Genomic DNA, 56,453 nt, shown 5'->3' with positions numbered 1-56,453 from the left:
GACCACGCGGAGAACGTGATGATCGTCGACCTGGTCCGCAACGATCTCGGCCGGGTCTGCGCATCGGGTTCCGTGACCGTCCCCGCACTGTGCGCGGTCCAGGCCCACCCCGGCCTGGTCCATCTCGTGTCCACCGTCCGCGGCGCGCTGGCGCCGGGTGTGGGATGGCGGGAGCTGCTGGACGCCACCTTCCCGCCGGGCTCGGTCACCGGCGCGCCGAAATCCAGCGCCCTGCGGATCCTGGCGGAGCTGGAGACGGCGCCCCGCGGCCCCTACTGCGGAGGTATCGGCTGGGTGGACGCCGACCGCGGCACCGGCGAGCTGGCCGTCGGCATACGCACCTTCTGGATCGACCGCACGCGGGCAGTCCTCCGCTTCGGCACCGGAGCCGGGATCACCTGGGGCTCCGACCCGGAGCGGGAGTGGGACGAGACCGAGCTGAAGGCGTCCCGGCTGCTCGCGGTAGCGTCGGGAACGTACGCGCGAAGGGAAAGGACCGGACGATGAGGATCTGGGTCAACGGCGGGATACGGGATGCCGGCAACGCCGTGGTCTCCGTGTTCGATCACGGACTGACCGTGGGCGACGGTGTCTTCGAGACCGTGAAGGCGACCGGAGGCGGCCTCTTCGCCCTCACCCGCCACCTCGACCGGCTCACCCGGTCGGCCCGCGGCCTGGGCCTGCCCGACCCGGACCACGACGAGCTGCGGCGCGCTTGCGGGGCCGTGCTGGAGGCCAACCCCATGCCGCTCGGCCGGCTGCGCATCACTTACACGGGCGGACCCGCCCCGCTCGGTTCCGACCGGGGCGGCAAGGGCCCCTCGCTGGTCGTCGCGCTCACCGCGACCACCCGCAGGCCGGACAGCACCGCGGTGATCACCGTGCCGTGGGCCCGGAACGAGCGCGGTGCGCTGGCGGGGCTGAAGACCACCTCGTACGCCGAGAACGTGGTCGCGCTCGCCCGGGCCCGTGAGCGGGGCGCGTCCGAGTCGATCTTCGCGAACACCCTCGGGCAGCTCTGCGAGGGGACCGGTTCGAACGTGTTCGTCGTCGTCGGCGGCCAGCTGCTCACCCCGCCCCTCGCCTCGGGCTGCCTCGCAGGAGTCACCCGCGCGCTGACCGCGGAGTGGACCGGGGCGCAGGAGGCCGATCTGCCCATGGACGTGCTGGAGCGCGCGGAGGAGGTATTCCTGACCTCCACCACCCGCGACGTGCAGGCCGTCCACCGCGTCGACGGCCGCGAGCTGGCCGGCGCCCCCGGGCCCCTGACGGCCAAGGCGATGCGGATCTTCCAGGAGCGCGCGGCCGCCGACCCCGACCCGCTGCCCGGCTGAGAGGCCTCCTCGCCCCGCGGGTGCCAGGCCCCCGTACGGGCATGGTGACGTGCGGGCCCGGGACAGGTAGAAACACCCCTGATGACCACCACCCTGCGGCCGACCGGGCCGCTCCAGCGGGGCGCGGACGGCGCCATGTCACGCGGCTACGACGTCTGCGTCAACGGCAGACCGGTCGGCTCCGTCGCACTCGCCCGCGATCCGGACGCCGGCCGTGCGACGGGCGTGCTGCGGTCCCTGAACATCGACGAGGACGCCCGGGGCCGAGGCCGGGGCACGGTCGCCGCGCTCGCGGCGGAGGAGGTGCTGCGCGGCTGGGGCTGCACCCGCGCCGTGGCCGTCGTCCCCGCGGGGGCCGCCGCAGCGCTGCGGCTGGCAGCCGCGCTCTGGTACGCCGAGACCGGCCGCACGCTGCGCAAGGAGGTACCGCCCGAACCGCCCGCGCTGCCCCGGGGCGTGTCGGGCCGCCCCCTCACGGACGCGGAGTTCGCGTCGTGGCGGGCCGACGCCGTCCGGCGGTACGCGCGTACCTGGGGCGAACGGGGTCTGCCCGAGGGCCCGGCCCTCGCCCGCTCCGAGGCCGACCACCGCGCCAAGCTCCCCGACGGCCTCGCGACCCGCGGCGCGTGGCTGCGCGCCCTGGCCGTGGCCGGCGCCGCTGTGGGGCACCTCTGGGTCGCGGAACGCGCTCCGGGCCCGGGGCACCCGGGGGAGCGGAGCGCGTACGTCTACGACGTGCACGTGGCCGAGGGGCACCGCGGACGGGGGCATGGACGGGCCCTGATGCTGGTCGCCGAGCAGGTCGCGGGCGAGGCCGGATTGCCCGTGCTCGAACTGCACGTCGCCTCGTCGAACGTCCCGGCGGCCGGTCTCTACGCCTCGCTCGGCTACCGGCCGGTACTGCACCACTTCGCCAAGCCGCTGGTGTAGGGGTGTCCCGCCCGGCCCGGGCGGGCCCTCACCCGGCGAGGAGCCGGCCGGCGATCTCCTCGACGCGTTCCCGCAGCCCCGCCTGGCTCTTGCCGCCGTCGAGCCGTTCACCGCCGATGACGTAGGTCGGGGTGCCGAAGACCCCGATCGCCTTACCCTCGGCCTGGTCGGCGTCGACGATCAGAATGTGCCGACCGTCGACGAGGGCGGTGTCGAACTCCTCTGCGTCCAGGCCGAGTTCACGGGCGACACGGACGAGGAGCGACTCGCCCCCGCGGTCCAGTTCCCCGACGCGGGCGAGTACGGCCTCCACGTACTGCCAGCCACGGCCCTGGGCGAAGGCCTCCTCGGCCGCCTGTGCGGCGGCGAAGGCGTGCTTGTGCTTGTCCAGCGGGAAGTGGCGCAGGCGGAGCTCCAGCCGGTCGCCGAAGCGTTCGCGCAGGGCCCGCAGATCGGCGAGGGCGGTACGGCAGTCGGCGCACTGCAGCTCGCACCAGACGTCCAGGACGACGGGGGCCGGTGAGGAGTCGCTCATGCGGCCAGTCTTCCAGCCGCGTCCGCGGCGTCCCCACCCGGACCTCCCCTGTCCTCTGGGAGGAGGCCGACCCGGGGATCACCCTGAGGAGTGGGGGGGCCGTGGCCCCGGCCCCGCCACCGGGTGCAGGATGGAAGGGACCGCTTTCCCCCCGGGTCATCGCCGGGGCCGTTCCGTTCGCCGGGAGGACCGCATGCTTGCCGAGACGATATGTGCCGCGGTGTCCGCGGCCGGGCTGGGTGTCGCCGCGGTCGCGGCGTACCGCAAGCGCTTCCTCGCGGCGGCCCGGATCGCCGGCTACGCGCTGGTGCCCCTGGGCCTCGTTCTGACGGGCGTCGTCGAGTGGGCGGCAGGCACGGTCTTCAGTCCCACGGCGTGGGTGGGGGTGGGGCTGCTGGGTGCTGCCTGGGGGCTGTTCCTCGCCACGCGTGCCGTGGAGCGGCGCAGGCTGGCCAGAGCCTCCGCAGCGGACGGCAGCGGCCCGCGCGCTGCCGCGCCCTCGGCCTCGGCGCCGGCGCTCGGCGGGGCGGCGCGCGGCGCGGTGCAGCCCGGGAGCTCACCGAAGCCCAAGGGGAAGCAGTCCGCCGCCGGCGCGGACGACGACTTCAGCGATATCGAGGCCATCCTGAAGAAGCACGGCATCTGAGCACGGCCTGCGCGCCGGTGTCCGAGCACCGCCCGAGGGCGGCGGCCGGGCGCGGCGGTCCCGGCGCGGTGTCCGAGCGCGGCGATGCTCCCCGTCGGTCTGCGGGGCGGGGGGTGCGGCCCCGGGGCGTGTCCGCGGCGCGCGGCCCCTGTTCGGCGACGGGGCGGCGACGGTTCGGCGCGGCGGGGCCTGCCCCCCCGGGGCGGCGATCTGCGGCCCCGGGGGCGGACGGCACCACGGGATCCGGTGAACTGCCCTGGTGCTCAGGCGTGTTGGTCGATCATCGCGGGTGGTCCTGCGTCATCATCCCCGAGATGCTGGATACCTCCCGGGGCCAGGCCCCCGCTCCCTCCGACGAGCCGCGTGGCTGTCTCTTCGCGCTCTCCCAGCCGCCCCTGATGATTTTCCTCGGGGTGATCGGCTGCCTTCTGCTCATGGCCGCGGTCCACGACCTCTTCCTGCTGTGAGCCGGCGATGACCCGATACGAGCTCAGCCGGCCGCTTCCCTGCGGCGTGCCCGGTAGGCGGCGACATGCAGGCGATTGCCGCAGGTACGGCTGTCGCAGTAGCGGCGCGAGCGATTCCGGGACAGATCGACGAAGGCACGGCCGCAGCCGGGGGCCTCGCAGCGGCGGAGGCGCTCCTGCTCGCCGGCCACGATCATGAACGCCAGTGCCATGCCGCAGTCGGCCGCGAGGTGCTCGGCGACCGATGCGCCCGGCGCGAAGTAGTGGACGTGCCAGTCGTAGCCGTCGTGGTCCGTCAGCCGCGGGGTGGTGCCCGCGGAGGCCACCAGCCGGTTGATGAGCTCGGATGCGGTTCGGGCGTCCGGCGCGGCGAACACGTTCTCGAACCGGTTGCGCACCTCGCGTACGGCGTCCAGATCCTTCTGGCCGAGGTCGCCCACGTCGCTGATGCTGTACTTCTCCACCAGCGTGGACAGCGACGACACCTCGGCGAGCCCGTCCTGCCCGGGGCCGTCCCGCCCGGGAGCGGTGTTCACCAGATCGACGACGACGTCGAGGGCGATGCGGGTGTCGTGAGGGATCAGCACGATTCGCTCCCTGGGCTGCCGCGGGCCGGCCGCCCGCCGAATTGCGCTGACTCTAGCCGGTTCCTCCGGGACGCGACGGCGCCGTCGCCGCGGTGGTTTCCGCGGCGACGGCGCCGGAGTCTGCCCTATGCGGTGGTGCGTGTGCGTGTGCGTGTAGGCGTTTGTGCGGTGCCGTCTCCCCGAGTCGGACGGCGCCCGCTGCTACTCGCCCTGGTTCAGCTTTCCGCCAGGATGTGCGAGAGCTCGGTGTCGAGGTCGAAATGGCGATGCTCCGTGCCGGGTGGGACCGCGGCGTCCGTCCGCTTGAGGAACGACTCCAGGGCCCTCGCCGGAGCTTCCAGCAGGGCCTCGCCCTCCGGAGAGCTCAGGGCGATGCAGACGACGCCCTGGCCGTGGCTGCGCGACGGCCAGACCCTGACGTCGCCGGTTCCGGTGGGCCGGTGCAGGCCCTCGGCGAGAAGGTCGCGGGCGAACACCCATTCGACCGTCTCCTCGGCTCCGGTGTGGAAGGTGGCGTGCACGGCATAGGGATCGGCCGTGTCGTACCGCAGGCCCGCGGGTACAGGCAGTGAGGACTCGCTCGACACAACGAGGCGCAGGTGCAGCTCGCAGCTGACCGTGGTGTTCATAAGCGCCAGGGCCTTTCGCTCAGTGTGCGCTCGGGGATTCGCACGTCGGCGAAATCGACATGCCACCTACGGTGCCGTTGTAAACCCCTCTGCCCGTTTTGTGATGCTTGGGGTACCCCGTACGGGGGAGTTGTCTGTACGGCTGTTCGGTCATGCCGGTGGGTCGATGCGTCGGGTATTTTTACCTCATGAGCGCGGAGAGTGACGAGCGGAGCGGGGTCGCCGCGACTGCGGCCCGGGGTTCCGTCACGGGGGATGCGGCCGCGCCCTCCGGACTGGTTCTGGGGTCGCGGGCGCCCGATTTCGTGAAGCGATGGCGGACGCTTCATCTGAGCTGGCAGGTGGGCGTCTTCGTGGTCGGCTTCGCGGTCGTCGTGACCGGCGTGATCATGCTTCCGCTGCCCGGGCCGGGCTGGCTGGTGATCTTCGCGGGCATGGCGATCTGGGCCACCGAGTTCGTCTGGGCGCAGCTCGTACTGCACTGGACGAAACGGAAAGTGACCGAGGCGGCGCAGCGCGCGCTGGATCCCAAGGTGCGCCGGCGCAACATCGCCCTGACCGCCGTCGGGCTGGTGGTCGTCGGTGTGCTCGGCGGGGTGTACCTCTGGAACTTCGGGATCGAGATGCCCTGGAAGATCGACCAGTGACGGGAGCCGGGCGGAGGCCCCCCGCACGCCGCCGCGCGGGCCGGTGCCGCAGCGTCCGGTGACATGGTCCTGAGGCACCGCTGACATGGGGTAATGTGTGCGGTGCGCCCGGGCGATTAGCTCAGTGGGAGAGCGCTTCGTTCACACCGAAGAGGTCACTGGTTCGAACCCAGTATCGCCCACCACCCGGGTCGGCGGCCCCGGAGACCGAGAGTCTCCGGGGCCGCTGGCGTATTCACCCGTTCAGCGCATCCGGCCGGGGGCTTCCCGGACCCGGAGAAGCGTATGTCGCGCAGCCGCCGTGCATGGCTCGCTCCCCGGCCGCAGCAGCCCCGGCGACCCCGGCGGCAGCCGGGGCGGCAGGGCGCCGACGGCCTGGACGGCATACGGCGCGCGTTCATGCGGCGCGACCGGGGCGAGGGTGGCACCGCAGAGGGCCGGCGGCGCCCGGAGCCGCGGCCGGGCGGTACGGGCGCCGCGGCCGCCGGCTCCACGGCCGGGTGCGCCTCGCGGCGCCGGGCAGCGCCGCCCCCGCCGGAACGGCGAGGAGCGCGAGGCCGATCCGGTGCCCCGGCAGCGGCATCCGGCGCGGGGCCGCGGGCGTGCCGGGGGAGTTTGAAGGGAGCCCGCAGATGCCTGTAGGGTTCGGTGCGTTGCCGGGCGATTAGCTCAGTGGGAGAGCGCTTCGTTCACACCGAAGAGGTCACTGGTTCGAACCCAGTATCGCCCACCATCGACCGCTTGCCAGGACATGGGCCCAGGTCCATGCCGCCTCGTAGGACGTCGACAGTGTCCGGTGACGCAGGACCCTTCCCCGCCTGGGGAGGGGTCCTGTTGTCGTTCTGCGGTGCTGTGCATGAACGGGACCTCCCCGGACCTCCCCCTGAGGAGTGGACACCTTCGATCCGGCCCCGCAGGGGACCGGCTGGAAGGAGTCATTTTTGTGGTGATGAGGGCCGGCGGCGGTCATGCCGCCCGGGCGGGGATCCTGGGGCGCAGCGGCCATGCCGGATCCACCGGCTCCGGCGAACCGTTCCGGGCGAACCACGCCTGCAGGCCGCGCGCCTGAGCCGCGTGCCACACCGCCTGCAGCGTGTGCAGCTCCGCCGGCGACAGCCGCTCCATATGCGCGGCGAACCGGCGGCCGACCGCCCGGACGACGTCCAGCGCCGCGGTCGCGTCCGCCGCCGCGTCATGGGCCCCGTCCAGCGTCACCCCGTACTGCCCGCACAGGTCGGTAAGCGTGCGGCGGCCCTTGCGGTAGCGGTCCAGATGCTTGTCCAGCACCCGGGGGTCCAGCACGCACATCGGGGCGTTCTCCAGGTAGCGCGCCAGTGACGAGGCGCGGTGGCGGCTCAGTTCGCGGTCCAGCAGGGTCAGGTCGAACGGTGCGTTCATCACCACGAGCGGGCGGCCGGCGGCGCACTGCTCCGCCAGCGCCCGGCCCACCTCCTCCATCACCGGGGCCGGCCAGCGGCCGTTGCACCGCAGATGCTCCTCGGTGAGGCCGTGCACGGCCGTGGCCTCGGCCGGCACCGGCACCCCCGGGCTGACCAGCCATCGGGTGACGCGGGTGCGTCCTCCCGGTGAGTCCTGGACCACGAGTGCGGCCGAGACGATCCGGTCCCGCTCGACGTCCACTCCCGTCGTCTCCGTGTCGAATGCCGCCAGGGGCCCCTCGTACCAGCGCGTCATCCCCGAACTCCTCGCCCGTGCCCGGCAGACGGCGATACCGCCCCCTGCCCGAACCGGTGATACCCGGACTGTTTGCGCACTACGCGGGCGCGGTGGCACCGCAGTTGACGGGGCGCGCTGCCGGCGGTCCGCCGCCGGTACGGCCACGCACGGCACAGCCCGGAGGGCGGACGGAGCCGTGGCGCTCGCGCGGCCCGAGGCGGGTGCGCTGCCCGGCGGACCGCACCGCACCGCACCGCTGCGCGGAGCGCTCGCCGCCGTCCTCTGCGGGGAGACCCTCCAGGTGGGCTCTCCCCACGCGGTCGCGGGCTGCCGCAGGCGTCTGCCGTCCCGGTGCCCGGTATCGGCGTGAGGAGCCCTCCGTGCCCGTCCGCGCCACCGGCACGGTGGTCCGGACGCGGCGCTGCGGCACGTGCGGCGAGGGCACCGTACGGGCGGCCGCCACCGGGCCGTGCCGCGCGGCACGGCCCGGTGGCGGCCGGATGGCACCCCACCGCGGGCGCGGTCCGCAGCTCCAGCGCGTTTCGCGTGGGCGGGAGGCCGCTCGGTAGCATGACGAGTGCACACGCGAGACCGCAGCGCGTGCTTCCCTTCAGACAGGAGAGACCGGTGTCAGACGTCCGTGTGATCATCCAACGCGATTCCGAGCGGGAAGAGCGCGTGGTGACGACGGGCACCACGGCGGCCGATCTCTTCGGCGGCGAGCGCACCGTGATCGCCGCACGGGTCGGCGGGGAGCTGAAGGACCTCGAGTACGTGGTGGGCGACGGCGAGACCGTCGAGCCCGTCGCGATCTCCTCGGAGGACGGCCTGAACATCCTGCGCCACTCCACCGCGCACGTCATGGCGCAGGCGGTGCAGGAACTCTTCCCGGATGCCAGGCTCGGCATCGGCCCGCCGGTCCGGGACGGTTTCTACTACGACTTCGACGTGGCGAAGCCCTTCACCCCGGAGGATCTCAAGGCCGTCGAGAAGAAGATGCAGGAGATCCAGAAGCGCGGGCAGCGCTTCTCGCGCCGCGTCGTCACCGACGAGGCCGCGCGTGCGGAGCTGGCGGACGAGCCGTACAAGCTGGAGCTCATCGGCATCAAGGGCGCCGCCTCGCACGACGACGGGGCGGACGTCGAGGTGGGCGGCGGTGAGCTGACCATCTACGACAACCTGGACGCCAAGACCGGCCGGCTGTGCTGGAAGGACCTCTGCCGGGGCCCCCATCTGCCCACCACCCGCGCCATCCCGGCGTTCAAGCTGATGCGCAACGCGGCGGCCTACTGGCGCGGCAGCGAGAAGAACCCGATGCTGCAGCGCATCTACGGCACCGCCTGGCCGTCCAAGGAGGAGCTGAAGGCGCACCTGGACTTCCTGGCCGAGGCCGAGAAGCGCGACCACCGCAAGCTCGGCAACGAGCTGGACCTGTTCTCGTTCCCCGACGAGGTCGGCTCCGGGCTCGCCGTCTTCCACCCCAAGGGCGGGGTGATCCGCCGGGTCATGGAGGACTACTCGCGGAAGCGCCACGAGGAGCACGGCTACGAGTTCGTCTACTCGCCGCACGCGACCAAGGGCAAGCTGTTCGAGAAGTCGGGCCACCTGGACTGGTATGCCGAGGCCATGTACCCGCCCATGCAGCTCGACGAGGGCGTGGACTACTACCTCAAGCCCATGAACTGCCCGATGCACAACCTGATCTTCGACGCGCGCGGCCGCTCGTACCGCGAACTGCCGCTGCGCCTCTTCGAGTTCGGCACCGTGTACCGGTACGAGAAGTCGGGTGTCGTGCACGGTCTGACCCGGGCCCGCGGCTTCACCCAGGACGACGCGCACATCTACTGCACCCGCGAGCAGATGGCGCAGGAGCTGGACACCACCCTCACCTTCGTCCTGGACCTGCTCCGCGACTACGGTCTGACCGACTTCTACCTCGAGCTGTCCACCAAGGACCCGGAGAAGTTCGTCGGCTCCGACGAGGTGTGGGAGGAGGCCACCGAGGTCCTGCGGCAGGTGGCCGAGAAGCAGGGCCTTCCGCTCACCCCCGACCCGGGCGGTGCGGCCTTCTACGGCCCGAAGATCTCCGTCCAGGCGAAGGACGCGATCGGCCGCACCTGGCAGATGTCGACGGTCCAGCTCGACTTCAACCTGCCGGAGCGCTTCGACCTTCAGTACACCGGACCGGACGGCACCAAGCAGCGTCCCGTCATGATCCACCGGGCGCTGTTCGGGTCCATCGAGCGGTTCTTCGCCGTGCTGCTCGAGCACTACGCCGGTGCCTTCCCGGCCTGGCTCGCCCCCGTGCAGGCCCTCGGCATCCCGATCGGCGACGCACACGTCCCGTATCTGCAGGAGTTCGCCGCCAAGGCGAGGCGGCGCGGTCTCCGTGTCGAGGTGGACGCCTCCTCGGACCGGATGCAGAAGAAGATCCGCAACGCCCAGAAGCAGAAGGTGCCCTTCATGGTCATCGCGGGTGACGAGGACATGGAGCATGGCGCGGTGTCGTTCCGCTACCGAGACGGCTCGCAGGAGAACGGCATCCCGGTCGACGAGGCCCTTGCCAAGATCGTGAAGGTCGTCGAGGAGCGCGCCCAGATCTGAGCACCCGGGGCGGGCCCGCCCCGGGTGCGGGCGGTCTGCCGAGGGTGCCGGGCCTGTGCCGTGGAGGTACGGCCCCCCGTTGGGGCCCGGCCCCCGCCCCGCAGCGGATCAGGCCCCCGGAGGACGTGCGTCCCCCGGGGGCCTTCGCTCGTCCTCCCGGGCGAAGACCTGGATCAGCCAGGACGAGAAGGACCCGGTGACCGCGCCGAGCAGCGCCAGCCCGCAGACCATCAGCCCGGCCGCGACGGTCCGTCCCCAGGCCGTCACGGGCGTGACGTCCCCGTATCCGACGGTCGTCAGCGTCTCGCACACCCACCACACGGCATCGCCGAAGGTGCGGATCGTGGCCCCGGGCGCGGTCCGCTCCTGGTGGTAGACCGCGAGCGCCCCGGCCCAGCCCAGCAGCACGGCGCTGAGACCGGCGTAGACGATCACCCGTACGTACAGGCTGAGCACCGGCTGGTCCCGTCGGCGCTGAAGCGTGGTGTACAGCTTGACGAGCCGCAGCGGGCGCAGCAGCGGCAGCAGCAGCACCACGGCGTCCAGCCAGCGGGCCTGCAGGAACCGGGGGAACCGCTGACGGCTGAGCCGCAGACGTGCCGCGAAGTCCCCCGCGAAGACGAGCCACATCAGCAGCATCGTCGCGCGGGCGATCTCCCGCCAGACCACGTCCGCGTCGTGGGCCAGGACCCGCACCGTGTACGCGGCAAGGAAGACCAGTGAGGCGTAGAAGAGCGGCAGCTCGGTCCGCTGCTCCCAGCGGTCGAGCGGGGAGTCTGGCTCGTCGACGTCCATCCGGCCAGCATCGCGGGGAGCCGCCCGGGTCCGCCCCGGCGACACGCTCCGTACGGGCGAAGTCATATGCTGCACCACATGACGAGTGAGCCGGAGCAGCAGATCGGGGTCGGCATCCAGGACGCCTTCCAGCGGCTGTGGACGCCGCACCGGATGGCGTACATCCAGGGTGAGAACAAGCCCACCGGTCCCGGGGCCGGCGACGGCTGCCCCTTCTGCTCCATCCCCGCCAAGTCCGACGAGGACGGACTCGTCATCGCACGGGGCGAGAACGTGTACGCCGTGCTCAATCTCTACCCGTACAACGGCGGCCACCTGATGGTGGTGCCCTACCGGCACGTGGCCGACTACACCGATCTCGATCCGGCCGAGACCGCCGAGCTCGGGGAGTTCACCAAGCGGGCGATGACCTGTCTGCGGACGGCCTCGGGGGCGCACGGCTTCAACATCGGGATGAACCAGGGGACGGTGGCAGGCGCCGGTATCGCCGCGCATCTGCACCAGCATGTGGTGCCGCGCTGGGGCGGCGACACCAACTTCATGCCGGTCATCGGGCACACGAAGGTGCTGCCGCAACTCCTCGCGGACACCCGGAAGATGCTCGCCGAGACCTGGCCGCCCGCGTAGCACGCCGCTGCCGCCCCGGCGCCCCCGGCGCGCCTCGACGGGGCGCGGGGGGAGACCGGGGCGTCATGCGTCGTATATGTCCGCCTTGCCCGGCATCGCTTCCTGCACCCCTCCGCCGAGGAGCGTCGAGCGGGTGCCGAAACGCGTCGTGTCCACGCCGTGCTCCTCGAGCACCCGCATCGCCGCGGAGTGGGCCACCCGCAGTACCGGCGTCGCCGTCCGTATCGCGTCGTCCGCCATGAAGCGGTGCCGCCAGGGCTGCTCGGCCCAGGCGTGCCGCAGCCCGAACGGCTCGGGGAGGACCAGCTTGCCGCCCAGGAAATCCAGGAGGGGCGGATACCAGGTGAACGGCGCCCGGACCATCTGCCGCACCACCTCGGCGGTCTCCACCAGCGGCAGCCGGCGCTCCACGGTCTCCCAGAACCGCACGGTCTTGGCGACCTCGACGGTCTTGGCTGCGGGCTTGGCGGTGAAGAGGGAGTGCACCGGGCCGAGAGCGTGTCCCGTCACCTCGATGCGCAGGGTCTCGAACAACACCGTCACCGTGATCATCATGGTGATCACCAGCTGGCCGTCCCACAGCGTGAACTGGACGCCCAGATAGTGCCGGTTCCCGCTCCCGAACTGCTGGTGGTCGCAGATCCGCTGTATCTCGTGGCGCTTGACCTGGAAGGTCTCCACATCCTGGCCCTCGGGACGGGCCACCTCGGCCGCGCCCTCCCCGACCGGGACCACGATCCAGTGCTTCACCGACGGCTTGGGGAAGCCGCCCGAGTTCAGCGGGCCGCGCTCGAGCAGCGTCAGCCGGTCGTGGATGACCTTGATGACGTCCCAGCTCCGGAACTGGTGGAACTCCTTGCCGGGCTCCTTCGCCACCAGTTGCTCGGCGAGCTGCCAGGTCCCCCAGCGGGTTCCCATGCCGAGTATGCCCTTGGGACCGGCGTAGAAGACCGTGTTGGACTGCTGCTCGGCGGTCAGCTTCTCCAGGCCCTGGCGCAGTTCCTCCGCCGCCGTCTCGTTGGGGTTGCCCGGCACGGCCTCCGGGATCTTCGCCCCCACGCCCCCACCGGAGAGGAGGCCGTCCCAGCGCGCCCGCAGGTCCTTGGCCGTGGCCTCGCAGATCTGCCTGGCGATCAGCCAGCCGATCACCGGGGCGACGAGCATGGCCCGCAGGTAGTACGACCAGAAACCACCGAACGGCAGTGCGACCAGGAACGCCACCGCGAGGATGCCCACGGCGGCCAGCAGTGCCGATCCGGTGACACCGGCCCTCCTGTCCTTGGAGCCCGCGAGCGTACGGCGCAGCTGGAACACCCCGGTCCACAGCAGCGCGCCCGGCAGGAACAACAGCCCGAACACCGCCATGACCGCGGTCAGCCGGGTGTCCCGCTGCTTGCGGATCCGGCTCGCCGCGAGAGCGTGCTCCACGACGGCCTGCGGTTCGGCGCCGAACGACTGGATCAGCGGCTTGCGGGCCCCGCCGAGCATCCGCACCTGGACCGCCCGGGAGAAGGCCTCGCCGAGATTCGGCTCGAAGAGCGAGAACCTGCCCTTCTTCACCGTGGACTTGTGCCACTCGTTGTCGGCCTTGAGTATCTCCTCCAGCGGACTGTCGCGGTAGGCGGCCGAGGCGAGGGCGTGTGTCGCCGCCGTCTCGCCCGCCGCTCCCTGCACCGGGATCTGGGCCCCGGGCGTGAAATCGAATGCCTGGTCCACTACCGCCCCCATCGCCGCGGTACCGCACCGCGGCCCTACCGACTAGCGTGCCCCGCGCACCTTCCGAGCTGCGCAACACAGCGTAGCGGGGCCGTGGCCCGCGCGTCAGCCCCGCCTTCCGGCCCCGGGGCGGCGGCCGATCGCGCAAGGGGAGGCCACGGAGGGCGGGTCCGGGAACGGCGTCTCCGTTCCCGCCCGGCGGGCCCGCCGGGCGGGATCCGGCCCCGCGGCGGGGGCCTGCGGGCGGCCGGGTCCCCTCCGGGTCAGGTCCCCTCCGGGTGATTCCCCTCCGGCGGGGCTCCCGCCCCGGCCTACGCGGCGGCCGTGGCCTCCTCCCTGACCCTGGCCGCCAGCTGGGGCGGCATCGCCTCGTGCCGCGCGTACGTCCGCTCGAAGCGGCCGGTGCCGTGCGAGAGGGACCGCAGGTCCACCGCGTACCGGCCGATCTCGATCTCCGGCACCTCGGCGCGTACCACCGTCCTGCCGGTGCCCGCCTGCTCGGTGCCGACGACCCGGCCGCGCCGCCCGGAGAGATCGCTCATGACGGCGCCGACGTACCCGTCCGGCACCGTCACCTGCACCTCGGCCACCGGCTCCAGCAGGTCGATGCGGGCCTGTGCCGCCGCCTCGCGCAGCGCCAGCGCGCCGGCCGTCTGGAACGCCGCATCGGACGAGTCCACCGAGTGCGCCTTGCCGTCCAGCAGCGTCACGCGCACGTCGACCAGCGGATGGCCGGCCGCGACGCCCCTGGCGGCCTGGGCCCGTACGCCCTTCTCCACCGAGGGGACGAACTGGCGGGGGACGGCGCCGCCCACCACCTTGTCGACGAACTCGACCCCCGAGCCCGTCGGCAGCGGCTCCACCGCTATCTCGCAGATCGCGTACTGGCCGTGCCCGCCGGACTGCTTCACATGGCGGCCCCGCCCGGCAGACGGCCCGGCGAACGTCTCCCGCAGCGGCACCCTGTGCGGTACCACGTCGACCCGGACCCCGTACCTGCTGCGCAGCCGCTCCAGCGCCACGTCCGCGTGGGCCTCGCCCAGGCACCACAGCACCACCTGCCGGGTGTCCCGGTTCTGCTCCAGCCGCATCGTCGGATCCTCCGCGACCAGCCGGGCCAGCCCCTGGGAGAGCCGGTCCTCGTCGGCCTTGCTGTGCGCCCGGACGGCCAGCGGCAGCAGCGGGTCGGGCATCGCCCACGGCGCCATGAGCAGCGGGTCCGCCGGCGAGGAGATCGTGTCGCCGGTCTCGGCCCGGCCGAGCTTGGCCACGCAGGCGAGATCGCCCGCGATACAGCTGCCGACGGTGCGCTGCTGCTTGCCGAACGGAGAGGAGAGCGCGCCGACGCGCTCATCGACGTCGTGGTCCTCGTGCCCGCGGTCGGCCAGCCCGTGCCCCGATACATGCACGGTCTCGTCCGGGCGGAGCGTCCCGGAGAACACCCGGACCAGGGACAGCCGGCCGACGTACGGGTCGGAGGCGGTCCTGACCACCTCGGCGACCAGCGGGCCGTCCGGGTCGCAGCCGACGGCGGGCCGCGGCCGGCCCTCGGGGGTGGTGACCGCGGGAGCCTCGCGCTCCAGCGGGGTCGGGAAGCCTCCGGTGATCAGTTCCAGCAGCTCCACGGTGCCGAGGCCCTGCCTCGCCCCGCCGGCGGCCGGTGCCGCGGCCAGCACGGGATGGAACACGCCCCGCGCGACGGCCTTCTCCAGGTCGTCGACCAGCGTCTTGAGATCCACCTCCTCGCCGCCCAGATAGCGCTCCATGAGCGTCTCGTCCTCGCTCTCGGCGATGATCCCCTCGATCAGGCGGTTCCTGGCCCCGGCCAGCAGCGCCTCCTGCTCGGGCCCGGGTGTCTTCTCGACGCGCTCGCCGCCGGAGTAGTCGTACAGCTTCCGCGGCAGCAGCCCGGCCAGCCCCGTCACCGGTGCGTGCCCGTCGGCGGCCTCGGGGCCGTACTGCGGCAGATAGAGCGGCAGCACCGCGTCCGGGTCGTCGCCGCCGAACAGCTGCCCGCAGACCTCGATCAGCTCGTCGAACCCGGTGCGGGCCGTCTCCAGATGGGTGACCACGATCGCCCGCGGCATCCCGACCGCCGCGCACTCCTCCCACACCATGCGGGTCGAGGCGGGCACGGAGCCGGCCTCCTGCGCCGCCGAGACCACGAAGAGAGCCGCGTCCGCGGCTCGCAGACCGGCCCTGAGCTCCCCCACGAAATCGGCGTACCCGGGGGTGTCCAACAGGTTGATCTTGCACCCGCCCCACTCGACCGGGACGAGGCTCAGCTGTACGGACCGCTGCTGGCGGTGCTCGATCTCGTCGTAGTCCGAGAGGGTCCCGCCGTCCTCGACCCGCCCCGCCCGGCTGACCGCCCCCGCCGTCAGCGCCAGCGCCTCCACCAGGGTCGTCTTCCCCGATCCGCTGTGGCCGACCAGCACCACATTCCTCACGGATGTCGGCCGGTCGGCCGTCGTAGCCCTGCCGGCGGCTCCGGATTGCGCATGCGCCTTGTCGCCCATGATCGTTCCTCCCGACTCATCTGCACGGTGAGGTGAGGGCGCGGACCCGGGGGCGCGCTGTGGGAGGCCCCGGGCAGCCGCCCGGGGGATGCGCCGGCGAAGCCCGCGGTTGTCCTTCGAGCTTTCCACTCCCTTCACGGTGCGTCCATACGTCGTACCCGACCGGGCCGGGCCGCCGTGCGCGTGACTACGATGGGCCCGCCGGCGGCCGAAGGGGCCGCGCGGCGCACCGACCTTTCGGGAAGGCCATGCTGAACAAGTACGCGCGTGCGTTCTTCACGCGTGTCCTCACACCGTTCGCCGCGTTCCTGCTACGCCGCGGAGTGAGTCCCGACGCGGTGACGCTCGTCGGCACGGCCGGAGTGGTCGCGGGCGCGCTGGCCTTCTTCCCCCGCGGGGAGTTCTTCTGGGGGACGATCGTCATCACCCTCTTCGTCTTCTCCGACCTCGTCGACGGCAACATGGCACGTCAGGCCGGGACCTCCAGCCGCTGGGGCGCCTTCCTGGACTCCACGCTGGACCGGGTCGCCGACAGCGCCGTCTTCGGCGGCTTCGCCCTCTGGTACGCGGGCAAGGGCGACGACAACGTGCTGTGCGCGGTGGCCGTCTTCTGCCTCGCCAGCGGCCAGGTCGTCTCGTACACCAAGGCACGGGGGGAGTCCATCGGGCTGCCGGTCGCGGTGAACGGGCTGGTGGAGCGGGCCGAACGGCTGGTGATCTCGCTGGTCGCCGCAGGGCTCGCCGGACTGCACGCCTTCGGTGTCCCCGGTGTCGACGTGCTGCTGCCCGTCGCGCTCTGGGTGGTGGCCGCGGGCTCCGCGGTGACCCTGGCGCAGCGCGTGGTCACGGTGCGCCGCGAGGCGGCGGAGGCGGACGCCGGGCAGGCAGGGGACGGGCCCGTGCCGGGGCCCCCGCAGGGGAGCGCCCACGGCACCTCGCAGGGGAGTGAGGCATGAGCGGTATCCGGGACCGGATGACGGACACCCTGTACGGGCTGGGCTGGGGGACGGTCAAAAGGCTTCCGGACCCCGCCGCAGCCGCGCTCGGACGCACCATCGCCGACAGCGTGTGGAAGCGGCGCGGCAGGGGCGTGCTGCGGCTGGAGGCCAATCTGGCCAGGGTGGTGCCGGACGCCGGCCCGGAGCGGCTCGCCGAACTGTCCAGGGCCGGGATGCGCTCCTATCTGCGCTACTGGATGGAGTCCTTCCGGCTGCCGGCCTGGGACCGGGAGCGCGTGCGCCGGAGCGTGGAGATCGAGAACATCCGCCGTCTGCACGACGGCCTGGCCCGGGGCAGGGGCGTCGTCCTCGCGCTGCCGCACCTGGCGAACTGGGACCTGGCGGGAGTCTGGGCCACCCGGGCGCTGGACATACCGTTCACCACCGTCGCGGAGCGGCTGAAGCCGGAGGCGCTGTACGACCGGTTCGTCGCCTACCGCGAGTCCCTCGGCATGGAGGTGCTGCCGCACACCGGCGGCTCCGCCTTCGGCACGCTGGCCCGGCGGCTGCGCGGCGGCGGCCTGGTCTGCCTGGTGGCGGACCGCGACCTGTCCTCGTCGGGCACCGAGGTGAAGTTCTTCGGCGAGACGGCCAGGATGCCCGCGGGCCCCGCGCTGCTCGCCCAGCAGACCGGCGCGCTGCTGCTGCCCGTGACCCTCTGGTACGACGGGACGCCCGTCATGAAGGGCAGGGTGCACCCGCCCGTCGACGTGCCCGAGACAGGCACCCGGGCCGAGAAGACGTCCGTGATGACCCAGGCGCTGGCCGACGCCTTCGCCACCGGCATCGCCGACCACCCGGAGGACTGGCACATGCTCCAGCGGCTGTGGCTCTCGGACCTGGCGGACCGCGGCGGCCCGCGGGGGGCCCGGACATGAGGATCGGGATCGTCTGCCCCTACTCGTGGGACGTGCCCGGCGGCGTCCAGTTCCACATCCGCGACCTGGCGGAACATCTGATCGGACTGGGGCACGCGGTGTCCGTCCTCGCCCCGGCCGAGGACGACACCCCGCTGCCTCCGTACGTCGTGTCGGCGGGCCGCGCCGTGCCCGTGCCGTACAACGGCTCGGTCGCCCGGCTCAACTTCGGCTTCCTCTCCGCGGCCCGGGTGCGGCGCTGGCTGCACGACGGCCGCTTCGACGTGATCCACATCCACGAGCCGACGTCGCCGTCGCTCGGGCTGCTGTCCTGCTGGGCGGCACAGGGGCCGATCGTGGCGACCTTCCACACCTCCAACCCCCGCTCGCGGGCGATGATCGCGGCCTACCCGATCCTCCAGCCCGCGCTGGAGAAGATCAGTGCGAGGATCGCGGTCAGCGAGTACGCCCGCCGCACGCTCGTGGAGCACCTGGGCGGCGACGCGGTCGTCATCCCGAACGGCGTCGACGTCGACTTCTTCGCCCGCGCCGAGCCGAAGGCGGAGTGGGGGAGCGGGGGTACCGCAGGCGAAGCCGAGGGGGGCACGCTCGGGTTCATCGGGCGCATCGACGAGCCCCGCAAAGGCCTGCCCGTCCTGATGAAGGCCCTGCCGCGGATCCTGGAGGCACGCCCGGGCACCCGGCTGCTGGTCGCGGGGCGCGGGGACCAGGAGGAGGCCGTCGAGTCCCTGCCCGGGTCCGTGCGGGCACGCGTCGAGTTCCTGGGGACGGTCAGCGACGAGGACAAGGCCCGGCTGCTGCGCAGCGTCGACCTGTACGTCGCGCCCAACACCGGCGGCGAGAGCTTCGGCATCATCCTGGTCGAGGCGCTGTCGGCGGGCGCCCCGGTCCTGGCCTCGGACCTCGACGCCTTCGCCCAGGTACTCGACCAGGGCGCGGCGGGCGAACTCTTCGCCAACGAGGACGCGGGAGCCCTGGCCGACGCCGCGATCCGGCTGCTCGGCTCGCCGTCCCGGCGCGCCGCGCTCAGCGCACGGGGAAGCGCCCATGTGCGGCGCTTCGACTGGTCCACCGTCGGTTCGGACATCCTCGCCGTGTACGAGACGGTGACGGACGGCGCGGCCTCGGTCGCGGCCGACGAACGCCCCGGCGGGCTGATGGCCCGCTTCGGCCTGGCCCGCGACTGAGCACCGCAGCGGACGCAGGGCCCTCGGAGGGAGTGGGCCCCTGCACGGAGGCGGTCCCCGGCGCCCACCGGGGGCGCTCGGCCGGGGCCGTTGACACCGGAGGGCCGCAGAAGACACAACGGGGAAGCCCCCGGCGTACCCGGAGTGCCGTGGCGGGGCCGTCGAGTTCGGTGGACGGTCCGGTGGCCCCGGCGCACCCGGAGGGGCACCGGTAGATTGACCCGGCGTGACCGCAACCCTGATCTGGATCCTCGTCGCACTCGTCGCCGTCGGCCTCTACCTCAGCTGGACCGCCGGCCGGCTCGACCGCCTGCACGCCCGGATCGACGCCGCCCGCGCGGCGCTCGACGCCCAGCTCCTGCGCCGCGCCTCGGTCACCCAGGAACTCGCCACCTCGGGGCTGCTGGACCCCGCCGCCTCGATCGTGCTCTACGAGGCCGCGCACGCGGCCCGTCAGGCGGACGAGGAGCACCGCGAGGTCGCCGAGAGCGAGCTGAGCCAGGCGCTGCGTGCCGTGTTCGGCGAGCCGGTGCAGGTGGAGGCCGTGCGGGAGGCACCCGGGGGAGAGAGCGCCGCCGGCGAACTCGCCGCGGCCGTCCGCCGCGTCCCGATGGCGCGGCGGTTCCACAACGACGCGGTACGGGCGGCGCGGGCGCTTCGGCGGCACCGTACGGTCCGCTGGTTCCGTCTCGCCGGGCACGCCCCGTTCCCGCTGGCCTTCGAGATGGACGACGAGCCCCCGCCGGCCCTGGCGGACCGGCCGTGACGGATGCCGCCCCGCCGACTGCCCCGCCGACTGCCCCGCCGACTGCCTCGCCGACCGCCGCACCCGGAGCGGCGGTGCGCCCCGGCGCGCGTCCGGCCAACCGTTTCGCCGGGTGATCCGGTACCGCCCGCACTCCCTCGGGGGATCCTGGGGACCTCGGGGTTCCTCGGGGACCCGGGTGGCTCCTCGGGCCCGCCCGGGCGCGGTCAGAATGAGCCACCGGGTCGCCATTGGCCCTTGCATTGGCCCGACCCTCGAATGTTTGCTCTTCTGAGCACCATTTGCCGTCACCGAATGAGGTCGATCGTGTCCAGCACGTTCTCCAACTCCCCGCAGGCTCCCGAGACCGGCACGGCGCGCGTCAAGCGCGGCATGGCCGAGCAGCTCAAGGGCGGCGTGATCATGGACGTCGTCACGCCGGAGCAGGCGAAGATCGCCGAGGACGCGGGCGCCGTGGCCGTCATGGCCCTGGAGCGCGTCCCCGCCGACATCCGCAAGGACGGCGGAGTGGCCCGGATGTCCGACCCGGACATGATCGAGGGCATCATCGAGGCGGTCTCCATCCCGGTGATGGCGAAGTCCCGCATCGGCCACTTCGTCGAGGCCCAGGTACTGCAGTCGCTCGGCGTGGACTACATCGACGAGTCCGAGGTGCTGACCCCGGCCGACGAGGTGAACCATTCCGACAAGTGGGCCTTCACGACCCCCTTCGTCTGCGGTGCCACCAACCTGGGTGAGGCCCTGCGCCGGATCGCCGAGGGCGCGGCCATGATCCGCTCCAAGGGCGAGGCCGGCACCGGCAACGTCGTCGAGGCCGTCCGCCACCTGCGCCAGATCAAGAACGAGATCGCCCGCCTGCGCGGCTTCGACAACAACGAGCTGTACGCCGCCGCCAAGGAGCTGCGCGCCCCGTACGAGCTCGTCGCCGAGGTGGCCCGGCTCGGCAGGCTGCCGGTGGTGCTCTTCTCCGCCGGTGGTGTCGCCACCCCCGCCGACGCCGCGCTGATGCGCCAGCTCGGCGCTGAGGGCGTGTTCGTCGGCTCCGGGATCTTCAAGTCGGGTGATCCGGCCAAGCGCGCCGCGGCGATCGTGAAGGCCACCACCTTCTCCGACGACCCGAAGATCATCGCGGATGCCTCCCGCAACCTGGGTGAGGCCATGGTGGGCATCAACTGCGACACGCTGCCCGAGGCCGAGCGCTACGCGAACCGCGGCTGGTAGCACCCATGAGCACACCCGGCAGCCCTGTCATCGGAGTACTGGCTCTGCAGGGCGACGTACGGGAACACCTGACCGCCCTGGCCGCGGCCGATGCCGTGGCCAGGCCGGTCCGGCGCCCCGAGGAACTCGCCGAGGTCGACGGCCTGGTCATCCCGGGCGGCGAATCCACCACCATCTCCAAACTGGCCCACCTCTTCGGGCTGATGGAGCCGCTGCGTGAGCGGGTGCGTGCGGGGATGCCGGTCTACGGCACCTGCGCGGGACTGATCCTGCTCGCCGAGAAGATCCTGGACCCGCGTTCGGGACAGGAGACCGTCGGCGGCATCGACATGATCGTGCGCCGCAACGCCTTCGGCCGCCAGAACGAGTCCTTCGAGTCCGCGGTCGCGGTCACGGGCGTCGAGGGCGGTCCTGTGGAGGGCGTCTTCATCCGTGCCCCGTGGGTCGAGTCCGTCGGTGCCGGGGTGGAGGTGCTTGCCGAGCACAAGGGCCATATCGTCGCCGTCCGCCAAGGCGCCGCGCTGGCCACGTCGTTCCACCCGGAGCTGACCGGGGACCACCGCATGCACGCCCTGTTCGGCGACATGGTCCGCACCGCGCGATCGGAAGGCGTCCGCGTCGGCGCTCCCTGAGGGGTGGTGGTCGGGCGACGGGTGGGGGTGTGCGTGTGCGCTCCGTAGGGGTGGTGGTCGGGCGACGGGTGGGGGTGTCCCGGTAGGATCACCGGGGAACGGAGCAGGGATCGGTTACGCGAAGGAGACAGGCAGATGTCCGGCCACTCTAAATGGGCCACGACGAAGCACAAGAAGGCCGTGATCGACGCCAAGCGCGGCAAGCTCTTCGCGAAGCTGATCAAGAACATCGAGGTCGCCGCGCGGACCGGCGGTGCCGATCCGGAAGGCAACCCGACTCTCTTCGACGCCATCCAGAAGGCGAAGAAGCAGTCGGTGCCGAACAAGAACATCGACTCCGCGGTCAAGCGCGGCGCCGGCCTGGAGGCCGGTGGCGCCGACTACGAGACGATCATGTACGAGGGTTACGGCCCGAACGGGGTCGCGGTGCTCATCGAGTGCCTCACCGACAACCGCAACCGTGCCGCGTCCGACGTGCGGGTCGCCATGACCCGCAACGGCGGCTCGATGGCCGACCCGGGCTCGGTGTCCTATCTGTTCCACCGCAAGGGCGTCGTGGTGCTCCCGAAGGGCGGGTTGTCCGAGGACGACGTGCTCGGCGCGGTGCTGGACGCCGGTGCCGAGGAGGTCAACGACCTCGGCGAGAACTTCGAGGTCATCAGCGAGGCCACGGACCTGGTCGCGGTCCGCACCTCGTTGCAGGACGCCGGTATCGACTACGACTCCGCCGAGGCCGACTTCGTCCCGACCATGCAGGTCGAGTTGGACGAAGAGGGCGCGCGCAAGATCTTCAGGCTGATCGACGCGTTGGAGGACAGCGACGACGTGCAGAACGTCTTCGCCAACTTCGACGTCTCGGACGACGTCATGGCCAAGGTCGATGCCTGATCCCGACTGATCCCGACTGATACGGCGGGCCGACGGGCCGACGGGGACACCGCCCCGTCGGCCCGTCGTGTTGGGGGCCGCCCGGTTGTCGGTGGTTGTCAGAGGGAGCCGATAGCCTGCACGAATGTCGGGTCGACACCCGGCGCTGGCCCGGGATGGCGGAGAAGGGGTGGGCGTGTGCGCGTGCTGGGGGTGGACCCGGGACTGACGCGGTGCGGCATCGGTGTCGTCGAAGGCGTCGCGGGCCGTCCGCTGTCCATGCTCGGCGCCGGGGTGGTCCGCACCGCCGCGGAAGGGCAGCTCGGTGACCGCCTCGTCGCCGTCGAGCGCGGCATCGAGGAGTGGCTGGACGCGCACCGGCCCGAACTGGTCGCGGTGGAGCGGGTTTTCAGCCAGCACAATGTGCGCACGGTCATGGGCACGGCGCAGGCGAGCGCGGTCGCCGTGCTGTGCGCGGCCCGTCGCGGTCTGCCCGTCGCCCTGCATACTCCCAGCGAGGTCAAGGCGGCCGTCACCGGCAGCGGCCGGGCCGGCAAGGCGCAGGTGGGTGCGATGGTCACCCGGCTGCTTCGGCTGGACGCCCCGCCGAAGCCGGCTGACGCCGCCGATGCCCTCGCCCTCGCCATCTGCCATATCTGGCGCGCGCCCGCGCAGAACCGCCTGCAGCGTGCGGTCGCCGCCCATCACGCGACGAAAGGCCGTAGCGCATGATCGCATTTGTGAGCGGCGCGGTCGCCGCCCTCGCCCCGACCACCGCAGTGATCGAGGTCGGCGGTGTCGGCATGGCCGTGCAGTGCACACCGGACACCCTCTCCGGGCTGCGGGTCGGTCAGCAGGCCAGGCTCGCCACGTCGTTGGTGGTCAGGGAGGACTCGCTGACGCTGTACGGCTTCGCCGACGACGACGAGCGGCAGGTCTTCGAACTGCTCCAGACCGCGAGCGGGGTCGGACCCCGGCTGGCGCAGGCCATGCTCGCGGTGCACAGTCCGGACGCGTTGCGGCGGGCGGTGGCCACCGCCGACGAGAAGGCGCTCACCGCCGTGCCCGGCATCGGCAGGAAGGGCGCCCAGAAGCTGCTGCTGGAGTTGAGGGACCGCCTCGGCGAGCCTGCCGGGTCACCGGGGCGTGCCGTCGGTGCCCCCGTCACCCAGTCCTGGCGCGACCAGTTGCACGCCGCGCTGATCGGCCTCGGCTATGCCACCCGTGAGGCCGACGAGGCGGTCGTCGCGGTGGCACCGGAGGCGGAGGCGGCGGCCGGTGAGCCTCAGGTCGGGCCGCTGCTCAAGTCCGCCCTCCGGACGCTGAACCGCACCCGCTGAACCGCGACCGCACTCGCTGCCACCGCCTCCCGTCCCCTCGCCCCCTTCGGCCCCTCGTCATCCGTCCCCTGACCGGACCGCGCCCGCTCACCGGAGCGGACCGCACCCCACCATCCGCCCCGCCGCCCCACCAACCCACCACCCGACCGCATCCGCTGACCGAACCGGACCCGCCCACCCACGCGAGGCAATCCACTGTGAACTGGGACGACACCGCACCGACGACCGACGACGCCGACGGCAGGCTCGTCGGGGCCTCCGCCGACGGCGAGGACCAGGCCGTGGAGGCGGCCCTGCGGCCGAAGTCGCTGGACGAGTTCGTCGGCCAGGAGCGCGTACGCGTACAGCTCGACCTCGTCCTGAAGGCGGCCCTCGCCCGCGGTGCCACCGCCGACCACGTCCTGCTCTCCGGATCGCCCGGGCTGGGCAAGACCACGCTCTCCATGATCATCGCGGCCGAGATGGGCGCCCCGATCAGGATCACCAGCGGTCCCGCCATCCAGCACGCGGGAGACCTCGCCGCCATCCTGTCCTCCCTCCAGGAGGGCGAGGTGCTGTTCCTCGACGAGATCCACCGGATGTCGCGGCCCGCCGAGGAGATGCTCTACATGGCCATGGAGGACTTCCGTGTCGACGTGATCGTCGGCAAGGGGCCGGGCGCCACCGCCATCCCGCTGGAGCTGCCGCCGTTCACCCTGGTCGGCGCCACCACCCGGGCGGGACTGCTCCCTCCCCCGCTGCGTGACCGCTTCGGCTTCACCGCGCACATGGAGTTCTACGAACCGTCCGAGCTCGAGCGCGTCATCCACCGCTCCGCCCAGCTCCTCGACGTGGAGATCGACGCGGACGGGGCCGCGGAGATCGCGGGGCGCTCCCGCGGCACGCCCCGTATCGCCAACCGGCTGCTGCGCCGCGTCCGGGACTACGCCCAGGTCAAGGCGGACGGCCGGATCACCCGGGAGATCGCGGCGGCGGCTCTCGGCGTGTACGAGGTGGACGGCCGCGGCCTCGACCGTCTCGACCGCGCCGTGCTGCAGGCCCTTCTCAAGCTCTTCGCGGGCGGCCCGGTCGGCCTGTCGACGCTGGCGGTGGCCGTGGGGGAGGAGCGGGAGACGGTCGAGGAGGTCGCCGAGCCGTTCCTCGTCCGGGAGGGGCTGCTGGCCCGTACGCCGAGGGGCCGGGTGGCGACTCCGGCGGCATGGGCGCATCTCGGCCTGGTGCCGCCCCGGCAGGGCCCCGGCGGCGGTGGGCAACAGGGTCTGTTCGGAACGTGACGGCGCGGAGGGTCGCCCGGGTGGGAACCGGGGTGCGATGCTGGGCGTTGTTCCATCGACGCGGACTCGCTTAGACTCCGCCGATGCCGCCCGTGATGGTCGGCGTACCCACCCCCGTAGACCAGGCCGCTCCTCACCGCGGTCGTGCGAAGGAATTCCGTCCCGTGGATATCGTGACCCTCCTCCCCTTCATCGTCCTCATCGGGGCCATGTTCCTGATGACCCGCTCCGCCAAGAAGAAGCAGCAGGCTGCGGTGAACATGAGGAACCAGATGCAGCCCGGTACCGGCGTCCGGACGATCGGCGGTCTCTACGCCACCGTCAAGGAGGTCAGCGACGACACGGTTCTCCTGGAGGCCGCGCCCGGCGTCCACCTCGTGTTCGCCAAGAACTCCATCGGGGCCGTCCTGGAGGACGCCGAGTACAACCGGATCGTCCACGGAGACGAGGAGGACGGCCTCGGGGGCGACACGCCGATCGTGCCGGACGACGCCTCCTCGCTGACCGAGCCGGGTGCCGTCGTCGACCCCGCCGGCGATGCCAAGATCGACCTCGGCAAGAAGGGCGCGGCGGACGACGCCGAGCCGGCGCCGGGGGCCAAGGGCGCCAAGAGCGACGACAAGAGCGGCGGCGACACCGACGCGAAGTAGCCGCGACCGGGGACCGCAGCGCGCCCGAGGGCGCACGCGGTCCCCGGCGTGCGCCCACTTCTTCCGCGGGGGCAGGTCCCCACAACACATCGTGGCCGACCCGTCGCACACCCGGCGCGGGGCGGTTGGACAGGGAGAAACGACAAGGTGGCAGCACCGAAGAAGGGCCGAAAGGCGCCGGGGGGCCAGGGGAGGCCGGGGCGTACCCTCGCGCTGATGCTGGTCGTCATGGCTGCTCTCGTCGGCGGGATGTTCTGGTCCGGGGAGACCACGCCGCGACTGGGTATCGATCTCGCGGGCGGTACGACGATCACGCTGAAGGCCGAGGCGGAGCCCGGCAAGGAGAGCGCGGTCAACGAGACCAACATGAACACGGCGGTCGGCATCATCGAGCGCCGTGTCAACGGTCTGGGTGTCTCCGAGGCCGAGGTCCAGACCCAGGGCCGAGAGAACATCATCGTCAACATCCCCAAGGGGACGAACTCGGAGCAGGCCCAGAAGCAGGTGGGTACGACCGCGCGGTTGTACTTCCGCCCCGTGCTCAACGTGCTGCCCGCCGGCCCGGAGACGCCCGAGCCCTCCGGGAGCCCCAGCGCCTCGCCCTCCGGGAGCCCGAGCGCCTCGCCCTCCGGTGAGCCCGGCGAGCAGGCCACCGACGGCAAGGACACGGCCACCGCGCCGAGCGGCAGCCCGACCACGCAGGGCCGGGCCGTCACCGGCGCGCTGAAGGCGCCCTCCCCGTCGCCGAGCGGCGCCGCCTCCGGCCAGCCGGAGAGCTCCCAGAGCCCGGCTCCGACGCCCACGCCGAGCGGCACCGCGACGGGCTCCGCGCTGGAGCAGCAGTTCGCCGCGCTGAACTGCCTCGACCCGAAGGCGCGTGCCAACGCCGGCAAGGACGCCCAGCCCGAGCAGCCCACCGTCGCCTGCGGCACGAACAGCATCGGCGGGTGGGAGAAGTACCTGCTCGGCCCGGCCGAGGTCGACGGCAGGGACGTCGACGACGCCAAGGGCGTGCTGGACCCGCAGCGCGGCATCTGGATCGTGCAGATGGACTTCACCAGCGAGGGTGCGAAGAAGTTCGCGAAGATCACCGGCAAGCTGTCGCAGCAGCCGTCGCCGATGAACCAGTTCGCGATCGTGCTGGACGGAGAGGTGGTATCCGCTCCGCAGGTCAACCAGACCCTCAGCGCCAACGCCGAGATCTCCGGCAACTTCGACCAGCAGTCGGCGCAGGACCTCGGCAACATCCTGTCCTACGGTGCGCTGCCGCTGAGCTTCAACGTCGAGACCGTCACCACCGTGACGCCCGCGCTCGGCGACGAGCAGCTCAAGGCCGGCCTCATCGCGGGCGCCATCGGCCTGGCCCTCGTCGTGGTCTACCTGGTGGTCTACTACCGGGGACTGTCGCTCGTCGCGCTGCTCAGCCTGCTGGTGTCGGGAATCCTGACCTACTCGCTGATGTCCCTGCTCGGCCCGGCCATCGGCTTCGCGCTGAACCTGCCCGCCGTCTGCGGCGCCATCGTCGCCATCGGCATCACGGCCGACTCGTTCATCGTGTACTTCGAGCGCATCCGGGACGAGATCCGCGAGGGACGCACCCTGCGCCCCGCCGTGGAGCGCGCCTGGCCGCGTGCCCGCCGCACGATCCTGGTCTCCGACTTCGTGTCGTTCCTCGCCGCCGCGGTGCTGTTCGTCGTGACCGTGGGCAAGGTCCAGGGCTTCGCGTTCACGCTCGGTCTGACCACCCTGCTCGATGTCGTCGTGGTGTTCTTCTTCACCAAACCGCTGATGACCATCCTCGCCCGCACGAAGTTCTTCGCGAGCGGACACCCCTGGTCCGGACTGGACCCGAAGCGCCTCGGCGCCAAGCCGCCGCTGCGCCGCTCACGCCGTGTCTCCGCCCCCGTCGACCCGAAGGAGGCGTGAGATGTCGCGTCTCGGCAACCTTGGAGCCAGGCTCTACCGCGGTGAGGTCGGCTACGACTTCGTCGGCAAGCGCAAGCTCTGGTACGGAATCTCGATCCTGATCACCATCACGGCCATCGTCGGCCTGGCGGTGCGGGGTCTGAACATGGGCATCGAGTTCAAGGGCGGTGCCGTCTTCACCACCCCGAAGACCAGCGTGTCCGTCGCCCAGGCCCAGGAGTACGCCGAGGAGGCCACCGGCCATCCGGCGATCGTCCAGAAGCTCGGCAACGACACCCTGCGCATCCAGGTCAGCGAGCTGGACACCGGGGAGGCCAACCAGGTGGGCAGGCAGCTCGCCGAGGACATGGACATCCCGGCGGGCACGATCAACGCCGAGCTGGTCGGTCCGAGCTGGGGCGCGCAGATCGCCAACAAGGCATGGACCGGTCTCGGCGTGTTCATGATCCTCGTGGTGATCTACCTCGCCATCGCCTTCGAATGGCGCATGGCGGTGGCCGCCCTCGTGGCGCTGATCCACGACATCACGATCACGGTCGGCGTCTACGCGCTCGTCGGCTTCGAGGTCACACCGGGCACGGTGATCGGCCTGCTCACGATCCTCGGTTACTCGCTGTACGACACGGTGGTGGTCTTCGACAGCCTCAAGGAGGGCACGAAGGACATCACCAAGCAGACCCGCTGGACGTACGGCGAGATCGCCAACCGGTCGATCAACAGCACCCTGGTCCGCTCCATCAACACCACCGTCGTGGCGCTCCTGCCGGTCGCCGGCCTGCTGTTCATCGGCGGCGGCTTCCTCGGCGCGGGCATGCTCAACGACATCTCGCTCTCGCTGTTCGTCGGCCTCGCCGCCGGCGCCTACTCGTCGATCTTCATCGCCACTCCGCTGGTCGCCGACCTGAAGGAGCGCGAGCCGGCGATCAAGGCGCTGAAGAAGCGGGTCCTGGCCAAGCGCGAGGCCGCCGCCGGCAGGGGCGAGTCGGCCGAGGACGGCGATGTGGAGCACCACGGCCGGCCGCAGGACGCCCGGCAGGGCGAGGCGACGGCGGCCGGGGCGGTCGTCGGACAGCGCGGCCGAGGCCGCGGCCGGCCCTCGCCGGGGAGGCGCCGATGAGCGCGAACGTCCAGGAACTCCTGCTCAGCCGCATCCGGGACGTCCACGACCACCCGAAGCCGGGCGTGATGTTCAAGGACATCACCCCGCTGCTCGCGGACCCGGCGGCCTTCACGGCGCTCACCGACGCCCTCGCGGGCCTGTGCACGGAGCACGGCGCGACGAAGGTCGTCGGCCTGGAGGCCCGCGGCTTCATCCTCGCCGCCCCGGTCGCGGTCCGCGCCGGCCTCGGGTTCATCCCCGTACGCAAGGCCGGCAAGCTCCCCGGAGCGACGCTGTCGCAGGCGTACGAGCTGGAGTACGGCACGGCCGAGGTCGAGATCCATGCCGGGGACCTCGGGAGCGGCGACCGGATCATGGTGATCGACGACGTCCTCGCCACCGGCGGCACCGCCGAGGCGTCGCTGGGGCTGATCCGCCGCGCCGGCGCCGAGGTCGCGGGTGTCGCGATCCTCATGGAGCTGGGCTTCCTCGGCGGGCGGGCCCGTCTGGAGCGCGCGCTGGACGGCGCCCCGCTGGAGGCGCTGCTCACGGTCTGACCACCTCCGCGCCTCCGCGCACCCGCACCGCCGTACGGGCGCGGCGTGGCACGGCCACCTGCTGTTCCCTGAGCGGCACGGTTACGGGCATCAGGTGCTCCCGGCACGGGCATCCGGGAACACCGGGTGCCCGTGCCGCGTTGTCCACAGTCCCCGTCCCGGCGGGAGGTGAACGCCCGGGGTCGATACCATGGCCTTTCCGGGCCTGACCGGGGGACCCGGATCCGCACGAGGAGCGCACTTGCCAGACGAGGCCCGTCCCGCCGCCGCGCAGCCCGACCAGCAGGCCGACAGGGCTGCGGCGGCCGCCGCAGCGCCCGAGAAGGCTCCCGTGGAGCGGCCCGCGTCCGCGCGGGGCAGTGCGCGCGGTCCGGCCTCCGTGCCCGTCACCGCCCCCAAGCCGGCGCCGCCCGCCGCCTCCGCGCCCGCGCGCCCCGGCGGCTCCTCCAACCGGGTCCGCGCCCGGCTGGCCCGTCTCGGCGTCCAGCGCACCAGCCCGTACAACCCGGTACTCGAACCGCTGCTGCGGATCGTCCGCGGCAACGATCCGAAGACCGAGACCGCGACGCTGCGGCAGATCGAGCGCGCCTATCAGGTCGCCGAGCGCTGGCACCGCGGCCAGAAGCGCAAGAGCGGCGACCCCTACATCACCCACCCGCTCGCCGTCACCACGATCCTCGCCGAACTCGGTATGGACCCCGCCACGCTGATGGCCGGGCTGCTGCACGACACCGTGGAGGACACCGAGTACGGGCTGGACACCCTGCGCAGGGACTTCGGCGACCAGGTCGCCCTGCTCGTCGACGGCGTCACCAAGCTGGACAAGGTCAAGTTCGGCGAGGCGGCCCAGGCCGAGACGGTGCGCAAGATGGTCGTCGCCATGGCCAAGGACCCGCGCGTGCTGGTCATCAAGCTCGCCGACCGCCTGCACAACATGCGCACGATGCGCTACCTCAAGCGGGACAAGCAGGAGAAGAAGGCCCGCGAGACCCTGGAGATCTACGCCCCGCTGGCCCATCGGCTGGGTATGAACACCATCAAGTGGGAGCTCGAGGACCTCGCCTTCGCGATCCTCTACCCGAAGATGTACGACGAGATCGTCCGCCTGGTCGCCGAGCGTGCCCCCAAGCGCGACGAGTATCTGGCGATAGTGACGGACGAGGTGCAGTCCGATCTGCGCGCGGCCCGCATCAAGGCGACCGTCACCGGCCGGCCGAAGCACTACTACAGCGTCTACCAGAAGATGATCGTCCGCGGCCGGGACTTCGCGGAGATCTACGACCTGGTCGGCATCCGCGTCCTCGTCGACACCGTCCGCGACTGCTACGCGGCGCTCGGCACGGTCCACGCCCGCTGGAACCCCGTTCCCGGGCGGTTCAAGGACTACATCGCCATGCCGAAGTTCAACATGTACCAGTCGCTGCACACGACGGTCATCGGGCCCAGCGGCAAGCCGGTCGAACTCCAGATCCGCACGTTCGACATGCACCGCCGGGCCGAGTACGGCATCGCCGCCCACTGGAAGTACAAGCAGGAGGCCGTCGCCGGCGCGTCCAAGATCCGCACCGATGTCCCGAAGGGCTCGGGCAAGGACAAGGACGCCGTCAACGACATGGCGTGGCTGCGGCAGCTGCTTGACTGGCAGAAGGAGACGGAGGACCCGGGCGAGTTCCTGGAGTCCCTGCGCTTCGACCTCTCCCGCAACGAGGTCTTCGTGTTCACGCCGAAGGGCGACGTCATAGCGCTCCCCGCGGGTGCCACGCCCGTCGACTTCGCCTACGCCGTCCACACGGAGGTCGGCCACCGCACGATAGGCGCGCGCGTCAACGGCCGCCTGGTGCCGCTGGAGTCGACGCTGGACAACGGCGACCTGGTCGAGGTCTTCACGTCCAAGGCGACCGGAGCGGGCCCGTCGCGCGACTGGCTGGGCTTCGTCAAGTCGCCCCGCGCCCGGAACAAGATCCGCGCCTGGTTCTCCAAGGAACGCCGTGACGAGGCGATCGAACAGGGCAAGGACGCCATCGTGCGGGCGATGCGCAAGCAGAACCTGCCGATCCAGCGCATCCTCACCGGCGACTCGCTGGTCACGCTCGCGCACGAGATGCGCTACCCCGACATCTCGTCGCTGTACGCGGCGATCGGCGAGGGGCATGTCGCCGCACAGGGCGTCGTGCAGAAGCTCGTCCAGGCGCTCGGCGGCGAGGAGGCGGCCAGCGAGGACATCGCCGAGTCGGCGCCGCCGTCCCGCAGCCGCGGACGCAAGCGCCGCGCCAACGCCGATCCGGGCGTGGTCGTCAAGGGCGTCGACGATGTCTGGGTGAAGCTCGCCCGCTGCTGTACGCCCGTGCCCGGAGACCCGATCATCGGGTTCGTCACCCGCGGCAGCGGCGTGTCGGTTCACCGGGCCGACTGCGTCAACGTGGACTCGCTGTCGCAACAACCCGAACGCATGCTCGATGTCGAGTGGGCGCCGACGCAGTCCTCGGTGTTCCTCGTCGCCATCCAGGTCGAGGCGCTGGACCGCTCCCGGCTGCTGTCGGACGTCACCCGCGTCCTGTCCGACCAGCATGTCAACATTCTTTCGGCGGCCGTCCAGACATCCCGTGACCGGGTCGCCACCTCGCGCTTCACCTTCGAGATGGGCGACCCGAAGCATCTGGGCCACGTCCTGAAGGCGGTCCGCGGAGTCGAGGGCGTCTACGACGTCTACCGGGTGACGTCGGCACGACGCCCCTGACAGGGGACGCATGGGGCACACGAGTCACACACGGGTCGGGCCCGGCGGCATCTGCCGCCGGGCCCGACCCGTGTGTGTGAACCGGTCTGCGAGGCGTCAGCCGCCGAACTCCTCCAGGCCCTTGAGCGCCTGGTCGAGCAGCGCCTGCCGGCCCTCGAGTTCACGGGAGAGCTTGTCGGCCTTGGCGTTGTTGCCGGCCGCCCGGGCCGCGTCGATCTGCGAGCGCAGCGTGTCGACCGCCGCCTGCAGTTGCCCCGTCAGCCCCTCGGCACGGGCCCGGGCCTCCGGGTTGGTGCGGCGCCACTCGGTCTCCTCGGCGTCCTGGAGCGCCCGCTCCACCGCGTGCATCCGGCCCTCGACCTTCGGCCGGGCGTCGCGCGGGACGTGGCCGATCGCCTCCCAGCGCTCGTTGACGGAGCGGAAGGCGGCACGCGCCGCCTTCAGATCCGTCACCGGCACCAGCTTCTCCGCCTCGACCGCCAGCTCCTCCTTGAGCTTCAGGTTCTCGGACTGCTCGGCGTCCCGCTCCGCGAACACCCCGCCGCGGGCGGCGAAGAAGATGTCCTGGGCACCGCGGAAGCGGTTCCACAGGTCCTCCTCGTGCTCGCGCTGCGCGCGGCCCGCGGCCTTCCACTGCGCCATCAGCTCGCGGTAGCGCGCGGCCGTGGGGCCCCAGTCGGTCGAACCGGACAGCGACTCGGCCTCGGCGACCAGCCGCTCCTTCGCCTGCCGGGCCACCTCCCGCTGCGCGTCCAGTGCGGCGAAGTGCGCCTTGCGGCGCTTGGAGAACGCCGACCGCGCGTGGGAGAAGCGGTGCCACAGCTCGTCGTCGGACTTCCGGTCGAGCCGCGGCAGGCCCTTCCAGGTGTCCACCAGCGACCGGAGCCGCTCGCCGGCAGCCCGCCACTGCTCGCTCTGCGCCAGCTCCTCCGCCTCGGCGACCAGCGCCTCCTTGGCGTGCCGCGCCTCGTCCGCCTGTTTCGCCTTCCTGGCCCTGCGCTCCTCACGGCGCGCCTCGACCGAGGTCACGAGCGCGTCCAGCCGCCTGCCCAGCGCCTCGAGGTCGCCGACCGCGTGGTGCTCGTCGATCTGCCCGCGGATATGGTCGATCGCCGCCATCGCGTCCTTCGCCGACAGATCGGTGGTCTTCACCCTCTTCTCGAGGAGGCCGATCTCGACAACCAGGCCCTCGTACTTGCGCTCGAAGTAGGCCAGTGCCTCCTCGGGAGAGCCCGCCTGCCACGATCCGACGACCTTCTCGCCCTCGGAAGTCCGCACGTACACGGTGCCCGTCTCGTCGACGCGGCCCCACGGGTCGCTGCTCACAGCGCCTCCTCCACATGATGCCCCCGAGGGGCTCGGGCCCCCGGGCATCGTCCACAGTTTCCTGGACGGGCATCGCCCGCCCTCCCGCAGCGCGGACCGGGTCCGCGCTGCACAACGCCAATCTAGGCGACCGGCCGCCCGGCTGTCCGCACTCGGCGCCGCCGAATTGGCCCGGTCACCCCTCGCCGGCCGTCGCCTTCTTCACCGAGGCGGACTTCACCGAGACGGACTTCACGGGGGCGCCGTCCCCGGCCCCGCCTGCGACACCCGCCGCCCCGACGGCCTTCACCACGGACAGACCCGCCTCGTCGATCGTGCCGAACGGCGTGTACGACGGCGGCAGCTTGCTGTCCTGGTAGACCAGGAAGAACTGGCTGCCGCCGCTGTTCGGCCGGCCCGTGTTCGCCATGGCCACCGTGCCCGCCGGATAGGTGACCTTGCCGTCCGCCGCCGGCTTGCCGAGGGCCGTGAGGTTCTCGTCCGGGATCGTGTAGCCCGGGCCGCCGCGCCCGTCGCCCTCGGGATCCCCGCACTGCAGTACGAAAATGACCTCCGTGGTCAGGCGGTGGCATGTGGTCCCGTCGAAGAAGCCCTTGTCCGCGAGGTACTTGAAGGAGTTGACCGTGCGCGGCGTCTTCGCCGCGTCCATGGTGAACGCGATGTCGCCCTGGCTGGTGTCCAGCGACATCAGATACGTGGCCTCGGAGTCGATGGCCATCTTCGGCTCCGGCGCTGCGCTCCCGCTCTCGGTGGGCTCCGCCGCCGGGTCGGTCCGCTGGGAAGCGTCGTCCCGCGAGCCGCCGTCCGCCAGGCCCACCGAGAGGTACGCTGCGCCGCCGGCCGCGACCACGACGGCCAGCACGGCCGCGATGACGGCGTTGCGGCGCCTGGCCCTCCTGCGGGCCTCCTCGCGGCGCTGCTGCTGCCGCTCGAACTTCTTCCTGGCGAGCTGGCGCCGTCGCTGATCGCTGCTGACCACCGGGTCTTCTCCTTGGCGATGTCGTGATCGAGGGGCACGGGTGTGCCCGTACCGTATATGGGCTGGCTGTGAAATGAGCAGCGCCGGTAGGCTCTGAGCTGTTGCAATCCGTGACGTGACATTCCCGTCGGACGACACATCGAGGACGATCGTGCTTATTGCCGGGTTCCCCGCAGGGGCCTGGGGGACCAACTGCTACCTGGTCGCCCCGGCCGCAGGCGAGGAGTGCGTGATCATCGACCCGGGCCACCAGGCCGCCGCGGGAGTCGAGGAGACGCTCAGAAAGCATCGGCTCAAGCCGGTCGCCGTGGTGCTGACCCACGGCCACATCGACCATGTCGCCTCGGTCGTACCGGTCTGCGGAGCCCACGGCGTACCCGCCTGGATCCACCCCGCCGACCGGTACATGATGAGCGACCCGGAGAAGGCCCTCGGCCGCTCCATCGGCATGCCGCTGATGGGCGAACTCGCGGTCGGGGAGCCGGACGACGTCCACGAGCTCACCGACGGCGCCGCGCTGAAGCTCGCGGGGCTGGAGCTGCTCGTACGGCACGCGCCCGGCCATACCAAGGGGTCGGTGGCCTTCAGTCTGCCCGGGGCCGCGGCCGGCTCACACGACGAGGGGCGGCCGCCGGTCTTCTTCTCGGGCGACTTGCTGTTCGCCGGCTCCATCGGACGCACCGACCTCCCCGGCGGTGACCTGGGCGAGATGCTCTCGTCGCTGGCGCGGGTGTGCCTGCCGCTCGACGACTCGACCGTGGTGCTGTCCGGCCACGGCCCCCAGACGACCATCGGCCGCGAACGCGCCGCCAACCCGTATCTGCGGGAGGTGGCCGCCGGCCAGGGAGAGGGCGGAACCGCCGCTCCCCGACGAGGAATGTGACGAGACCCTCCGTGACCATCTTCCAGGCCCCCAAGGGCACGTACGACCTGATCCCGCCGGACTCCGCGAAGTACCTGGCCGTGCGGGAGGCGATCGCCGCGCCGCTGCGGAACTCGGGGTACGGCTACGTCGAGACGCCCGGCTTCGAGAACGTGGAGCTGTTCGCCCGCGGTGTCGGCGAGTCCACCGACATCGTGACCAAGGAGATGTACGCCTTCGAGACGAAGGGCGGCGACCGGCTGGCCCTGCGGCCCGAGGGCACCGCTTCCGTGCTGCGCGCGGCGCTCGAGGCCAGTCTGCACAAGTCCGGCAACCTGCCGGTGAAGCTCTGGTACTCGGGCTCGTACTACCGCTACGAACGCCCGCAGAAGGGCCGCTACCGGCACTTCTCCCAGGTCGGCGCCGAGGCGATCGGCGCTGAGGACCCCGCCCTCGACACCGAGCTGATCGTCCTCGCCGACCAGGCGTACCGCTCCCTCGGCCTGAGCGGGTTCCGGATCCTGCTGAACTCGCTCGGCGACAAGGAGTGCCGTCCCGTCTACCGGGAGGCGCTGCAGGGCTTCCTGCGCGGACTCGACCTGGACGAGGACACCCGCCACCGGGCCGGCGTCAACCCGCTGCGGGTCCTGGACGACAAGCGCGAATCCGTCCGGAAGCAGCTCGTGGGCGCCCCGCTGCTGCGCGACCACCTGTGCGACGCCTGCAAGGCGTACCACGAGGAGGTGCGCGAGCTGCTCACGGCCGCCGGGGTGCCCTTCGAGGACGACGAGAAGCTGGTGCGCGGACTCGACTACTACACGCGCACCACGTTCGAGTTCGTCCACGACGGACTGGGCTCGCAGTCCGCGGTGGGCGGGGGAGGCCGCTACGACGGGCTGTCCGAGATGATCGGCGGACCGGCGCTGCCGTCGGTCGGCTGGGCACTCGGTGTGGACCGCACGGTCCTGGCGCTGGAGGCCGAGGGCATCGAGCTGCGACTTCCCGCGTCCACCAGCGTGTTCGCGGTGCCGCTCGGCGAGGAGGCGCGCCGCGCGCTCTTCGCCGTGGTCACCGGGCTGCGCAGAGCAGGGGTCGCCGCCGACCTCTGCTACGGCGGCAAGGGTCTCAAGTCGGCCATGAAAAGCGCCCACCGCAGCGGCGCCCGGTACGCGCTGGTGGCCGGTGAGAGGGATCTGGCGGAGGGCGTGGTCCAGCTCAAGGACATGGAGTCCGGCGAGCAGGTACCGGTCGCCCTCGGCTCGGCGGTGGAGGAGCTCGGGGCGAGGCTCGTCTGACCCGCGCACGGGTCCGACCGCTACGCGTTGACCCGCGCACGCGTCCGACCGCTACGCGTTGACCCGCGCACGCGTCCGACCGCTACAGCGCTGACCTGCGCAGGCGTCTGACTCGTACAGCGCCTGAGCCGGGCACGCGTCCGATCGGGACACGGGGCCGGGCACCCCCGCTCCCGGGCGCACGGCGCGGGCATCGGGCCGGAGGCATACGTCGAGGGGCACACGTCGAGGGGCACAGCTCACATGGCCCGGCCCGAGGGGGCCGGGCCTTCGCGCTGCCGTACCCGGGCGGGCCGAAACCGCGCCCTTCTGCGCATCGGGCGGCGGACGGCGGCGCGAGTGCGGCAGAATGACCATGCCAGAGCAGCTACCGAGCGAGGGAAGCGGCGATATGACGACCGCAGCGGTGGACGACGTGTCCTCCGGCCAGGAAGTGGAGCGCGCGGGCGGCGCCGTCGGCGGGAGCCGTGCGCTGGCCTGGCTGCTGGTGATCACCGGTGCGGCCGGCCTGCTGGCCGCGTGGATCATCACGATCGACAAGTTCAAGATCCTCGAGGCGAAGGCCGCCGGGACCACCTTCACGCCCGGCTGCAGCCTCAACCCGATCGTCTCCTGCGGCAGCGTGATGGAGAGCAAGCAGGCCTCGGTGTTCGGGTTCCCCAACCCGATGCTCGGCCTCGCCGCCTACGCCGTGGTCATCGGCGTGGGCATGAGCCTCCTCGCCGGCGCCCGCTTCCGCCGCTGGTACTGGCTGGCGTTCAACGCGGGGACGCTCTTCGGCGTCGCCTTCTGCACCTGGCTCCAGTACCAGTCGCTGTACAGCATCAACGCCCTGTGCCTGTGGTGCTGCCTGGCCTGGGTCGCCACGATCTTCATGTTCTGGTACGTGACCTCGCACAACGTCCGCAGTGGACTGCTGCCCGCCCCGGCCTGGGCGAAGGGCTTCCTCGCCGAGTTCACCTGGGTCCCGCCGGTGCTGCACACCGGTGTCATCGGGATGCTGATCCTGACGCGCTGGTGGGACTTCTGGCTCGGCTGACCGGCGGGCGCGCCTCCGGCCGGTCTCCTCGCCGGCCGGTCTCCGCACGGGCCGGACGGCGCGCGGCCCGCTCTCCCCGCGCGCCGGACTCTCCCCGCCCGCCGGACACCGCCCGGGCCGCTCTCCCCGCCGCCGGCACTCCGGTGGGTGCTGTCGGTGCCCTCGCTTAGGCTTCACCGAGTGGAGCCCGATCTTTTCACCGCCGCAGCGGAGGAACGCCAGGAGAAGGACCCGTCCGCGAGCCCGCTGGCGGTCCGCATGCGCCCGCGCACCCTCGACGAGGTCATGGGTCAGCAGCATCTGCTCAAACCGGGGTCACCGCTGCGCCGACTCGTCGGCGAGGGCTCCGGGGGGCCCGCAGGGGCCTCCTCCGTGATCCTCTGGGGCCCGCCCGGCACGGGCAAGACAACCCTGGCGTATGTCGTCTCCAAGGCGACCAACAAGCGCTTCGTGGAGCTCTCCGCGATCACCGCGGGAGTCAAGGAGGTCCGGGCCGTCATCGACGGGGCCCGCAGGGCCGCGGGGGGCTTCGGCAGGGAGACCGTCCTCTTCCTCGACGAGATCCACCGCTTCAGCAAGGCCCAGCAGGACTCCCTGCTGCCCGCCGTCGAGAACCGCTGGGTGACGCTGATCGCCGCGACCACCGAGAACCCGTACTTCTCGGTGATCTCCCCGCTGCTCTCCCGCTCCCTGCTGCTCACGCTGGAGCCGCTCACCGACGACGACGTACGGGGACTGCTGCGCCGCGCTCTGAGCGAGGAGCGCGGCCTCGGCGGCGCCGTGACGCTGCCGGCCGACGCCGAGGGCCATCTGCTGCGGATTGCCGGAGGAGACGCCAGACGTGCCCTGACCGCCCTGGAGGCCGCGGCGGGCGCCGCTCTCGCCAAGGGCGAGGCGGCGATCCTCCTCCGCACCGTGGAGGAGACCGTCGACCGGGCGGCGGTGAAGTACGACCGGGACGGCGACCAGCACTACGACGTGGCGAGCGCCCTCATCAAGTCCATCCGGGGCTCCGACGTGGACGCCGCTCTGCACTACCTGGCACGCATGATCGAGGCAGGGGAGGACCCGCGGTTCATCGCCCGGCGGCTGATGATCTCGGCCAGTGAGGACATCGGGCTCGCCGATCCGACGGCGCTGCCGACCGCCGTCGCGGCCGCCCAGGCCGTGGCGCTGATCGGTTTCCCGGAGGCCGCGCTCACCCTGAGCCACGCCACGATCGCGCTGGCCCTGGCGCCGAAGTCCAACGCCGCCACGACGGCGATCGGCGCAGCCCTGGCGGATGTGCGGGGCGGACTGGCCGGACCCGTGCCGCGCCATCTGCGCGACGGCCACTACAAGGGAGCGGCGAAGCTCGGCCACGCCCAGGGCTATGTGTATCCGCACGACGTCCCGGGCGCGATCGCCCCCCAGCAGTACGCGCCGGACGCCGTCCACGGCAGGCGCTACTACGAGCCGACCCGGTACGGCGCCGAGGCGCGCTACGCGGACGTGGTCGAGAAGGTCCGCGAGCGGCTGCGCGGTGACACCCTGCCGGGTTCCTGACCCCTTGCGCCGCCCGGCGGGAGCCGCTCGCCGGGCAGCCGCTCGCAGCGCGTACGGTCCTGGCCGCGCACGACGGCGAGCCGGCCGGCCGGGCCCGGACCCGATCCGCTGCCGTACCGCGACGGGGCGGCATCGGTGATCTCCCTCACACAGCCGATGCCGCCGTCCGGGCGGAGGCACCCGCCCGCGCCGTGGGAGAGTCCCACGGCGCACCCCCGGCGCAAGGAGAACGGCGTCCCCCTCGGGAGTGACGGTGCGCGCGGCGGTTTCCCGGCAGCCGGGACCGTGGTCGCGAGCACCCGGCGGCGTGAGGGATACTGAGGTGTTGTTCTCAACGAGGGTTCGTACGCGCTCGGCTTAGGTGAGCTGCCGGGCGCCTTCCCTGGGACGCGGCTGACCCTGCTCATCGTCGTCGCAAGCGGACATCGACTCCGTCGAGTGGTCCGAACTGCGATGCGCACTGGGCAGGGGGATCCCACGTGGTCGAGGCATTACGTCCTCCTCGGATAAGGCAAGGCTCACCTGACTCATATGGAGGTAGGTTCCCCGTGAACCAGTCGCGACCCAAGGTCAAGAAGTCGCGTGCCCTCGGCATCGCCCTGACGCCGAAGGCCGTCAAGTACTTCGAGGCTCGCCCCTACCCGCCGGGTGAGCACGGCCGCGGCCGCAAGCAGAACTCGGACTACAAGGTCCGTCTGCTGGAGAAGCAGCGCCTTCGCGCGCAGTACGACGTCTCCGAGCGCCAGCTGGTCCGCGCCTACGAGCGCGCCAGCAAGGTGCAGGGCAAGACCGGTGAGGCCCTGATCATCGAGCTCGAGCGCCGTCTCGACGCCCTGGTGCTCCGCTCCGGCATCGCCCGGACGATCTACCAGGCCCGTCAGATGGTCGTCCACGGCCACATCGAGGTCAACGGCCACAAGGTCGACAAGCCCTCGTTCCGGGTCCGCCCGGACGACGTCGTCACGGTCCGCGAGCGCTCGCGCGACAAGCACCCGTTCCAGGTCGCCCGCGAGGGCGGCTATGCGCCCGACGGCGAGACCCCGCGCTACCTGCAGGTCAACCTCAAGGCACTCGCTTTCCGCCTGGACCGGGACCCGAACCGCAAGGAGATCCCGGTGATCTGCGACGAGCAGCTCGTCGTCGAGTACTACGCCCGCTGACCCGGCGGCAGTAGCACCGGCCTTCGCGCCCCGGCCCGTCGCCCTCCCACCCTCACGGGTGGGGGAGCGGCGGGCTCTCGCATTCGGCGCCTGGGCAGCCGCGGCCGCGGAGTGCGGGCCGGCCGGGAGCGAACCGCCGCGGCCGCTGAGCGCGGGCCGTCCGGGAGCGGCGGGGAAGCTGCCGCCCTCCCGTCCTGCGGTCACCGATCCGTGACGGGAGCCGCCCCCCGGCGCGATAGGGTCGGACGAGGACTTGCGAAGCGACCCCCGACAAGCAGAGAGCGGTGCAGTGTGACCGGTGGAGAGGTTGCCGGGATCCTGGTGGCCGTCTTCTGGGCGATCCTGGTCTCCTTCCTCGCCGTGGTGCTGGTGAGGCTGGCCCAGACGCTCAGGGCGGCCACCAGGCTGATGGCGGAGGTGACCGAGCAGGCCGTGCCGCTGCTGGCCGACGCCTCGGCCACCGTCCGGTCCGCGCAGACCCAGCTCGACCGGGTCGAGGCCATCGCCTCCGATGTCCAGGAGGTGACCTCCAACGCGTCGGCGCTCTCCACCACGGTCGCCTCGACGTTCGGCGGCCCGCTCGTGAAGGTCGCCGCGTTCGGCTACGGCGTGCGCCGCGCGATGAGCCGGGACGGCGACGCCCGCGGCACCCGGGACAGGGCCGGCGGGCCTCCCCGGCAGGCTAAGCGCACGATCCTCGTCGGCCGCACCGTGCCGGCCGCCGGGCGCCGGAAGCAGAAGGACTGAGACCCGATGTTCCGTCGTGCGTTCTGGTTCACCGCCGGCGCCGCCGCCGGCGTGTGGGCCACCACCAAGGTCAACCGCAAGCTCAGGCAGCTGACCCCGGAGAGCCTCGCCGCCCAGGCGGCGAACAAGGCGATCGAGACCGGGTACCGCCTCAAGGACTTCGCCCTGGACGTCCGGGCCGGCATGGCCCAGCGCGAGGCCGAACTCGGTGAGGCACTGGGCATCGACGCCGCCGCCGACCGGGAGCTTCCCGCGCAGCGCCGCCGGGCCGCCCTGGAAAACCACAAGCACCACAAGAAGCACTACGGGATGCTTGACGAGAAGCCCCCGTACGACCGGAATGAGGACCACTGATGGAGTCGGCTGAAATCCGCCGCCGCTGGCTGAGCTTCTTCGAGGAGCGCGGGCACACCGTCGTGCCTTCGGCGTCGCTCATCGCGGACGACCCGACTCTGCTGCTGGTCAACGCGGGCATGGTCCCCTTCAAGCCGTACTTCCTCGGCGAGACCAGGCCGCCCGCCCCGCGCGCCACCAGCGTGCAGAAGTGCGTGCGCACCCCCGATATCGAAGAGGTCGGCAAGACCACCCGCCACGGCACCTTCTTCCAGATGTGCGGCAACTTCTCCTTCGGCGACTACTTCAAGGAAGGGGCCATCACCTACGCCTGGGAGCTGCTGACCTCCCCGCAGGACAAGGGCGGTTACGGCCTCGAGCCCGAGAAGCTCTGGATCACGGTCTACCTCGACGACGACGAGGCCGAGCGCATCTGGCGCGAGGTGGTCGGCGTCCCCGCCGAACGCATCCAGCGCCTGGGCAAGAAGGACAACTTCTGGTCCATGGGCGTCCCCGGACCGTGCGGCCCCTGCTCGGAGATCAACTACGACCGCGGCCCCGAGTTCGGTCCCGAGGGCGGCCCGGCGGCCAACGACGAGCGCTACGTGGAGATCTGGAACCTGGTCTTCATGCAGTACGAGCGCGGCGAGGGCTCCGGCAAGGAGGACTTCGAGATCGTCGGCGACCTGCCGAGCAGGAACATCGACACCGGTCTCGGCCTCGAACGCCTTGCCATGATCCTGCAGGGCGTGCAGAACATGTACGAGACGGACACCCTGCGGGTCGTCATCGACAAGGCCACGGAACTCACCGGCGTGCGCTACGGCGACAGCCACGAGTCGGATGTGTCCCTCCGCGTGGTCGCCGACCACATCCGCACGTCCGTGATGCTCATCGGCGACGGCGTCACCCCCGGCAACGAGGGCCGCGGCTACGTCCTGCGCCGCATCATGCGCCGCGCCATCCGCAACATGCGGCTCCTCGGCGCCACCGGCCCCGTCGTCGCCGCCCTGGTCGACGTGGTGGTCAAGACCATGGGTCTGCAGTACCCGGAGCTGGAGACCGACCGCGAGCGGGTCGAGACCGTCGCGCTCGCCGAGGAGGCCCGCTTCCTCAAGACGCTGAACTCCGGCACCAATGTGCTGGACGGCGCCGTCACCGAGGCCCGCGGGGCCGGCTCGACCGTCCTCTCCGGCGACAAGGCGTTCCTGCTCCACGACACCTGGGGCTTCCCGATCGACCTCACCCTGGAGATGGCCGCCGAACAGGGCCTCACCGTGGACGAGGACGGCTTCCGCCGGCTGATGAGGGAGCAGCGGGAGCGCGCCAAGGCCGACGCCAGGGCCAAGAAGACCGGCCATGCCGATCTGTCCTCGTACCGCGAGGTCGCCGACGCCTCCGGTGCGACCGAGTTCACCGGCTACACGCACACCGAGGGCGAGTCGACCGTCGTCGGCCTGCTCGTCGACGGAGTGCCCTCGCCGGCCGCCTCCGAGGGCGACGAGGTCGAGGTCGTCCTCGACCGCACCCCCTTCTACGCCGAGGGCGGCGGCCAGCTCGCCGACCAGGGCCGGATCAGGCTCGACAGCGGCGCGGTCATCGAGGTCCGCGATGTGCAGCAGCCGGTTCCCGGCGTCTCCGTGCACAAGGGCTCGGTGCAGGTGGGCGAGGTGACCGTGGGCGCCTCCGCGCACGCCGCCATCGACGTCCGGCGGCGCCGCGCCATCGCCCGCGCCCACAGCGCCACCCACCTCACCCACCAGGCGCTGCGTGACGCCCTCGGCCCGACCGCCGCCCAGGCCGGCTCCGAGAACTCCCCGGGCCGCTTCCGCTTCGACTTCGGTTCGCCGTCCGCCGTGCCCGGCACCGTGCTGACGGACGTCGAGCAGCGGATCAACGAGGTGCTGGCCCGTGAACTCGACGTCCAGGCAGAGGTCATGGGCATCGACGAGGCCAGGAAGCAGGGGGCTATCGCCGAGTTCGGCGAGAAGTACGGCGAGCGCGTCCGGGTCGTCACCATCGGCGACTTCTCCAAGGAGCTGTGCGGTGGCACGCATGTGCACAACACCTCGCAGCTGGGTCTGGTGAAGCTGCTCGGCGAGTCCTCCATCGGTTCCGGCGTGCGCCGCATCGAGGCCCTCGTCGGCGTCGACGCCTACCACTTCCTCGCCAGGGAGCACACCGTCGTCGCCCAGCTCCAGGAGCTGGTCAAGGGGCGCCCGGAGGAGCTCCCCGAGAAGGTCGCCACCATGCTCGGCAAGCTGAAGGACGCCGAGAAGGAGATCGAGAAGTTCCGCGCCGAGAAGGTCCTCCAGGCCGCCGCCGGTCTGGCCGAGGGCGCCAGGGACGTCCGAGGGACGGCGCTGGTCACCGGCCGGGTCCCGGACGGTACGTCCGCCGACGGCCTCCGCAGGCTGGTCCTCGACGTCCGCGACCGGCTGCAGCGGTTGCCGGGGGCCGGCGGCCGCCCCGCGGTCGTGGCGCTGTTCACCGCGGCCAACGGACGTCCGCTCACCGTCATCGCCACCAACGAGGCCGCCCGCGAGCGCGGGCTCAAGGCCGGTGAGCTGGTCCGTGCCGCGGCCAAGGCCCTCGGCGGCGGCGGCGGCGGCAAGCCGGACGTCGCCCAGGGCGGCGGCCAGAACCCGGAGGCGATCGGCGGCGCCATCGACGCCGTCGAGCGCCTGGTCGCCGAGACGGCCTGATGCGCAGAGGACGCCGTCTCTCGATCGACGTCGGGGACGCCCGGATCGGGGTCGCCTCGTGCGACCCCGACGGGATCCTCGCCACCCCGGTCGAGACCGTGCCGGGGCGGGACATTCCCGCAGCCCACCGGCGGCTGCGGCAGCTGGTCGAGGAGTACGAGCCGATCGAGGTGGTGGTGGGCCTGCCCCGTTCGCTCAGCGGTGGGGAGGGTCCCGCGGCGGCCAAGGTCCGCGCCTTCGCACAGGACTTGGCCCGCGGTGTCCACCCGGTTCCGGTGCGGCTGGTCGACGAGAGGATGACCACGGTCACGGCCGGGCAGGGGCTCCGCGCCTCGGGCGTGAAGTCCAGAAAGGGACGGTCCGTCATCGACCAGGCCGCGGCGGTGGTCATCCTGCAGAATGCTCTGGAGGCCGAACGGACCTCGGGGGGTCCCCCGGGTGAGGGCGTCGAAGTGGTCATCTGATCGCGATACGGTAACGTTCCGCGCGATGCGGTGGTGTTCGAACAGCCGCGGCGCGACGTAGAGGCGGAGCTTCTGAGGCCTGTCTCGCGGCTCTAGGGGATCGATGACTGGATATGGCCGGAGCCCCGGCTCCGAACCGTGGCACCCCGAGGATCCCCTGTACGGGGACCAGGGGTGGAGAGGGCAGGAGGGCGGCGACGCCCCCGCGTCCTACGGCGGCCGGCCTCAGCAGCAGTACCCGCAGCAGCCGCAGGACCGGGCCCGCCAGGGGAGCGGCGGGGACGAGACCGGCCATCAGCACTACGGCCAGGATCAGTACGCGCAGCAGCAGGGCCAGGACCAGTACGGCCAGGACCAGTACGGCCAGGACCAGTACGGGCCGCAGCAGTACGGCCAGGGTCAGTACGGGCCGCAGCAGTACGGTCAGGATCGCCAGGATCAGCACGGGCAAGATCAGTACGGGCCGCAGCAGCAGTACGGTGCGGGGCAGTACGGCACCGGGCAGCACACCCCGCAGGAGGACGGCGCCCAGCCGTACGACCCGGCCTGGGACGCGGGCGGGCAGCCCGTGCTGCCGTACGATCCGGGGCCCGTTCCGCACAGCGCTGGTGGCGACCACTACGGCACCGCCGACGCCTATCCGCCGCCGCAGCCCCCGGGGCAGCGCACCGAGCCGGGGCCCCGGCCGGAGCGGTCTTCCCCGGCGGACGACGGCCCGGACGGACGGGAGGAGGACCACCCGTTCTTCACGGGTGACGACCGCGGCGCCGGCAGCGGCGGTCGTCGCGACGAGCCCGAAGGGGCGCCCCGGCGCCGTGGTGACGGCCGCAGCGGGGCCAAGAAAAAGAAGAAGAGCCACAACGGCTTCGCCTGCCTCTTCGTCGCCCTGGTCCTGGTCGGTGGGGCCGGGGGCGCGGTCTATGTCGGCTACCAGTTCTGGCAGGGCCAGTTCGGTGAGGCGCCCGACTTCGACGGCCCCGGCAGCGGAACCGTGCAGGTCGAGATCCCGTTGGGGGCCAGTGGCACGGACATCGGCAGCGCGCTCAAGAAGGCCGGAGTGGTCAAGAGCGTCGACGCCTTCGTCTCCGCGCAGAACGACAATCCCCGCGGCACCAGCATCCAGGACGGCGTCTACACCCTGAAGAAGGAGATGTCGGCCGAGGAGGCCGTCAAGGCGCTGCTCGACCCGAACAACCGCAACGCCCTCAGCATCGCCGAGGGCGCGCGCAACGCGGCGATCTACGAGCTGATCGACAAGCGCCTCGAACTCGACCCCGGCACGACGAAGTCCGTCGCCCGCAAGGAGGCCGGGAACCTCGGACTCCCCGTGTGGGCGCAGAACCACGAGAACGTCAAGGACCCGCTGGAAGGATTCCTCTACCCGGCCACCTACCCGGTCGCACCGGGCTCCAGCCCGGAGACCATCCTCAAGGCCATGGTGGCCCGGGCCAACCAGGAGTACGGGAAGATCGACCTCGAGGCGAAGGCGAAGCAGCTCCAGCTGAAGAACGCCTGGGAACTGATCACCGTGGCCAGCCTGGTGCAGGCCGAGGGCAAGCACGAGGACGACTACCGGAAGATGGCCGAGGTCGTCTACAACCGTCTGAAGCCCACCAATACCGAGACCAACCAGCTCCTGCAGTTCGACTCGGCCTTCAACTACCTCAAGGGCCAGAGTAAGATCGACATCAGTGAGCGCGAGATCAACAGCAACCAGGACCCGTACAACACCTACACCCAGAAGGGGCTGCCGCCCGGCCCCATCGGCAACCCCGATCTGACGGCGCTGAACGCCTCGATCACCCCGACCTCGGACGGCTGGCTGTACTTCGTGGCGACGGACGGCAAGGAGAAGACCGAGTACGCCAGGACGCACGCGGACTTCGAGAAGCTCAAGGAAAAGTTCAATGGAACACGCGGCAGCGACTGACCGGCACCGGGCCGCGGTCCTGGGTTCCCCCATCGCCCACTCGCTCTCCCCGGCACTCCACCGTGCCGCCTACGCGGCCCTCGGCCTGACGGGCTGGTCCTACGACCGGTTCGAGGTGACCGAAGCGGACCTGGAGGGCTTCCTCCGGGGACTGGACGCCCGCTGGGCCGGCCTGTCGCTGACCATGCCGCTGAAGCGCGCGGTCATCCCGCTGCTCGACGGGATCAGCGACACCGCCGCAGCCGTCGAGGCCGTCAACACGGTCGTCATCGCCGAGGACGGCCGGCGCACCGGCGAGAACACCGACATCCCCGGGATGGTCGGCGCGCTGCACGAGCGTGGGGTGGGCAAGGTCGACCACGCCGCCGTCCTGGGTGCGGGGGCCACCGCCTCCTCGGCACTCGCCGCGCTCGGCCGGATCTGCACCGGCCCCGTCACCGCCTATGTCCGCAGCCGGGCCCGTGCCGAGGAGATGCGGGGCTGGGGCGAACGGCTCGGTGTGGAGGTGCACACCGCCGACTGGGCGGAGGCGGCGCACGCCTTCGACGCCCCCCTGGTCGTCTCCACCACCCCCGCGGGGGCGACGGACATCCTGGTCCCCTACGTCCCTGAGCGCCCCGGCGTCCTCTTCGACGTGCTCTACGACCCCTGGCCCACTCCGCTGGCCGCGGCATGGGCCGGACAGGGCGGCCTGGTGGTCGGCGGACTCGACCTTCTGGTGCACCAGGCCGTCTTCCAGGTCGAGTTGATGACCGGGCGCGCCCCGGCCCCGCTGGCCGCGATGCGCGCGGCCGGCGAAGAGGCCCTCGCCGGGCGCTGACCCCGTTCCACGCCGCGCCCTCGGACCACCCGGCCCGGAACCGCAGGCCCGCCACCGTCCGGCGGGCGGCCGCCATCGCCCGCCGCGGTCTGCCCGCCACCGCCCGCCGCCGTCCGGCTGCCGGACCACTGGCCTGATCCACCGCGCGGACGTGGGAGGATCGGGGGAGGCGGCCCGGGCCGCACCGCTCCCGGCCATGACAGGACGGGTGCGACTCCGGCAGTCGGAGGAGTGTCCCGAGGCCGCGTCGTCGCAGACCAAGGCGCGAGCGTGAAGGAGCACCGTTGAGCAGGTTGCGTTGGCTGACCGCGGGGGAGTCGCACGGACCCGCACTGGTGGCGACGCTGGAGGGTCTTCCCGCCGGCGTCCCGGTCAGCACGGAGATGGTGGCGGACCACCTGGCACGGCGGCGCCTGGGCTACGGACGCGGTGCGCGGATGAAGTTCGAGCGCGACGAGGTCACCTTCCTCGGCGGGGTGCGCCACGGACTGAGCCTCGGCTCCCCGATCGCGATCATGGTGGGCAACACCGAGTGGCCCAAGTGGGACAGGGTCATGGCCGCCGACCCGGTGGACCCGGCCGAACTCGGCGAACTGGCCCGCAACGCCCCGCTGACCAGGCCCCGGCCGGGCCACGCCGATCTCGCGGGAATGCAGAAGTACGGCTTCGACGAGGCCCGCCCGATCCTGGAGCGGGCGAGCGCCAGGGAGACCGCGGCCCGAGTGGCCCTCGGCGCCGTCGCCCGCTCCTACCTCAGGGAGACCGCGGGCATCGAGATCGTCTCGCATGTGACCGAGCTCGCCGCCGCCAAGGCCCCGAAGGGGGTCTACCCGGCCCCGGCCGACGTCGAGCGGCTCGACGCCGACCCGGTGCGCTGCCTCGACGCCGACGCGTCGAAGGCGATGGTCGCGGAGATCGACCAGGCCCACAAGGACGGCGACACCCTCGGGGGAGTCGTCGAGGTGCTCGCCTACGGCGTCCCGGTCGGCCTCGGCTCGCACGTCCACTGGGACCGCCGCCTCGACGCCCGGCTCGCCGCAGCGCTGATGGGCATCCAGGCGATCAAGGGCGTCGAGGTCGGCGACGGCTTCGAGCTGGCCCGGGTGCCCGGCTCCAGGGCCCATGACGAGATCGTCCGCACCGAGGACGGCATCCGCCGCTCCTCCGGCCGCTCCGGTGGCACCGAGGGCGGTCTGACCACGGGCGAGCTGCTGCGGGTGCGCGCGGCGATGAAGCCGATCGCGACCGTGCCGCGCGCGCTGATGACCGTCGATGTCAGCACCGGCGAGACCGCCGCCGCACACCACCAGCGCTCCGACGTGTGCGCCGTACCGGCCGCCGGCATCGTCGCCGAGGCGATGGTGGCGCTGGTGCTCGCGGACGCCGTCGCGGAGAAGTTCGGCGGTGACAGCGTCCCCGAGACCCGCCGCAACGTGCGGTCGTACCTCGAGAACCTGGCCATCCGGTGAGCGACGCACCGGAGAGCGCGCCCCCCCGGTCCGCGGCGGACTCCCCCGGGGCCGGCGACCCGGCCCGGGGCGGGCCGAGGGTCGTGCTGATCGGGCCGATGGGCGTCGGCAAGTCCACGGTCGGCGCCCTGCTGGCCGAGCGGCTCGGCACCGGCTACCGGGACACGGACGCGGACATCGTGGCGGCCGAGGGCCGGGAGATCTCGGACATCTTCATCGAGGACGGCGAACCGCACTTCCGCGAGCTGGAGCGCGCGGCCGTCCGGAACGCCGTCGCCGAGCACACGGGTGTGCTCGCCCTCGGCGGCGGCGCGATCCTCGACCGGGGGACCCGCGAGCTGCTGTCCGGGCTGCCGGTCGCGTACCTCTCGATGGACGTCGAGGAGGCCGTCCGCCGCGTCGGGCTGAACACCGCCCGCCCGCTGCTGGCCGTCAACCCGCGCCGCCGGTGGCGCGAGCTGATGGAGGCCCGCCGGCCCCTCTACACCGAAGCCGCCCGGGTGGTCGTCGCCACCGACGGCCGCACGCCAGAAGAGGTCGCCCGGGCGGTCCTCGACGCACTCGAAGGGAAGGACGCATGACCGAGCAGGCAGTCACCCGCATCCAGGTCGGCGGCACCGCGGGCTCCGACCCGTACGAGGTGCTCGTCGGCCGCAGTCTGCTGGGCGAACTCCCGGGACTGATCGGCCCCAGGGCCAAGCGCGTCGCCGTCGTCCACCCCGAGGCCCTCGCCGAGACCGGCGAGGAGATCCGGCGGGACCTGGCCGGGCAGGGGTACGAGGCCGTCGCCATCCAGGTGCCCAACGCCGAGGAGGCCAAGACCGCCGAGGTTGCCGCGTACTGCTGGAAGGCCCTCGGCCAGACCGGCTTCACCCGCACCGACGCCATCGTCGGCGTCGGCGGCGGCGCCACCACCGACCTCGCCGGGTTCGTCGCCGCGAGCTGGCTGCGCGGAGTCCGCTGGATCGCCGTGCCCACCACGGTCCTCGCCATGGTGGACGCGGCCGTGGGCGGCAAGACCGGCATCAACACCGCCGAGGGCAAGAACCTCGTGGGCGCCTTCCACCCGCCCGCCGGGGTGATCTGCGACCTCGGTGCGCTGGACTCCCTGCCCGTGCACGACTACGTCAGCGGTCTTGCCGAGATCATCAAGGCCGGCTTCATCGCGGATCCGGCCATCCTGGAGTTGATCGAGGCCGACCCGGAGGGGGCCCGCACCCCTGCCGGGCCGCATACGGCGGAGCTCGTCGAGCGCTCGATCCGGGTCAAGGCGGACGTCGTCTCCAGCGACCTCAAGGAGTCCGGCCCCCGGGAGATCCTCAACTACGGGCACACGCTGGCGCACGCCATCGAGAAGAACGAGCGCTACCAGTGGCGGCACGGCGCCGCCGTCTCCGTCGGCATGGTCTTCGCGGCCGAACTCGGCCGTCTCGCGGGACGGCTGGACGATGCGACGGCGGACCGCCACCGGGCCGTGCTGGAGTCGGTCGGGCTGCCGCTCAGCTATCGCGGGGACCAGTGGCCCAGGCTGCTCGAGACCATGAGGGTCGACAAGAAGTCCCGCGGCGACCTGCTGCGCTTCATCGTCCTCGACGGCCTGGCCAAGCCCAACGTGCTGGAGGGTCCCGACCCCGCCGTCCTGCTCGCCGCGTTCGGCGAGGTGTCCGCGTGAGCCGCCGGGTACTCGTCCTGAACGGCCCGAACCTCGGACGCCTCGGCTCCCGGGAGCCGGACGTCTACGGTTCCACCAGCTACGCGGGGCTGGTCGACACCTGCCGGACGCTGGGCGGGGAACTCGGCTTCGAGGCCGACGTCCGGGAGACCAACGACGAGGGGGAGATGATCCGCTGGCTGCACGAGGCCGCCGACGGATCGATCCCGGTCGTGATCAACCCCGGGGCGTTCACGCACTACTCGTACGGCATGCGCGACGCGGCGGCCCAGCGGACCGCCCCGCTCATCGAGGTACACATCTCGAACCCGTACGCCCGCGAGGAGTTCCGGCACACATCGGTGATCGCGCCGGTCGCCTCGGGTACCGTCGCCGGCTTCGGGATCGGCTCCTACCGGCTGGCCCTGCGCGCGCTCGCCGAGGAACTCCGCGGCTGACCCCCGTTCCATCCCTGCCGGGCGCCTCGCGGGCTCCCCCGCCCTCCGGGTACTTCGGGGCCTCCCCGGCTGCTCCCTACCGAGCGGCCGGGGAGGGTACCGTTCGGTGCGGACGGCCCGACTCCCGTCCGGCCAGCGTGAACTCGTACGAGACGGAGTGGCACCGGATGCATCACACAGGGGGAGCCCCGCTGCCTCCCCACGGGCCGGGACGGCACCCGGACCCCGGGTACGGGCCGGCGTCCGGAGGGGAGCGGCAGGCTCGGCACCCCGGCCCTCCGCCCCCGCACGGTTCTCCTCCCGCGCAGGGGCCGCCCGGCCGGGGGCGGAGCTGGCCGGTGCCGCGGCAGGCTCCGATGCCGCACCCCCCGCATTCCCCGCATTCCCCGCACCCCCCGCATTCCGCGGACACCGCGGACACCGCGGGACACGTCCCCCTTCCGCCGGATGGGCCGGTACCGGCACCTTCTGCGCCCGCAGCCGCCGGGAACGGCACCGGGACCGCCACGCTCGCCGTCCTGCTGATCGGCCCGGCGGGAGCGGGCAAGACCACCGTCGCCCGCCACTGGGCGCGCCGCCGCCGCGCACCCACCGCCCACATCAGTCTCGACGACGTCAGGGAATGGGTCTGCTCCGGCTTCGCGGACCCCCAGAGCGGCTGGAACGACCAGTCGGAGACCCAGTACCGGCTGGCCCGCCGCACCTGCGGCTACGCCGCCCGCAACTTCCTGGCCAACGGGATCTCCTGCATCCTCGACGACGCCGTCTTCCCCGACCGCCCCGTCGTCGGACTCGGCGGGTGGAAGCGCCACGTGGGGCCCGGGCTGCTGCCCGTGGTGCTTCTGCCCGGTCTGGAGGTCGTCCTGGAACGCAACGCCGAGCGCAGCGGCAACCGCCGGCTCTCGGACGAGGAGGTCGCAGGCATCCACGGCCGCATGGCCGGCTGGTACGGCTCCGGACTCCCGATCATCGACAACTCCCGGTGCGACGTCGAGAGCACCGCGCGGGTTCTGGACGATGTGCTGGCGCGTGCGCTGAAGAGCCCCCCGGCCTGGTAGGCGCACGAGTGCATGACGCGGGCGCGGCGCGCGCCGGGCGCAGCGCTCCGGTCCACCCGGACCGGGTTCTCCGGGCCCCGGTGGCTCCCCGCGGCCCGCACAGGCCCCCCGGCGGCGATCGGGGGCGCGGAGGCGGGGGAACGACCCGAGGCGGCTTGCTGCCGGGGCGGCGCACCCCCGGGAGGACCCCGCACGGACGCTTTCAACCGGCCGGATCGGCTCAGCCCTCTTAGGCTCGTCCCATGTCCGAGGTGTTCGCCGTCCGCCGCAGCCGGCTGCGCGACCGTTGTGTCGCGGCCGGGAGCGCCGCGGCCCTGATCTCCCGGCCGGCCAATGTCCGCTACCTCGCAGGCGGCGCTCCACCGGGTGCCGTGCTGCTCCTCGGCCCGGTGGGAGACTCCGCCGACGAACTGCTGTGCCCCACCTCGCCCAACGGTGATCCCGTCGACGGGCGCCTCGACGAGCAGCTGCGGCTGACCGTCGTGCCGGTCCACGGTGACGACCCCGCCGTCGCCGCCGCGGAGAGCGCCTCGGGATCCGGCGCCGACGCGCTCGCCGTCGAGGAGAACCACCTCACCGTCGCCCGCCACCGCACGCTGCGCACCGTGGCCCCCGGTCTGCGGCTGACCGATCTGGGGGGCGCCGTCGAACAGCAGCGGATGGTGAAGGACGAGGACGAGATCGCCTGCCTGCGGATCGCGGCCGAGATCACCGACCAGGCCCTCGGGGAACTGCTGGAGTCCATCCTCGTCGGCCGCACCGAGCGCCATCTGGCCCTCGAACTCGAACGCAGGCTCGTCGACCACGGCGCCGACGGCCCGGCCTTCCCCACCTCCGTCGCCACCGGCCCGAACGCCGGGCGCCGCCGCCACCGGCCTTCGGACCGGCGTGTCGAGGAAGGGGACTTCCTCTCCGTCTGCCTCGGTGCCAACTACCGCGGCTACCGCTGCGAGATCGGCCGCACCTTCGTCATCGGCACCACTCCCGCGGACTGGCAGATCGACCTCTACGACCTCGTCTTCACCGCTCAGCGGGCCGGCCGCGAGGCGCTGCTGCCCGGCGCCGGGTACCGGGACGTCGACCGCGCGGCCCGCCACCTCCTCGACTCGGCGGGCTACGGCGAGGGACTCGCGCCGCTCACCGGTCACGGTGTGGGACTGGAAATCGACGAGGACCCGCAGCTGGCACCTGCCGCCATGGGTAAACTGGACGCTTGTGTGCCGGTCACCGTCGAACCGGGGGTCCACCTCCCGGGCCGGGGCGGAGTCCGGATCGATGACACGCTCGTCGTACGCCAGGAGGCGGACGGCGGACCCGAGCTACTCACCATCACGACCAAGGAGCTGCTCGCGCTCTAGCTCCGCTCGCAGCGCGCGTCTTCGCTTCTCCCCGGTCGTCCACCAGCGTCAGTCCAGGAGATTCCGCAACCGTGGCCACCACGAACGACCTCAAGAACGGCATGGTGCTCAAGCTCGACAACGACCAGCTGTGGTCCGTCGTCGAGTTCCAGCACGTCAAGCCCGGCAAGGGCCCGGCCTTCGTGCGCACCAAGCTCAAGAACGTGCTCTCCGGCAAGATCGTCGACAAGACCTTCAACGCCGGCGTGAAGGTCGAGACGGCCACCGTCGACCGCCGCGACATGCAGTTCTCGTACATGGACGGCGAGTACTTCGTCTTCATGGACATGCAGACATACGACCAGCTGCACGTCGCCCGCAACGCTGTCGGCGACTCCGCGAACTTCCTCGTCGAGGGCTTCACCGCCACCGTCGCCCAGCACAAGGGCGAGGTGCTCTACGTCGAACTCCCGGCCGCCGTCGAGCTCGTCATCCAGGAGACGGAGCCGGGCGTGCAGGGCGACCGCTCCACGGGCGGTACCAAGCCCGCCACCCTGGAGACCGGCTACACCATCCAGGTCCCGCTCTTCATCACCACGCGTGAGAAGATCAAGGTCGACACCCGTTCCGGCGACTACCTCGGCCGGGTGAACAGCTAGCCGTGGCCGCCCGCAACAAGGCCCGCAAGCGTGCTTTCCAGATCCTCTTCGAGGCCGATCAGCGCGGTGCCTCCGTGCAGGAGGTCCTCGGGGACTGGATCCGGCACTCGCGGTCCGACGACCGCCAGCCGCCGGTCGGCGAGTACACGATGGAGCTGGTCGAGGGCTACGCCGAGCACGCGGACCGGATCGACGAGCTGATCGGCACCCACGCGGTCGGCTGGACGCTCGACCGGATGCCCGTGGTGGACCGCAACATCGTGCGGCTCGCCGCCTACGAACTGGTCTGGGTGGACGGCACCCCGGACGCCGTGGTGATCGACGAGGCGGTACAACTGGCCAAGGAGTTCTCCACCGACGACTCGCCGTCCTTCGTGAACGGCCTGCTGGGACGTTTCAAGGACCTGAAGCCGAACCTCCGCGGCGCGTAGCCGCGGCCGAGCCGGGCGCGATCCCGGTGGGCCCGCAGCACCCGCCCCCGGTGCTGCGGGCCTTCGGTGTCCCTGATGTGCCGGCGCGGCCGTCCGCAGAAGACCCCGCCGCGACGGCTCCAGGAGTCCTCAGGCCGGGAACGGGCCCCGCCGTCCCGCCCGGCGGGACGGCGCTCCGGGGAACGCGTGCCTCCTTCCGAGGTGCGCACTCCGCGCGGCGGGAGGAGGCGCCCGTGGGGGGAGTCCCCCAAGCGCCCCGAGGACTCTCGCGCGGGGAGTTCCCCGGCATGCTCCGGGCGGGCGCGCGGGCTGTGGTGACGACCCGCGCGGCGGGGAAGACCCGTCGGGGGCGCCCCGCCGTGCCGCGGGAGGCACCCCCCACGGCCCGGCGGCAACGTTTCTGCCGGTGGTGTGGCCTCAGCCCTCCTCATGGGCGACGGCGCGGCGCGCGTCCGCGTCCAGCACGCCCCAGCTGATCAGGTGTTCGGTCAGCACCGACGGCGACTGGTCGTAGATGACGGCGAGCGTGCGAAGGTCGTCCTGCCGGATCGAGAGCACCTTGCCGTTGTAGTCACCGCGCTGGCTCTGGATGGTCGCCGCGTAGCGCTGCAGCGGCCCGGCCTTCTCGGCGGGGACATGGGCGAGGCGCTCGAGGTCGAGCACGAGTTTCGGCGGCGGCTCGGCCGCACCGCCCGGCGTGGTGCCGGGAAGGAGTTCCTGCACCGGTACACCGTAGAAGTCCGCCAGTTCGGCGAGGCGCTGCACGGTCACGGCGCGGTCCCCGCGCTCGTAGGACCCGACGACGACGGCCTTCCAGCGGCCCTGGGACTTCTCCTCCACCCCGTGGAGCGAGAGCCCCTGCTGGGTACGGATGGCGCGGAGCTTGGCCCCGAGCTGTTTTGCGTATTCGCTGGACATATAGCTCCCCGGACGCTGGTCACGTGCGGCTCGGCCGCGCGTTTGGTCACTCACTGTGAAGGTTACGCAGCGTTACTTGGGTGCGTCAAGCCGAGCGGTCCGTACGCCCCTCCCGAGAGGGGTGGTCCCAGGGCTCCCGACGGCCCTGGTACCGTGGACCGCGCACAATCCGACGTCCTTTAAGGTCCGTCCCGTGAGGCGGAGAAGGAGGTCCGTTTCGTATGGACACAGACGTTTCCGATGCCGCACGCCCCGTTCTCGAGGGCCCCGACATCGCGCGGGTGCTGACCCGCATGGCCCATGAGATCGTCGAGCGCGCCAAGGGCGCCGACGGCGTCGTGCTCCTCGGTATCCCGACCCGCGGCGTCTTCCTGGCCGACCGGCTCGCCGCCAAGCTCGCTGGGATCACCGGCCGCCGCATCCCCGTCGGCTCGCTCGACATCACCATGTACCGCGACGACCTGCGGCTCCGTCCCGCCCGCGCCCTCGCGCGCACGGACATCCCGGCCGATGGGATCGACGGCCGCCTGGTCGTCCTCGTGGACGACGTGCTCTTCTCCGGGCGCACCATCCGCGCGGCCCTGGACGCGCTGAACGACATCGGCCGGCCGCGCGCCGTCCAGCTCGCGGTCCTCGTCGACCGCGGCCACCGCGAGCTGCCCATCCGCGCCGACTACGTCGGCAAGAACCTCCCGACGTCGCTGCGGGAGACGGTCAGGGTCCAGCTCGAGGAGGAGGACGGCCGCGACGCCGTGCTGCTCGGCGAGCGGCGGGAGACGGGCGCTCCCGCGGCCGAGGACCGCCGGCCCGAGCCCGCCCGGACCGGCGAGCGGTAGCCGGCCCCCTACGGCCCCGATCCGCCCGCCCCCCGGGCAGCGCTCGCGCGCCCGCATGCCCGCACATCTCCACACCCCGGAGCACACCCAGATGAAGCGCCACCTCATCTCGGCCGCCGACCTCACCCGTGACGACGCCGTCCTGATCCTCGACACCGCCGAGGAGATGGCCAGGGTCGCCGACCGGCCGATCAAGAAGCTGCCCGCCCTGCGCGGCCGGACCGTCGTCAACCTCTTCTTCGAGGACTCGACCAGGACCCGCATCTCCTTCGAGGCCGCCGAGAAGCGGCTGTCCGCGGACGTCATCAACTTCGCCGCGAAGGGCTCGTCCGTCTCCAAGGGCGAGTCGCTCAAGGACACCGCGCAGACCCTGGAGGCGATGGGCGTCGACGCCGTCGTGATCCGGCACGGCGCATCCGGCGCCCCCTACCGGCTCGCCACCTCCGGCTGGATCGACGCCGCGGTCGTCAACGCCGGTGACGGCACCCACCAGCACCCGACCCAGTCGCTGCTCGACGCCTTCACCCTGCGCCGCCGCCTGGTCGGGCGGGACGCCGGACTCGGCCGGGACCTCGCGGGCCGGCGG

At 72.1% G+C, this 56,453-nt stretch carries 54 protein-coding genes and 2 tRNA genes (2 of these 56 cut by a window edge); 46 read left to right on the top strand and 10 right to left on the bottom strand.

The window, feature by feature from the left end; genetic code table 11:
* The 3 genes from SCWH03_RS23365 to SCWH03_RS23355 all read left to right on the top strand — a co-directional run.
* On the top strand, positions 1 to 507 hold the final stretch of the coding sequence (locus SCWH03_RS23365; protein WP_173266267.1) for a chorismate-binding protein. Its footprint begins 543 nt before the window's first position; the window shows 507 of its 1,050 coding nt (coding positions 544-1,050); its start codon lies off the left edge, out of view; the stop codon is at positions 505 to 507.
* On the top strand, positions 504 to 1,334 hold the full coding sequence (locus SCWH03_RS23360) for an aminotransferase class IV (RefSeq protein WP_173266266.1): 831 nt from the start codon (positions 504 to 506) through the stop codon (positions 1,332 to 1,334). Before SCWH03_RS23365 ends, SCWH03_RS23360 begins: the two co-directional genes overlap by 4 nt.
* An 81-nt stretch (positions 1,335 to 1,415) precedes the next feature.
* The gene (locus SCWH03_RS23355) at positions 1,416 to 2,264 is read left to right on the top strand and encodes a GNAT family N-acetyltransferase (RefSeq protein ID WP_173266265.1); all 849 of its coding nucleotides are present in this window, start codon (positions 1,416 to 1,418) and stop codon (positions 2,262 to 2,264) included.
* A gap of 28 nt (positions 2,265 to 2,292) precedes the next feature.
* Here SCWH03_RS23355 and SCWH03_RS23350 read toward each other — a convergent pair whose 3' ends face one another.
* Positions 2,293 to 2,799 carry a DsbA family protein gene (locus SCWH03_RS23350; RefSeq protein WP_173266264.1) on the bottom strand — a complete coding sequence of 169 codons (507 nt, stop codon included), beginning with the start codon at positions 2,797 to 2,799 and terminating at the stop codon, positions 2,293 to 2,295.
* Positions 2,800 to 2,992: 193 nt separating this feature from the next.
* On the opposite strand from SCWH03_RS23350, the gene SCWH03_RS23345 reads away from it, so the two are divergent.
* Positions 2,993 to 3,445 (top strand): hypothetical protein, encoded by a 453-nt coding sequence (locus tag SCWH03_RS23345; RefSeq protein WP_173266263.1) that lies wholly within the window; start codon positions 2,993 to 2,995, stop codon positions 3,443 to 3,445.
* A 314-nt stretch (positions 3,446 to 3,759) separates the two neighbouring features.
* Positions 3,760 to 3,912 (top strand): hypothetical protein, encoded by a 153-nt coding sequence (locus SCWH03_RS23340; protein ID WP_017945528.1) that lies wholly within the window; start codon positions 3,760 to 3,762, stop codon positions 3,910 to 3,912.
* Positions 3,913 to 3,935: 23 nt separating this feature from the next.
* Here SCWH03_RS23340 and SCWH03_RS23335 read toward each other — a convergent pair whose 3' ends face one another.
* Both SCWH03_RS23335 and SCWH03_RS23330 read right to left on the bottom strand, forming a co-directional pair.
* Positions 3,936 to 4,499 (bottom strand): CGNR zinc finger domain-containing protein, encoded by a 564-nt coding sequence (locus tag SCWH03_RS23335; RefSeq protein WP_173266262.1) that lies wholly within the window; start codon positions 4,497 to 4,499, stop codon positions 3,936 to 3,938.
* A 215-nt stretch (positions 4,500 to 4,714) separates the two neighbouring features.
* Positions 4,715 to 5,128: an SsgA family sporulation/cell division regulator gene (locus tag SCWH03_RS23330; RefSeq protein WP_003959770.1), complete on the bottom strand. Its 414-nt coding sequence runs from the start codon at positions 5,126 to 5,128 to the stop codon at positions 4,715 to 4,717.
* A 188-nt stretch (positions 5,129 to 5,316) separates the two neighbouring features.
* Between SCWH03_RS23330 and SCWH03_RS23325 the strand changes: the two genes are divergently transcribed.
* The 3 genes from SCWH03_RS23325 (at position 5,317) to SCWH03_RS23315 (ending at position 6,508) form a co-directional block, all read left to right on the top strand.
* Entirely contained in the window at positions 5,317 to 5,775 is a 459-nt protein-coding gene (locus tag SCWH03_RS23325) for a TIGR02611 family protein (RefSeq protein WP_173266261.1), read from the top strand.
* Positions 5,776 to 5,885: 110 nt separating this feature from the next.
* Positions 5,886 to 5,960: transfer RNA gene (locus SCWH03_RS23320), tRNA-Val, on the top strand.
* Between the two features lie 473 nt (positions 5,961 to 6,433).
* A tRNA-Val gene (locus tag SCWH03_RS23315) sits at positions 6,434 to 6,508 on the top strand.
* A 233-nt stretch (positions 6,509 to 6,741) separates the two neighbouring features.
* On the opposite strand, the gene SCWH03_RS23310 is transcribed toward SCWH03_RS23315, so the two are convergent.
* Positions 6,742 to 7,470 (bottom strand): 3'-5' exonuclease, encoded by a 729-nt coding sequence (locus SCWH03_RS23310; RefSeq protein ID WP_173266260.1) that lies wholly within the window; start codon positions 7,468 to 7,470, stop codon positions 6,742 to 6,744.
* Between the two features lie 609 nt (positions 7,471 to 8,079).
* On the opposite strand from SCWH03_RS23310, the gene thrS reads away from it, so the two are divergent.
* Positions 8,080 to 10,056, top strand: coding sequence for a threonine--tRNA ligase (gene thrS / locus SCWH03_RS23305; protein ID WP_173266259.1), 1,977 nt, complete (start codon positions 8,080 to 8,082; stop codon positions 10,054 to 10,056).
* Positions 10,057 to 10,164: 108 nt separating this feature from the next.
* Here the strand turns inward: thrS and SCWH03_RS23300 are convergent, their stop codons facing one another.
* Positions 10,165 to 10,851 (bottom strand): potassium channel family protein, encoded by a 687-nt coding sequence (locus SCWH03_RS23300; protein WP_173266258.1) that lies wholly within the window; start codon positions 10,849 to 10,851, stop codon positions 10,165 to 10,167.
* A gap of 66 nt (positions 10,852 to 10,917) precedes the next feature.
* Between SCWH03_RS23300 and SCWH03_RS23295 the strand changes: the two genes are divergently transcribed.
* The gene (locus tag SCWH03_RS23295; protein ID WP_173266257.1) at positions 10,918 to 11,478 is read left to right on the top strand and encodes an HIT family protein; all 561 of its coding nucleotides are present in this window, start codon (positions 10,918 to 10,920) and stop codon (positions 11,476 to 11,478) included.
* A 63-nt stretch (positions 11,479 to 11,541) separates the two neighbouring features.
* On the opposite strand, the gene SCWH03_RS23290 is transcribed toward SCWH03_RS23295, so the two are convergent.
* Together SCWH03_RS23290 and SCWH03_RS23285 are read right to left on the bottom strand one after the other, a co-directional pair.
* On the bottom strand, positions 11,542 to 13,206 hold the full coding sequence (locus SCWH03_RS23290) for an AbeC-like domain-containing protein (protein WP_173266256.1): 1,665 nt from the start codon (positions 13,204 to 13,206) through the stop codon (positions 11,542 to 11,544).
* Positions 13,207 to 13,505: 299 nt separating this feature from the next.
* Positions 13,506 to 15,713, bottom strand: a complete 2,208-nt coding sequence (locus SCWH03_RS23285) for an elongation factor G-like protein EF-G2 (RefSeq protein WP_173266255.1) — start codon at positions 15,711 to 15,713, stop codon at positions 13,506 to 13,508.
* Between the two features lie 248 nt (positions 15,714 to 15,961).
* Between SCWH03_RS23285 and pgsA the strand changes: the two genes are divergently transcribed.
* The 15 genes from pgsA (at position 15,962) to SCWH03_RS23210 (ending at position 31,845) form a co-directional block, all read left to right on the top strand.
* Entirely contained in the window at positions 15,962 to 16,669 is a 708-nt protein-coding gene (pgsA, locus tag SCWH03_RS23280) for a phosphatidylinositol phosphate synthase (RefSeq protein WP_173266254.1), read from the top strand.
* On the top strand, positions 16,666 to 17,589 hold the full coding sequence (locus SCWH03_RS23275; protein WP_173266253.1) for a phosphatidylinositol mannoside acyltransferase: 924 nt from the start codon (positions 16,666 to 16,668) through the stop codon (positions 17,587 to 17,589). The genes pgsA and SCWH03_RS23275 overlap by 4 nt, the downstream gene beginning before the upstream one ends.
* Positions 17,586 to 18,776, top strand: a complete 1,191-nt coding sequence (locus SCWH03_RS23270; RefSeq protein WP_173266252.1) for a glycosyltransferase family 4 protein — start codon at positions 17,586 to 17,588, stop codon at positions 18,774 to 18,776. Before SCWH03_RS23275 ends, SCWH03_RS23270 begins: the two co-directional genes overlap by 4 nt.
* Before the next feature lie 226 nt (positions 18,777 to 19,002).
* Positions 19,003 to 19,542 carry a LemA family protein gene (locus SCWH03_RS23265; protein WP_173266251.1) on the top strand — a complete coding sequence of 180 codons (540 nt, stop codon included), beginning with the start codon at positions 19,003 to 19,005 and terminating at the stop codon, positions 19,540 to 19,542.
* Positions 19,543 to 19,836: 294 nt separating this feature from the next.
* Positions 19,837 to 20,763, top strand: a complete 927-nt coding sequence (gene pdxS / locus SCWH03_RS23260; RefSeq protein WP_173266250.1) for a pyridoxal 5'-phosphate synthase lyase subunit PdxS — start codon at positions 19,837 to 19,839, stop codon at positions 20,761 to 20,763.
* Between the two features lie 5 nt (positions 20,764 to 20,768).
* Positions 20,769 to 21,395, top strand: coding sequence for a pyridoxal 5'-phosphate synthase glutaminase subunit PdxT (pdxT, locus tag SCWH03_RS23255; protein ID WP_173266249.1), 627 nt, complete (start codon positions 20,769 to 20,771; stop codon positions 21,393 to 21,395).
* Positions 21,396 to 21,530: 135 nt separating this feature from the next.
* Positions 21,531 to 22,283 (top strand): YebC/PmpR family DNA-binding transcriptional regulator, encoded by a 753-nt coding sequence (locus SCWH03_RS23250; RefSeq protein ID WP_173266248.1) that lies wholly within the window; start codon positions 21,531 to 21,533, stop codon positions 22,281 to 22,283.
* 177 nt (positions 22,284 to 22,460) lie between these two features.
* Positions 22,461 to 22,994, top strand: coding sequence for a crossover junction endodeoxyribonuclease RuvC (gene ruvC, locus SCWH03_RS23245; RefSeq protein WP_173266247.1), 534 nt, complete (start codon positions 22,461 to 22,463; stop codon positions 22,992 to 22,994).
* The gene (gene ruvA / locus SCWH03_RS23240) at positions 22,991 to 23,602 is read left to right on the top strand and encodes a Holliday junction branch migration protein RuvA (RefSeq protein ID WP_173266246.1); all 612 of its coding nucleotides are present in this window, start codon (positions 22,991 to 22,993) and stop codon (positions 23,600 to 23,602) included. The genes ruvC and ruvA overlap by 4 nt, the downstream gene beginning before the upstream one ends.
* Before the next feature lie 197 nt (positions 23,603 to 23,799).
* A complete protein-coding gene (gene ruvB, locus SCWH03_RS23235) occupies positions 23,800 to 24,876 on the top strand; it encodes a Holliday junction branch migration DNA helicase RuvB (protein WP_173266245.1) in 1,077 nt (358 codons plus the stop codon).
* A gap of 164 nt (positions 24,877 to 25,040) precedes the next feature.
* Positions 25,041 to 25,526, top strand: coding sequence for a preprotein translocase subunit YajC (gene yajC, locus SCWH03_RS23230; protein ID WP_173266244.1), 486 nt, complete (start codon positions 25,041 to 25,043; stop codon positions 25,524 to 25,526).
* Between the two features lie 147 nt (positions 25,527 to 25,673).
* Positions 25,674 to 27,452 (top strand): protein translocase subunit SecD, encoded by a 1,779-nt coding sequence (gene secD / locus SCWH03_RS23225; protein ID WP_173266243.1) that lies wholly within the window; start codon positions 25,674 to 25,676, stop codon positions 27,450 to 27,452.
* A 1-nt stretch (position 27,453) separates the two neighbouring features.
* Positions 27,454 to 28,569, top strand: coding sequence for a protein translocase subunit SecF (gene secF / locus SCWH03_RS23220; RefSeq protein ID WP_173266242.1), 1,116 nt, complete (start codon positions 27,454 to 27,456; stop codon positions 28,567 to 28,569).
* Positions 28,566 to 29,108, top strand: a complete 543-nt coding sequence (locus SCWH03_RS23215) for an adenine phosphoribosyltransferase (protein ID WP_173266241.1) — start codon at positions 28,566 to 28,568, stop codon at positions 29,106 to 29,108. Before secF ends, SCWH03_RS23215 begins: the two co-directional genes overlap by 4 nt.
* A 241-nt stretch (positions 29,109 to 29,349) precedes the next feature.
* Positions 29,350 to 31,845 (top strand): RelA/SpoT family protein, encoded by a 2,496-nt coding sequence (locus SCWH03_RS23210; protein WP_173266240.1) that lies wholly within the window; start codon positions 29,350 to 29,352, stop codon positions 31,843 to 31,845.
* A gap of 96 nt (positions 31,846 to 31,941) precedes the next feature.
* Here the strand turns inward: SCWH03_RS23210 and SCWH03_RS23205 are convergent, their stop codons facing one another.
* Both SCWH03_RS23205 and SCWH03_RS23200 read right to left on the bottom strand, forming a co-directional pair.
* Positions 31,942 to 33,171: a DUF349 domain-containing protein gene (locus SCWH03_RS23205; protein ID WP_173266239.1), complete on the bottom strand. Its 1,230-nt coding sequence runs from the start codon at positions 33,169 to 33,171 to the stop codon at positions 31,942 to 31,944.
* Positions 33,172 to 33,346: 175 nt separating this feature from the next.
* Positions 33,347 to 34,150 (bottom strand): peptidylprolyl isomerase, encoded by an 804-nt coding sequence (locus SCWH03_RS23200; protein ID WP_173266238.1) that lies wholly within the window; start codon positions 34,148 to 34,150, stop codon positions 33,347 to 33,349.
* 151 nt (positions 34,151 to 34,301) lie between these two features.
* Between SCWH03_RS23200 and SCWH03_RS23195 the strand changes: the two genes are divergently transcribed.
* From SCWH03_RS23195 to nusB, 19 genes are all read left to right on the top strand, one after another.
* Positions 34,302 to 35,033 carry an MBL fold metallo-hydrolase gene (locus SCWH03_RS23195; RefSeq protein WP_173266283.1) on the top strand — a complete coding sequence of 244 codons (732 nt, stop codon included), beginning with the start codon at positions 34,302 to 34,304 and terminating at the stop codon, positions 35,031 to 35,033.
* A gap of 11 nt (positions 35,034 to 35,044) precedes the next feature.
* Complete coding sequence (gene hisS / locus SCWH03_RS23190; protein WP_173266237.1) at positions 35,045 to 36,307, top strand: histidine--tRNA ligase; 1,263 nt, start codon at positions 35,045 to 35,047, stop codon at positions 36,305 to 36,307.
* 391 nt (positions 36,308 to 36,698) lie between these two features.
* Positions 36,699 to 37,346 (top strand): vitamin K epoxide reductase family protein, encoded by a 648-nt coding sequence (locus tag SCWH03_RS23185; RefSeq protein ID WP_173266236.1) that lies wholly within the window; start codon positions 36,699 to 36,701, stop codon positions 37,344 to 37,346.
* Positions 37,347 to 37,526: 180 nt separating this feature from the next.
* Complete coding sequence (locus SCWH03_RS23180; RefSeq protein ID WP_173266235.1) at positions 37,527 to 38,891, top strand: replication-associated recombination protein A; 1,365 nt, start codon at positions 37,527 to 37,529, stop codon at positions 38,889 to 38,891.
* Positions 38,892 to 39,439: 548 nt separating this feature from the next.
* On the top strand, positions 39,440 to 40,051 hold the full coding sequence (gene rpsD / locus SCWH03_RS23175) for a 30S ribosomal protein S4 (protein WP_173266234.1): 612 nt from the start codon (positions 39,440 to 39,442) through the stop codon (positions 40,049 to 40,051).
* Positions 40,052 to 40,342: 291 nt separating this feature from the next.
* Positions 40,343 to 40,798, top strand: a complete 456-nt coding sequence (locus tag SCWH03_RS23170) for a DUF948 domain-containing protein (protein WP_173266233.1) — start codon at positions 40,343 to 40,345, stop codon at positions 40,796 to 40,798.
* 6 nt (positions 40,799 to 40,804) lie between these two features.
* The gene (locus SCWH03_RS23165) at positions 40,805 to 41,152 is read left to right on the top strand and encodes a DUF6167 family protein (RefSeq protein ID WP_173266232.1); all 348 of its coding nucleotides are present in this window, start codon (positions 40,805 to 40,807) and stop codon (positions 41,150 to 41,152) included.
* On the top strand, positions 41,152 to 43,836 hold the full coding sequence (alaS, locus tag SCWH03_RS23160; RefSeq protein ID WP_173266231.1) for an alanine--tRNA ligase: 2,685 nt from the start codon (positions 41,152 to 41,154) through the stop codon (positions 43,834 to 43,836). The genes SCWH03_RS23165 and alaS overlap by 1 nt, the downstream gene beginning before the upstream one ends.
* Positions 43,836 to 44,300, top strand: a complete 465-nt coding sequence (gene ruvX, locus SCWH03_RS23155; protein WP_173266230.1) for a Holliday junction resolvase RuvX — start codon at positions 43,836 to 43,838, stop codon at positions 44,298 to 44,300. Before alaS ends, ruvX begins: the two co-directional genes overlap by 1 nt.
* 103 nt (positions 44,301 to 44,403) lie before the next feature.
* Positions 44,404 to 46,230 (top strand): endolytic transglycosylase MltG, encoded by a 1,827-nt coding sequence (mltG, locus tag SCWH03_RS23150; RefSeq protein ID WP_173266229.1) that lies wholly within the window; start codon positions 44,404 to 44,406, stop codon positions 46,228 to 46,230.
* Positions 46,208 to 47,050 (top strand): shikimate dehydrogenase, encoded by an 843-nt coding sequence (locus SCWH03_RS23145; RefSeq protein WP_173266228.1) that lies wholly within the window; start codon positions 46,208 to 46,210, stop codon positions 47,048 to 47,050. Before mltG ends, SCWH03_RS23145 begins: the two co-directional genes overlap by 23 nt.
* Positions 47,051 to 47,334: 284 nt before the next feature.
* On the top strand, positions 47,335 to 48,519 hold the full coding sequence (gene aroC, locus SCWH03_RS23140) for a chorismate synthase (protein WP_272491115.1): 1,185 nt from the start codon (positions 47,335 to 47,337) through the stop codon (positions 48,517 to 48,519).
* The gene (locus SCWH03_RS23135) at positions 48,516 to 49,100 is read left to right on the top strand and encodes a shikimate kinase (protein WP_254076967.1); all 585 of its coding nucleotides are present in this window, start codon (positions 48,516 to 48,518) and stop codon (positions 49,098 to 49,100) included. Before aroC ends, SCWH03_RS23135 begins: the two co-directional genes overlap by 4 nt.
* Complete coding sequence (gene aroB, locus SCWH03_RS23130; protein WP_173266227.1) at positions 49,097 to 50,191, top strand: 3-dehydroquinate synthase; 1,095 nt, start codon at positions 49,097 to 49,099, stop codon at positions 50,189 to 50,191. The genes SCWH03_RS23135 and aroB overlap by 4 nt, the downstream gene beginning before the upstream one ends.
* A complete protein-coding gene (aroQ, locus tag SCWH03_RS23125) occupies positions 50,188 to 50,628 on the top strand; it encodes a type II 3-dehydroquinate dehydratase (protein ID WP_173266226.1) in 441 nt (146 codons plus the stop codon). The genes aroB and aroQ overlap by 4 nt, the downstream gene beginning before the upstream one ends.
* Positions 50,629 to 50,795: 167 nt before the next feature.
* Positions 50,796 to 51,686, top strand: coding sequence for an AAA family ATPase (locus tag SCWH03_RS23120; RefSeq protein WP_173266225.1), 891 nt, complete (start codon positions 50,796 to 50,798; stop codon positions 51,684 to 51,686).
* A gap of 242 nt (positions 51,687 to 51,928) precedes the next feature.
* Positions 51,929 to 53,044 carry an aminopeptidase P family protein gene (locus SCWH03_RS23115; RefSeq protein ID WP_173266224.1) on the top strand — a complete coding sequence of 372 codons (1,116 nt, stop codon included), beginning with the start codon at positions 51,929 to 51,931 and terminating at the stop codon, positions 53,042 to 53,044.
* A gap of 71 nt (positions 53,045 to 53,115) precedes the next feature.
* On the top strand, positions 53,116 to 53,682 hold the full coding sequence (efp, locus tag SCWH03_RS23110) for an elongation factor P (protein ID WP_173266223.1): 567 nt from the start codon (positions 53,116 to 53,118) through the stop codon (positions 53,680 to 53,682).
* A gap of 2 nt (positions 53,683 to 53,684) precedes the next feature.
* A complete protein-coding gene (nusB, locus tag SCWH03_RS23105) occupies positions 53,685 to 54,113 on the top strand; it encodes a transcription antitermination factor NusB (protein WP_173266222.1) in 429 nt (142 codons plus the stop codon).
* Between the two features lie 417 nt (positions 54,114 to 54,530).
* On the opposite strand, the gene bldD is transcribed toward nusB, so the two are convergent.
* Positions 54,531 to 55,031 carry a transcriptional regulator BldD gene (bldD, locus tag SCWH03_RS23100; protein ID WP_173266221.1) on the bottom strand — a complete coding sequence of 167 codons (501 nt, stop codon included), beginning with the start codon at positions 55,029 to 55,031 and terminating at the stop codon, positions 54,531 to 54,533.
* A gap of 221 nt (positions 55,032 to 55,252) precedes the next feature.
* Between bldD and pyrR the strand changes: the two genes are divergently transcribed.
* A complete protein-coding gene (gene pyrR, locus SCWH03_RS23095) occupies positions 55,253 to 55,867 on the top strand; it encodes a bifunctional pyr operon transcriptional regulator/uracil phosphoribosyltransferase PyrR (protein WP_173266220.1) in 615 nt (204 codons plus the stop codon).
* Positions 55,868 to 55,958: 91 nt separating this feature from the next.
* Positions 55,959 to 56,453: the 5' portion of an aspartate carbamoyltransferase catalytic subunit gene (locus tag SCWH03_RS23090; RefSeq protein WP_173266279.1), read on the top strand. 486 nt of this gene lie beyond the right edge of the window; 495 of the gene's 981 nt are visible here — the first part of the coding sequence; the start codon lies at positions 55,959 to 55,961; its stop codon lies beyond the right edge, outside the window.

The sequence above is a fragment of the Streptomyces pacificus genome (assembly GCF_011766325.1).
Classification (GTDB): domain Bacteria; phylum Actinomycetota; class Actinomycetes; order Streptomycetales; family Streptomycetaceae; genus Streptomyces; species Streptomyces pacificus.
This window is presented reverse-complemented; position numbering and strand designations above follow the sequence as displayed.

Coding starts and splice junctions, on each gene's coding strand:
- pgsA (WP_173266254.1), top strand. CDS start 15,962: ATGCTGAACAAGTACGCGCGTGCGTTCTTCACGCGTGTCCTCACACCG.
- SCWH03_RS23360 (WP_173266266.1), top strand. CDS start 504: ATGAGGATCTGGGTCAACGGCGGGATACGGGATGCCGGCAACGCCGTG.
- bldD (WP_173266221.1), bottom strand. CDS start 55,031: ATGTCCAGCGAATACGCAAAACAGCTCGGGGCCAAGCTCCGCGCCATC.
- pyrR (WP_173266220.1), top strand. CDS start 55,253: ATGGACACAGACGTTTCCGATGCCGCACGCCCCGTTCTCGAGGGCCCC.
- SCWH03_RS23275 (WP_173266253.1), top strand. CDS start 16,666: ATGAGCGGTATCCGGGACCGGATGACGGACACCCTGTACGGGCTGGGC.
- SCWH03_RS23325 (WP_173266261.1), top strand. CDS start 5,317: ATGAGCGCGGAGAGTGACGAGCGGAGCGGGGTCGCCGCGACTGCGGCC.
- SCWH03_RS23270 (WP_173266252.1), top strand. CDS start 17,586: ATGAGGATCGGGATCGTCTGCCCCTACTCGTGGGACGTGCCCGGCGGC.
- SCWH03_RS23350 (WP_173266264.1), bottom strand. CDS start 2,799: ATGAGCGACTCCTCACCGGCCCCCGTCGTCCTGGACGTCTGGTGCGAG.
- ruvX (WP_173266230.1), top strand. CDS start 43,836: ATGCGCAGAGGACGCCGTCTCTCGATCGACGTCGGGGACGCCCGGATC.
- ruvA (WP_173266246.1), top strand. CDS start 22,991: ATGATCGCATTTGTGAGCGGCGCGGTCGCCGCCCTCGCCCCGACCACC.
- SCWH03_RS23165 (WP_173266232.1), top strand. CDS start 40,805: ATGTTCCGTCGTGCGTTCTGGTTCACCGCCGGCGCCGCCGCCGGCGTG.
- pdxS (WP_173266250.1), top strand. CDS start 19,837: ATGAGGTCGATCGTGTCCAGCACGTTCTCCAACTCCCCGCAGGCTCCC.
- SCWH03_RS23285 (WP_173266255.1), bottom strand. CDS start 15,713: ATGGGCGACAAGGCGCATGCGCAATCCGGAGCCGCCGGCAGGGCTACG.
- SCWH03_RS23145 (WP_173266228.1), top strand. CDS start 46,208: ATGGAACACGCGGCAGCGACTGACCGGCACCGGGCCGCGGTCCTGGGT.
- mltG (WP_173266229.1), top strand. CDS start 44,404: ATGACTGGATATGGCCGGAGCCCCGGCTCCGAACCGTGGCACCCCGAG.
- pdxT (WP_173266249.1), top strand. CDS start 20,769: ATGAGCACACCCGGCAGCCCTGTCATCGGAGTACTGGCTCTGCAGGGC.
- SCWH03_RS23185 (WP_173266236.1), top strand. CDS start 36,699: ATGACGACCGCAGCGGTGGACGACGTGTCCTCCGGCCAGGAAGTGGAG.
- SCWH03_RS23115 (WP_173266224.1), top strand. CDS start 51,929: ATGTCCGAGGTGTTCGCCGTCCGCCGCAGCCGGCTGCGCGACCGTTGT.
- SCWH03_RS23290 (WP_173266256.1), bottom strand. CDS start 13,206: ATGGGGGCGGTAGTGGACCAGGCATTCGATTTCACGCCCGGGGCCCAG.
- alaS (WP_173266231.1), top strand. CDS start 41,152: ATGGAGTCGGCTGAAATCCGCCGCCGCTGGCTGAGCTTCTTCGAGGAG.
- secF (WP_173266242.1), top strand. CDS start 27,454: ATGTCGCGTCTCGGCAACCTTGGAGCCAGGCTCTACCGCGGTGAGGTC.
- SCWH03_RS23215 (WP_173266241.1), top strand. CDS start 28,566: ATGAGCGCGAACGTCCAGGAACTCCTGCTCAGCCGCATCCGGGACGTC.
- SCWH03_RS23355 (WP_173266265.1), top strand. CDS start 1,416: ATGACCACCACCCTGCGGCCGACCGGGCCGCTCCAGCGGGGCGCGGAC.
- SCWH03_RS23330 (WP_003959770.1), bottom strand. CDS start 5,128: ATGAACACCACGGTCAGCTGCGAGCTGCACCTGCGCCTCGTTGTGTCG.
- SCWH03_RS23250 (WP_173266248.1), top strand. CDS start 21,531: ATGTCCGGCCACTCTAAATGGGCCACGACGAAGCACAAGAAGGCCGTG.
- SCWH03_RS23310 (WP_173266260.1), bottom strand. CDS start 7,470: ATGACGCGCTGGTACGAGGGGCCCCTGGCGGCATTCGACACGGAGACG.
- SCWH03_RS23295 (WP_173266257.1), top strand. CDS start 10,918: ATGCTGCACCACATGACGAGTGAGCCGGAGCAGCAGATCGGGGTCGGC.
- SCWH03_RS23120 (WP_173266225.1), top strand. CDS start 50,796: ATGCATCACACAGGGGGAGCCCCGCTGCCTCCCCACGGGCCGGGACGG.
- aroB (WP_173266227.1), top strand. CDS start 49,097: ATGACCGAGCAGGCAGTCACCCGCATCCAGGTCGGCGGCACCGCGGGC.
- SCWH03_RS23345 (WP_173266263.1), top strand. CDS start 2,993: ATGCTTGCCGAGACGATATGTGCCGCGGTGTCCGCGGCCGGGCTGGGT.
- SCWH03_RS23300 (WP_173266258.1), bottom strand. CDS start 10,851: ATGGACGTCGACGAGCCAGACTCCCCGCTCGACCGCTGGGAGCAGCGG.
- SCWH03_RS23340 (WP_017945528.1), top strand. CDS start 3,760: ATGCTGGATACCTCCCGGGGCCAGGCCCCCGCTCCCTCCGACGAGCCG.